Origin of the sequence: Bacillus stratosphericus (genome assembly GCF_020524495.1) — a bacterium.
GTDB classification, from domain to species: domain Bacteria; phylum Bacillota; class Bacilli; order Bacillales; family Bacillaceae; genus Bacillus; species Bacillus stratosphericus_B.
This window is the reverse complement of record NZ_JAIVLB010000017.1, coordinates 1-57,671: the sequence shown is the minus strand read 5'-3', so window position 1 is coordinate 57,671 and position 57,671 is coordinate 1. Positions and strand designations below refer to the sequence as shown.

General features: G+C 39.3%; 46 protein-coding genes and 10 pseudogenes (1 of these 56 running past the window's edge). 20 read left to right on the top strand and 36 right to left on the bottom strand.

What is annotated here, in order from left to right:
- The 3 genes from LC033_RS08730 to parC all read left to right on the top strand — a co-directional run.
- Positions 1-93: the 3' end of a CoA-binding protein gene (locus LC033_RS08730; RefSeq protein WP_226567877.1), read on the top strand. It extends 321 nt beyond the left edge of the window; the window shows 93 of its 414 coding nt (coding positions 322-414); the start codon falls outside the window, past its left edge; it ends in the stop codon at positions 91-93.
- A 410-nt stretch (positions 94-503) separates the two neighbouring features.
- Positions 504-2,471 (top strand): DNA topoisomerase IV subunit B, encoded by a 1,968-nt coding sequence (gene parE, locus LC033_RS08725; RefSeq protein ID WP_226567876.1) that lies wholly within the window; start codon positions 504-506, stop codon positions 2,469-2,471.
- Positions 2,472-2,473: 2 nt separating this feature from the next.
- Positions 2,474-4,912: a DNA topoisomerase IV subunit A gene (gene parC / locus LC033_RS08720; protein WP_226567875.1), complete on the top strand. Its 2,439-nt coding sequence runs from the start codon at positions 2,474-2,476 to the stop codon at positions 4,910-4,912.
- A 49-nt stretch (positions 4,913-4,961) separates the two neighbouring features.
- On the opposite strand, the gene LC033_RS16830 is transcribed toward parC, so the two are convergent.
- The 3 genes from LC033_RS16830 to LC033_RS08710 all read right to left on the bottom strand — a co-directional run bounded on the left by LC033_RS16830 (position 4,962) and on the right by LC033_RS08710 (position 7,146).
- Positions 4,962-5,087 (bottom strand): hypothetical protein, encoded by a 126-nt coding sequence (locus tag LC033_RS16830; protein ID WP_264188695.1) that lies wholly within the window; start codon positions 5,085-5,087, stop codon positions 4,962-4,964.
- Positions 5,088-5,130: 43 nt separating this feature from the next.
- Complete coding sequence (locus LC033_RS08715) at positions 5,131-5,466, bottom strand: hypothetical protein (protein ID WP_226567874.1); 336 nt, start codon at positions 5,464-5,466, stop codon at positions 5,131-5,133.
- Positions 5,467-6,165: 699 nt separating this feature from the next.
- The gene (locus LC033_RS08710; protein WP_226567873.1) at positions 6,166-7,146 is read right to left on the bottom strand and encodes an ABC transporter substrate-binding protein; all 981 of its coding nucleotides are present in this window, start codon (positions 7,144-7,146) and stop codon (positions 6,166-6,168) included.
- Between the two features lie 154 nt (positions 7,147-7,300).
- On the opposite strand from LC033_RS08710, the gene LC033_RS08705 reads away from it, so the two are divergent.
- Together LC033_RS08705 and LC033_RS08700 are read left to right on the top strand one after the other, a co-directional pair.
- On the top strand, positions 7,301-8,302 hold the full coding sequence (locus LC033_RS08705) for a FecCD family ABC transporter permease (RefSeq protein WP_226567872.1): 1,002 nt from the start codon (positions 7,301-7,303) through the stop codon (positions 8,300-8,302).
- A complete protein-coding gene (locus LC033_RS08700; RefSeq protein ID WP_226567871.1) occupies positions 8,299-9,366 on the top strand; it encodes a FecCD family ABC transporter permease in 1,068 nt (355 codons plus the stop codon). Before LC033_RS08705 ends, LC033_RS08700 begins: the two co-directional genes overlap by 4 nt.
- 684 nt (positions 9,367-10,050) lie before the next feature.
- Here LC033_RS08700 and LC033_RS16825 read toward each other — a convergent pair.
- Together LC033_RS16825 and LC033_RS08690 are read right to left on the bottom strand one after the other, a co-directional pair.
- Entirely contained in the window at positions 10,051-10,110 is a 60-nt protein-coding gene (locus LC033_RS16825; RefSeq protein WP_312887864.1) for a hypothetical protein, read from the bottom strand.
- 329 nt (positions 10,111-10,439) lie between these two features.
- Positions 10,440-11,108 carry a potassium channel family protein gene (locus LC033_RS08690; RefSeq protein WP_226567870.1) on the bottom strand — a complete coding sequence of 223 codons (669 nt, stop codon included), beginning with the start codon at positions 11,106-11,108 and terminating at the stop codon, positions 10,440-10,442.
- Positions 11,109-11,245: 137 nt separating this feature from the next.
- Here LC033_RS08690 and LC033_RS08685 point away from each other — a divergent pair, with 137 nt between their 5' ends.
- Positions 11,246-12,583 carry a TrkH family potassium uptake protein gene (locus LC033_RS08685; protein WP_226567869.1) on the top strand — a complete coding sequence of 446 codons (1,338 nt, stop codon included), beginning with the start codon at positions 11,246-11,248 and terminating at the stop codon, positions 12,581-12,583.
- A gap of 62 nt (positions 12,584-12,645) precedes the next feature.
- On the opposite strand, the pseudogene LC033_RS08680 reads toward LC033_RS08685, so the two are convergent.
- A pseudogene (locus tag LC033_RS08680) lies at positions 12,646-12,836 on the bottom strand (5-deoxy-glucuronate isomerase); the annotation flags it as partial.
- Positions 12,837-12,842: 6 nt separating this feature from the next.
- Positions 12,843-13,020: pseudogene (locus tag LC033_RS08675) on the bottom strand (MarR family transcriptional regulator); the annotation flags it as partial.
- A 119-nt stretch (positions 13,021-13,139) separates the two neighbouring features.
- Here LC033_RS08675 and LC033_RS08670 point away from each other — a divergent pair.
- Together LC033_RS08670 and LC033_RS08665 are read left to right on the top strand one after the other, a co-directional pair.
- Positions 13,140-14,661: pseudogene (locus tag LC033_RS08670) on the top strand (MDR family MFS transporter); the annotation flags it as partial.
- Positions 14,662-14,923: 262 nt separating this feature from the next.
- On the top strand, positions 14,924-16,330 hold the full coding sequence (locus tag LC033_RS08665) for a phospholipase D-like domain-containing protein (RefSeq protein WP_226567867.1): 1,407 nt from the start codon (positions 14,924-14,926) through the stop codon (positions 16,328-16,330).
- A gap of 205 nt (positions 16,331-16,535) precedes the next feature.
- Here LC033_RS08665 and LC033_RS17260 read toward each other — a convergent pair.
- The 7 genes and pseudogenes from LC033_RS17260 to LC033_RS08630 all read right to left on the bottom strand — a co-directional run.
- A pseudogene (locus LC033_RS17260) lies at positions 16,536-16,619 on the bottom strand (DUF418 domain-containing protein); the annotation flags it as partial.
- 209 nt (positions 16,620-16,828) lie between these two features.
- Positions 16,829-17,191, bottom strand: a complete 363-nt coding sequence (locus LC033_RS08655) for a YxeA family protein (RefSeq protein ID WP_226567866.1) — start codon at positions 17,189-17,191, stop codon at positions 16,829-16,831.
- Positions 17,192-17,218: 27 nt separating this feature from the next.
- Positions 17,219-19,087, bottom strand: coding sequence for an FtsX-like permease family protein (locus LC033_RS08650; protein WP_226567865.1), 1,869 nt, complete (start codon positions 19,085-19,087; stop codon positions 17,219-17,221).
- Entirely contained in the window at positions 19,062-19,835 is a 774-nt protein-coding gene (locus LC033_RS08645) for an ABC transporter ATP-binding protein (protein WP_226567864.1), read from the bottom strand. The genes LC033_RS08650 and LC033_RS08645 overlap by 26 nt, the downstream gene beginning before the upstream one ends.
- A 297-nt stretch (positions 19,836-20,132) precedes the next feature.
- Positions 20,133-21,110: a sensor histidine kinase gene (locus LC033_RS08640; RefSeq protein WP_226567863.1), complete on the bottom strand. Its 978-nt coding sequence runs from the start codon at positions 21,108-21,110 to the stop codon at positions 20,133-20,135.
- Positions 21,107-21,808 (bottom strand): response regulator transcription factor, encoded by a 702-nt coding sequence (locus tag LC033_RS08635; protein WP_226567862.1) that lies wholly within the window; start codon positions 21,806-21,808, stop codon positions 21,107-21,109. The genes LC033_RS08640 and LC033_RS08635 overlap by 4 nt, the downstream gene beginning before the upstream one ends.
- 360 nt (positions 21,809-22,168) lie before the next feature.
- The gene (locus LC033_RS08630) at positions 22,169-22,744 is read right to left on the bottom strand and encodes a recombinase family protein (protein ID WP_226567890.1); all 576 of its coding nucleotides are present in this window, start codon (positions 22,742-22,744) and stop codon (positions 22,169-22,171) included.
- A gap of 201 nt (positions 22,745-22,945) precedes the next feature.
- Between LC033_RS08630 and LC033_RS08625 the strand changes: the two are divergent.
- Positions 22,946-24,089, top strand: a pseudogene (locus LC033_RS08625) (DUF4158 domain-containing protein); the annotation flags it as partial.
- Between the two features lie 204 nt (positions 24,090-24,293).
- Here the strand turns inward: LC033_RS08625 and LC033_RS08620 are convergent.
- The 3 genes and pseudogenes from LC033_RS08620 to LC033_RS08610 all read right to left on the bottom strand — a co-directional run bounded on the left by LC033_RS08620 (position 24,294) and on the right by LC033_RS08610 (position 25,898).
- Positions 24,294-24,755, bottom strand: coding sequence for a DMT family transporter (locus LC033_RS08620; RefSeq protein WP_226567861.1), 462 nt, complete (start codon positions 24,753-24,755; stop codon positions 24,294-24,296).
- A gap of 21 nt (positions 24,756-24,776) precedes the next feature.
- Positions 24,777-25,459, bottom strand: a pseudogene (locus LC033_RS08615) (Crp/Fnr family transcriptional regulator).
- Positions 25,460-25,472: 13 nt separating this feature from the next.
- Positions 25,473-25,898, bottom strand: coding sequence for a DMT family transporter (locus LC033_RS08610; protein WP_226567860.1), 426 nt, complete (start codon positions 25,896-25,898; stop codon positions 25,473-25,475).
- A gap of 224 nt (positions 25,899-26,122) precedes the next feature.
- Here LC033_RS08610 and LC033_RS17025 point away from each other — a divergent pair.
- A pseudogene (locus LC033_RS17025) lies at positions 26,123-26,464 on the top strand (aldehyde dehydrogenase family protein); the annotation flags it as partial.
- A 361-nt stretch (positions 26,465-26,825) separates the two neighbouring features.
- Here LC033_RS17025 and LC033_RS08595 read toward each other — a convergent pair.
- The 7 genes and pseudogenes from LC033_RS08595 to LC033_RS08565 form a co-directional block, all read right to left on the bottom strand.
- On the bottom strand, positions 26,826-27,878 hold the full coding sequence (locus LC033_RS08595) for a class I SAM-dependent methyltransferase (protein ID WP_226567858.1): 1,053 nt from the start codon (positions 27,876-27,878) through the stop codon (positions 26,826-26,828).
- A complete protein-coding gene (locus LC033_RS08590; RefSeq protein ID WP_226567857.1) occupies positions 27,847-28,752 on the bottom strand; it encodes a lysophospholipid acyltransferase family protein in 906 nt (301 codons plus the stop codon). The genes LC033_RS08595 and LC033_RS08590 overlap by 32 nt, the downstream gene beginning before the upstream one ends.
- A complete protein-coding gene (locus LC033_RS08585; protein WP_226567856.1) occupies positions 28,721-29,776 on the bottom strand; it encodes an arginase family protein in 1,056 nt (351 codons plus the stop codon). Before LC033_RS08585 ends, LC033_RS08590 begins: the two co-directional genes overlap by 32 nt.
- Positions 29,769-30,320: a hypothetical protein gene (locus LC033_RS08580; RefSeq protein WP_226567855.1), complete on the bottom strand. Its 552-nt coding sequence runs from the start codon at positions 30,318-30,320 to the stop codon at positions 29,769-29,771. Before LC033_RS08580 ends, LC033_RS08585 begins: the two co-directional genes overlap by 8 nt.
- A gap of 190 nt (positions 30,321-30,510) precedes the next feature.
- Positions 30,511-31,134, bottom strand: a complete 624-nt coding sequence (locus LC033_RS08575) for a TetR/AcrR family transcriptional regulator (RefSeq protein ID WP_226567854.1) — start codon at positions 31,132-31,134, stop codon at positions 30,511-30,513.
- Between the two features lie 65 nt (positions 31,135-31,199).
- The gene (locus LC033_RS08570) at positions 31,200-32,453 is read right to left on the bottom strand and encodes an MFS transporter (protein ID WP_226567853.1); all 1,254 of its coding nucleotides are present in this window, start codon (positions 32,451-32,453) and stop codon (positions 31,200-31,202) included.
- A gap of 243 nt (positions 32,454-32,696) precedes the next feature.
- Positions 32,697-32,939: pseudogene (locus LC033_RS08565) on the bottom strand (IS4 family transposase); the annotation flags it as partial.
- Between LC033_RS08565 and LC033_RS08560 the strand changes: the two are divergent.
- The 3 genes and pseudogenes from LC033_RS08560 to cysI form a co-directional block, all read left to right on the top strand.
- A pseudogene (locus LC033_RS08560) lies at positions 32,938-33,768 on the top strand (Tn3 family transposase); the annotation flags it as partial. The pseudogenes LC033_RS08565 and LC033_RS08560 sit on opposite strands and share 2 nt — an antisense overlap.
- Positions 33,769-33,990: 222 nt before the next feature.
- Positions 33,991-35,802: an assimilatory sulfite reductase (NADPH) flavoprotein subunit gene (locus LC033_RS08555; RefSeq protein ID WP_226567852.1), complete on the top strand. Its 1,812-nt coding sequence runs from the start codon at positions 33,991-33,993 to the stop codon at positions 35,800-35,802.
- 32 nt (positions 35,803-35,834) lie between these two features.
- A complete protein-coding gene (gene cysI, locus LC033_RS08550; RefSeq protein ID WP_226567851.1) occupies positions 35,835-37,550 on the top strand; it encodes an assimilatory sulfite reductase (NADPH) hemoprotein subunit in 1,716 nt (571 codons plus the stop codon).
- 13 nt (positions 37,551-37,563) lie between these two features.
- Here cysI and LC033_RS08545 read toward each other — a convergent pair whose 3' ends face one another.
- From LC033_RS08545 to LC033_RS08495, 11 genes are all read right to left on the bottom strand, one after another.
- Positions 37,564-39,498: an AMP-binding protein gene (locus LC033_RS08545; protein WP_226567850.1), complete on the bottom strand. Its 1,935-nt coding sequence runs from the start codon at positions 39,496-39,498 to the stop codon at positions 37,564-37,566.
- Between the two features lie 12 nt (positions 39,499-39,510).
- On the bottom strand, positions 39,511-41,034 hold the full coding sequence (locus tag LC033_RS08540) for an acyl-CoA carboxylase subunit beta (RefSeq protein ID WP_226567849.1): 1,524 nt from the start codon (positions 41,032-41,034) through the stop codon (positions 39,511-39,513).
- 18 nt (positions 41,035-41,052) lie between these two features.
- Positions 41,053-41,835, bottom strand: coding sequence for an enoyl-CoA hydratase (locus tag LC033_RS08535; RefSeq protein WP_226567848.1), 783 nt, complete (start codon positions 41,833-41,835; stop codon positions 41,053-41,055).
- Positions 41,836-41,847: 12 nt separating this feature from the next.
- Positions 41,848-42,756: a hydroxymethylglutaryl-CoA lyase gene (locus tag LC033_RS08530; protein ID WP_226567847.1), complete on the bottom strand. Its 909-nt coding sequence runs from the start codon at positions 42,754-42,756 to the stop codon at positions 41,848-41,850.
- Between the two features lie 12 nt (positions 42,757-42,768).
- Entirely contained in the window at positions 42,769-42,984 is a 216-nt protein-coding gene (locus tag LC033_RS08525; protein ID WP_226567846.1) for an acetyl-CoA carboxylase biotin carboxyl carrier protein subunit, read from the bottom strand.
- Positions 42,981-44,330 (bottom strand): acetyl-CoA carboxylase biotin carboxylase subunit, encoded by a 1,350-nt coding sequence (locus LC033_RS08520; protein ID WP_226567845.1) that lies wholly within the window; start codon positions 44,328-44,330, stop codon positions 42,981-42,983. The genes LC033_RS08525 and LC033_RS08520 overlap by 4 nt, the downstream gene beginning before the upstream one ends.
- A gap of 8 nt (positions 44,331-44,338) precedes the next feature.
- On the bottom strand, positions 44,339-45,979 hold the full coding sequence (locus LC033_RS08515) for an AMP-binding protein (protein ID WP_376776428.1): 1,641 nt from the start codon (positions 45,977-45,979) through the stop codon (positions 44,339-44,341).
- Between the two features lie 42 nt (positions 45,980-46,021).
- Positions 46,022-47,164 carry an acyl-CoA dehydrogenase family protein gene (locus LC033_RS08510; RefSeq protein ID WP_226567843.1) on the bottom strand — a complete coding sequence of 381 codons (1,143 nt, stop codon included), beginning with the start codon at positions 47,162-47,164 and terminating at the stop codon, positions 46,022-46,024.
- A 141-nt stretch (positions 47,165-47,305) separates the two neighbouring features.
- A complete protein-coding gene (locus tag LC033_RS08505; protein ID WP_226567842.1) occupies positions 47,306-48,862 on the bottom strand; it encodes a glycoside hydrolase family 10-like protein in 1,557 nt (518 codons plus the stop codon).
- Positions 48,863-48,887: 25 nt separating this feature from the next.
- Entirely contained in the window at positions 48,888-49,694 is an 807-nt protein-coding gene (locus LC033_RS08500; RefSeq protein ID WP_226567841.1) for a tyrosine-protein phosphatase, read from the bottom strand.
- 112 nt (positions 49,695-49,806) lie between these two features.
- Positions 49,807-50,385, bottom strand: a complete 579-nt coding sequence (locus tag LC033_RS08495) for a branched-chain amino acid aminotransferase (RefSeq protein WP_226567840.1) — start codon at positions 50,383-50,385, stop codon at positions 49,807-49,809.
- Between the two features lie 125 nt (positions 50,386-50,510).
- Here LC033_RS08495 and LC033_RS08490 point away from each other — a divergent pair, with 125 nt between their 5' ends.
- The 6 genes and pseudogenes from LC033_RS08490 to uptA all read left to right on the top strand — a co-directional run bounded on the left by LC033_RS08490 (position 50,511) and on the right by uptA (position 55,900).
- Positions 50,511-51,644, top strand: coding sequence for a CdaR family transcriptional regulator (locus tag LC033_RS08490; RefSeq protein WP_312887863.1), 1,134 nt, complete (start codon positions 50,511-50,513; stop codon positions 51,642-51,644).
- Between the two features lie 77 nt (positions 51,645-51,721).
- The gene (gene glcD / locus LC033_RS08485) at positions 51,722-53,131 is read left to right on the top strand and encodes a glycolate oxidase subunit GlcD (protein WP_226567839.1); all 1,410 of its coding nucleotides are present in this window, start codon (positions 51,722-51,724) and stop codon (positions 53,129-53,131) included.
- Positions 53,128-54,474 (top strand): (Fe-S)-binding protein, encoded by a 1,347-nt coding sequence (locus tag LC033_RS08480; protein ID WP_226567838.1) that lies wholly within the window; start codon positions 53,128-53,130, stop codon positions 54,472-54,474. The genes glcD and LC033_RS08480 overlap by 4 nt, the downstream gene beginning before the upstream one ends.
- Positions 54,475-54,835: 361 nt before the next feature.
- A pseudogene (locus LC033_RS17545) lies at positions 54,836-54,934 on the top strand (UTP--glucose-1-phosphate uridylyltransferase); the annotation flags it as partial.
- 8 nt (positions 54,935-54,942) lie between these two features.
- On the top strand, positions 54,943-55,185 hold the full coding sequence (locus tag LC033_RS08470) for a sugar phosphate nucleotidyltransferase (RefSeq protein ID WP_226567837.1): 243 nt from the start codon (positions 54,943-54,945) through the stop codon (positions 55,183-55,185).
- 112 nt (positions 55,186-55,297) lie between these two features.
- Positions 55,298-55,900 (top strand): undecaprenyl phosphate transporter UptA, encoded by a 603-nt coding sequence (uptA, locus tag LC033_RS08465; protein ID WP_226567836.1) that lies wholly within the window; start codon positions 55,298-55,300, stop codon positions 55,898-55,900.
- Positions 55,901-55,939: 39 nt separating this feature from the next.
- On the opposite strand, the gene LC033_RS08460 is transcribed toward uptA, so the two are convergent.
- Entirely contained in the window at positions 55,940-56,761 is an 822-nt protein-coding gene (locus LC033_RS08460) for a uroporphyrinogen-III synthase (protein ID WP_226567835.1), read from the bottom strand.
- A gap of 142 nt (positions 56,762-56,903) precedes the next feature.
- Between LC033_RS08460 and LC033_RS08455 the strand changes: the two genes are divergently transcribed.
- Complete coding sequence (locus LC033_RS08455) at positions 56,904-57,518, top strand: acetate uptake transporter (RefSeq protein ID WP_226567834.1); 615 nt, start codon at positions 56,904-56,906, stop codon at positions 57,516-57,518.
- Positions 57,519-57,671: the final 153 nt, after the last annotated feature.

The window sequence follows — 57,671 nt, the reverse complement described above, 5'->3', positions numbered from 1 at the left end:
GAAGAAGCGAAAAGGCTGATTGAGGAAAAAGGTAAGGTGGCCATCATGGATTTATGCATTAAAGTGGCTCATGTCATGACAAAAACTCATTAAATCGTCAAAAATCCTTGGTTTTTCAAGGATTTTTGCTTTTTTGTTGCAGAAATATATTTGCGATTCTAGAAGAAAACGATAAAATAAGGCGACAGGGATATATCGATGACCTTGCATATCGAGAAAAAGAGCGATAAGATAGATATGGAACATCTGTTCTGTTTTGCTAAAACCATTATATGATTGCATTTGGCTTATGAAACAGTCTTGTTTATAATGGACTTCTAGTTCTGATTGCAGAACCATTCTCATAGCCGTGCAAAAGAGCAAGTATAGCTGAATCGCACATGTATGGTGATGATGCAGCTTATTAAAGTTGACAGTAATAAGCAGCATGATCATCATTAAAATCTAGAGAGATCATTTGATGATTAGTCAGTTCTGTTTGTTAGTGAAAGGGGATTAAGCATTTGGTTAAAAAGCAGCAAGTAGATTATAACGATGATTCTATTCAGGTGCTAGAGGGACTTGAAGCAGTCCGTAAACGTCCAGGGATGTATATTGGTTCTACGGATTCACGCGGTCTTCATCACCTAGTCTATGAGATTGTAGATAACTCAGTCGATGAAGTGCTCGCTGGCCATGGAGATCATATCATTGTCAAAATACATAAAGATAACAGCATTTCGGTCCAAGATAAAGGACGAGGAATGCCTACTGGTATGCATAAGCTTGGAAAACCGACACCTGAGATCATTTTAACTGTCCTGCACGCAGGCGGAAAATTTGGGCAAGGTGGATATAAAACAAGTGGTGGACTTCACGGGGTTGGGGCGTCTGTTGTAAACGCACTTTCAGAATGGCTCACCGTGACGATTGAACGTGATGGCTTTATTTATCACCAGCGATTTGAACATGGCGGAAAGCCAGTCACATCACTTGAAAAAGTCGGGAAAACGAAGAAAACAGGAACACTGATTCATTTTAAGCCAGATCGAACCACGTTCAGTGTCACCACCTATAATTTCGATACATTATCAGAACGTTTAAGAGAATCAGCCTTCTTACTTAAAGGATTAAAAATAGAGCTAATCGATGAACGACATGATGTACAAGAAACCTTTTATTATGAGACAGGCATCGAAGCGTTCGTTGCTTATTTAAATGAGGAAAAAGATGTACTAAGTGAAGTGATCTCGTTTGAAGGTGATCATCAGTCCATTGAAGTAGATCTTGCTTTTCAATTCAATGATGGTTATTCAGAGAATATCCTCTCATTTGTCAATAACGTTAGAACAAAAGATGGCGGTACGCATGAGTCTGGTGCAAAAACGGCGATGACGAGAGCCTTTAATGAATATGCACGCAAAGTAGCTCTTCTAAAAGAAAAAGACAAAAATTTAGAAGGTACTGATATACGTGAAGGGCTGTCTGCTGTTATTTCTGTCAGGATTCCTGAAGAACTGCTGCAATTTGAAGGGCAAACGAAAGGAAAGCTTGGGACAAGTGAAGCTCGATCATCTGTTGATGCCGTTATTTCTGAAAAACTCGCTTATTTCCTTGAAGAAAACCGGGAGACGGCGACCCTTCTTGTGAAAAAGGCCATTAAAGCGCAGCAGGCACGAGAAGCTGCCAGAAAAGCAAGAGAAGAAGCCAGAAGCGGCAAGAAACGGAAGAAGTCCGAAGCGACGTTAAGTGGGAAATTAACACCTGCTCAATCTAGAAACCCAGCAAGAAATGAACTGTACCTTGTAGAGGGTGACTCAGCGGGTGGGTCAGCAAAGCAAGGACGTGACCGAAAATTCCAAGCGGTGCTCCCGCTTAGAGGAAAGGTCATTAATACAGAAAAAGCAAAGCTTGCTGATATTTTCAAAAACGAAGAAATCAACACCATTATCCATGCCATAGGTGGAGGAGTCGGTGTGGATTTTAATGTAGAAGACATCAATTATGACAAAATTGTCATCATGACAGATGCTGATACGGATGGCGCACATATCCAAGTTCTGCTTCTTACCTTCTTCTACCGCTATATGAAGCCGCTGATTGAGCATGGAAAAGTGTTTATTGCACTTCCGCCTTTATATAAAGTCAGCAAAGCATCAGGGAAGAAAGGAGTCATTGAATATGCTTGGTCTGATGAAGAAATGGATGACGTACTAAAGAAAGTTGGAAAAGGGTATACGATTCAGCGCTATAAAGGTTTAGGTGAAATGAATGCCGACCAGCTGTGGGAAACGACAATGAATCCAGAGTCGAGAACACTTGTCAGGGTAAAAATCGATGATGCTGCACGAGTGGAACGCCGCGTCACGACGCTTATGGGAGACAAAGTAGAACCCCGCCGTAAATGGATTGAAAAGAATGTTGCCTTTGGACTTGATGAGGAAAGCAATATTCTTGAAAATGAAAACTTGTCGCTAGCTGAGGAGGTCTAAACATGGCACAACAAGAACGATTTCATGATTTACCGTTAGAAGAAGTGATTGGAGACCGGTTTGGTCGTTATAGTAAATATATTATCCAAGACCGTGCGCTTCCAGATGCACGTGATGGGTTAAAGCCTGTACAACGAAGAATTTTATATGCGATGTATATGGAAGGAAACACGCAAGATAAAAACTTCCGTAAAGCTGCCAAAACTGTCGGTAACGTTATTGGTAACTACCATCCCCACGGTGACTCATCTGTTTATGAAGCAATGGTGAGAATGAGCCAGGAATGGAAAGTGCGAAATGTGCTGATTGAAATGCATGGGAATAACGGAAGTATTGACGGAGATCCGCCTGCTGCCATGCGTTATACGGAAGCAAAGCTTTCTGCGATTGCTTCAGAGCTTTTAAAGGACTTAGATAAAGAAACAGTCGAATTTGTCGCAAACTTTGATGATACTAGCAAAGAGCCTGTTGTATTACCAGCGATGTTTCCAAACCTTCTAGTGAACGGATCAACAGGGATTTCAGCTGGTTATGCGACCGATATCCCTCCGCATCACTTGGGAGAAGTGATTGATGGAGTCATTAAACGAATCGAACAGCCTCATTGTACGGTTGAGGATTTAATGACGGTCATCCAAGGGCCAGATTTCCCAACAGGCGGTATTATTCAAGGTGTGGACGGCATTAAGAAGGCATACGAAACAGGAAAAGGGAAGATTATGATTCGCGGAAAAGCGGAGATCGAAACCATCCGTGGTGGACGTCAGCAAATCGTGATCACAGAAATTCCTTATGAAGTCAATAAGGCCAACCTTGTTAAAAAGATGGACGAGTTCCGAATAGAAAGAAAAGTAGAAGGGATTTCAGAGGTTCGAGATGAGACTGACCGTACCGGCCTTCGAATTGTTGTAGAGCTGAAAAAAGAAGCAGATGCAGATGGTGTCTTGAATTTCTTATATAAAAATTCAGATCTGCAAATCCCATATAACTTTAATATGGTGGCAATACATAATCGAAGACCGACTTTGATGACGCTCACAACCGTACTTGACGCTTATATTGTCCATCAAAAAGAAGTAGTGACGAACCGCTCAGCATATGAGCTTAGAAAGGCGAAGGAACGTCATCATATTGTAGATGGTTTAATTAAGGCACTTTCTATTTTAGATGAAGTCATTGCGACAATCCGTTCGTCTAATGATAAGCGCGATGCGAAAAATAACTTGATAGAGAAATATGACTTTACAGAAGCACAGTCAGAAGCGATTGTTTCTCTCCAATTATATCGTTTAACGAATACGGATATTACCCAGTTAAGAGATGAAGCAGGAGAGCTTGACGTGCGTATTGCAGAACTTGAAGACATTTTAGCGAATGAGAAGAAACTTCTAAAGGTTATTACGACCAGTTTGAAAAAGCTTAAAAAGACTTATGCTGATGAGAGACGATCTGTCATTGAGGAAAAAATCGAGGAAATTAAGATTAACCTTGAAGTGATAATCGCGTCAGAGGATGTATACGTTACGGTGACGAAGGATGGATATATCAAACGGACAAGCCAGCGCTCCTATGCCGCATCTAATGGGAAGGACTTTGGCATGAAGGATACAGACCGGCTGATTCATCAGTTTGATATGAATACAACGGATGTTCTTCTTTTGTTTACGAATAAAGGGAGCTACATTTATTGTCCGGTTCATCAGCTGCCAGATATACGCTGGAAAGACATGGGCCAGCATATTACGAATATTATTTCGATTGATCGTGATGAATCCATACAAAAAGCGATTCCAATTAAAGTATTTGATGATTCGTCATATCTTGTTTTCTTTACTAAAGGCGGTATGGTGAAGAAAACAGAGCTTCTTCAATATAAAGCGCAACGCTATTCTAAACCGCTCGTCGCCTTGAATTTAAAAGGTGATGATGAACTCGTGGATGTTCACGTCACAACAGGCCAGCAAGAATTGTTTATTGCAACGAAAAATGGCTATGGATTAAGGTTTGATGAAGAAGAAGTAAGCGTTGTGGGTCCGAGAGCGGCTGGTGTCAAAGGAATCAACTTGAAGGAAGGAGACGAGGTCGTCTCTGGACAGATCATTGATCCGAAAAACGTTGTCCTTGTGCTGACGACGCAAAGAGGTGCTGTGAAGCGAATGAACCTCTCTGAATTTGATAAAACAACAAGATCTAAACGCGGAGTTCTGATGCTGAGAGAATTAAAGAAAAATCCGCACCGAATTGTTGCTGTGATCGCTGCATCACTGCATGATATACTTGAAATTAATACGGAAAAGGGTGCGATAATCCCGCTTGATATCTCTACTCTAAGAGCGAATGATCGTTATAGCAATGGATCATTCGTTGTAGATGAGGAGGAGCAGGGAGAAGTCACTTATGTTCTTCTGTCACCTGAACCTGCTACAGATGACAATAAATAAGCAAAACGAAACCCCCCTGCGACAGGGGGCTTTTTTGTGATCAGGTCATTTAGCTCTCGTGGTTGCCAAACATGCTCGTGATGGCATGTGCTACTTCAATTCCTTGGTAGACGAAAAGAGAAAGTGAAGTGACAGAGAATAGACCTAGAATGAATAATCTTAAGAAAAATAACATCGTGTAAAACCTCCCATTTTTTGTTTTGATCTAGATGGTTGGGTTAAACACGAGCTACTCCGAAATAAGAAGACTGATAGAACACTGCAAGTAAATGCTTCTTTTTCCGGTCAAATCGATCAGGATAAGTGATGCGTGCAAATCCAGCTGTCATACTGCCAATGATTAGCATGGCTGTAAATGCGGCAAATACTGCGCTCACATGTTTTTGTTTCTTTTCATCGCCCTTTATCTGAACGATTTTCATGTCATGTGATTCTTGATCAGCAACCACCTTCCCATGGTGGTATACCTGAGCGGAATGAGGCATTGAGAACAAATGAAAACTTGCAAGTGCTATGAATAAGACAGCTAATTTTAGACACATATTTTTTTTCATTTTTCTCACCCCTTCCTTTTTATTTTCATGATCTTACCACGTTTTCAGTTATTTGAAAAGTCTTTTACTTTCCCTCTTTAAAAAAAGGGTAAACATCCAGACATCTATTATAGGACTGTTTCACTTCATGAAAGGTTTTAATTTTATTTTTAAAATGACGAAACGCTGAAGGCAGATTGAAAAAAACAAGACAACTGACATTTGCGAAAGGCTTTGAATTTCGTAAACCACAGTCACAATTGGAGATCACGTATGAATTGGCGGTGACGACATTAAATCCAGTCTAGTGATTGGAGAAAAATCCTGTTGAATCAACAAACAAAATCTGACGAATGAACGGTGAATTTTGTTTTTTTAGATTTTATCTCAATAAGATAAGTATACTTAATTGTGAGACAGAGGAAATTCTTTTTTTGTTTTTACTTCCTAGAATATATATTATGTAAACTAGTGAGTCCAAGTTTAAGTTTTGGTTGTAGGTAAAAGTGGATTTATTGTTTATCCTCTCTTATGCCCGAATTATTATCTGTATAAGAAAAACATTCATGCTCAATAAAAAACACCTTTAAATTGAAAATCGGGTATAGTATACCTGAAAATAATTTATAGGTGTTTTTTGACTTTGAACCAAGAGTTCCTTAGAGCCATGCTGCATTTACCAATTACACATTTTTTTACAGCTTTATTTGTTTATATTGGTTACTTCTTTAAGAAATAAGTTTCTATATCATCTAACAGCATGTTTGCTGCCTTTATACCACCAGCGGTTGTCCATACAATATCGTCAACTTCATATGCATTTTTGGATTTCACAGCTTTGAGGTTTTTCCATAATGGATCGTTTGTCCATTTATTTGTCCATTCTATATTTTCTTTGTTGTCATCTGCTGTATACGTGAAATAGAACAGTACATCTCCGTCCATGTCAGGAATGTTTTCCTTGCTATCGGTCGCAAACATGAATTTATCTTTCTGCTTACTAAAAAGTTTCTCTTGTTTCTCAGAATGTTTAAAGCCTAAATCTTTCAAAATAATACCAGGAAAAGAATCGGTATAATAGATCCTAGATTGGCCAGCTAAGAAGCGAACAATAGAAACCTTTTTTTCCTTTTGATTTCCAAGCTTCTGACTGATAGAATCTACACGCTTATCAAAATCAGCAACGAGTTGTGTCCCTTCTTTTTCCTTATTGACTGTTTTTGCGTATAACAAAAGGTTTTCTTTCCAGTTACCTGATAACTTCTCAGCAAAAACGGTAGGTGCAATTTGGTTTAACTGATCATAAATTTTTTCGTGCCTTACTTTGTTTCCAATAATAAGGTCTGGTTCAAGGGTGGCAATCGCTTCTACATTAGGCTCTGTTTCTAGCCCTACATCCTTAACTCCTTTCATATCGTCAGCTATGTAATCGTACCAAGGATCACCCTTCCATGATTTAACGGCTCCAACAGGATTGACACCTAAGGATAGCAATGCTTCTGTTCCTTCGTTCGTTAAAATGACTACTTTTTTTGGATTATCTGGTACTTGGGCTGTTCCCATAGCATGCTTAATACTTCTTGTTTTTGTAGTTACTTCCTTTTCTTTTGCACTTGATGACGTGGCATTACTCCCGCATGCAACAAGTAATGAAAAGGTGGCCATAAGACTAATGATGATAATGGGCATTCGTTTATTCACGTTCATTCCCCCTATAATTGATAGCTATTATCAACTAGATAATAGAATTAGTTCCTCTTTATGTCAATGGAAAGTGAAAAAGATTTTCACTTTCATTCCTAATTTAGTATAATTTTAACTAGTAACATCTGATTCTAATAGGAGATTATCTAAAATGTTATTAAAACAATCGAAAGTCAAATGGATCATCTTGTTTGCCCTCATTTTTATACTATTACTTGTTAACTGCGCAAGTGTGGTTTATGGCTATACGAATACATCTTGGGCTTTGGTCTATCAAGCCTTTACACAGTTCAATGGAAGTAATGAGCATTTGATTGTACAAAATACGCGTCTTCCTCGTGCACTCATCGCAACAACGGTTGGAGCTGCATTATCAGTTGCTGGATGCCTCATGCAAGCACTTACCAAAAATCCCCTTGCTTCTCCAGGAATTTTTGGTATCAATGCTGGCGCTGGTTTTTTTGTTGTGGGTGGAATGCTTTTTTTAAACGTACAATCTTCTACCGGTATGATGACCCTTGCTTTTATTGGGGCCGCTGTCACTGCAACTATTGTCTATATTGCAGGATCTTTAGGAAATGAAGGTTTAACTCCTATCAAGCTTACGCTGGCTGGAGCAGCAATGACAGCTATGTTTTCTTCATTAACACAAGGCATGCTTGCTATGAATGAATCTGCTTTAGAACAAGTTCTGTTTTGGCTAGCCGGTTCTGTTAAAGGGAGAAGTTTGGATTTATTGTTTGATATTATTCCATATATCCTCATTGCCTTAATGGTAAGTTTTTTCCTGGGTAGAAAGATAAATACGCTTCTAATGGGAGAAGATGTAGCAAAGGGTCTTGGACAAAATACAGCGCTTTTAAAACTATCCATGTCTGTATGCATCATTTTGCTGGCAGGTAGTGCTGTTGCCATCGCAGGGCCCATTTCGTTTATTGGGATGATGATTCCTCATTTTGCTAGATTATTTGGTGGTTATGATCATAGGTGGATTATCCCCTACTCTGCGCTCCTGGGTGCCATACTGCTTGTAACTGCTGACCTTGGTGCACGTTATATCATTATGCCTGAAGAAGTTCCTGTAGGGGTAATGACAGCCATTATTGGACTTCCTATCTTTGTCTACATTGCTAGAAGGAGGCTTGACATATGAAGAAGCATCAAGCGATTCGGCTTGCTCAAGGACGCATCTCTTTCTTAACTGGAAAAAGAGAGAACTTAGTGATTCTTTTGCTCTTTCTATTTGCATCTCTCACAATCTTAATGAGTGCCTGTTTAGGAGATCGATTCATTGACCCTCTTTCAACGACAAAAGCGATATTTGGCTACGGTACTAAGCTTGATGAGATGATTATCATGTCTTTTCGAATGCCACGTATTCTCATTGCTTTTATTGCAGGTGTATGTCTCGCTGCTGCTGGTGCAATTTTACAGGGGTTGATTCGTAATCCTCTTGCTTCACCGGACATTATCGGCATCACAGGAGGAGCTTCGTGTGGCGTCGTACTTTTTTATATGTTATTTGCTGATAAAAGTTCTACACTCTCTGTTAGCCTTTCATGGTTGCCTGTCGCTGCGTTTATTGGGGCATCACTAGTAGGGTTTATTGTTTACATGTTATCTTATCAAAATGGTTTATCTACTTTTCGTTTAATTATTATAGGTATTGGGTTTTCTATGTTTACTCAGGCGATGACCAGTTTGCTCATGATTAAGGGGCCTTTCTATCGTGCCTCACAAGCAAATGTATTTATTACTGGATCTGTTTATGGAACTAACTGGAGTCAATTTCAACTCATTCTTCCAATGGTTGTGATTTTGTTAATCATCTGTTTGTTCATGAGCAAGCATGTTAATATTCAAGCATTGGGTAAGGATGTTGCAGCTGGAGTCGGTAATTCCGTTCAGAAAAGCCGTTTTTTTCTTCTATTACTTAGCATAGTTTTAACTGCCTGTGCCGTTTCGGTGGCAGGTACAGTCGGATTCGTTGGATTAATGGCTCCTCATATGGCCAGAAGACTTGTTGGTTCTTCGTTTGGAGCACTTCTTCCTGTGTCTGCATTACTTGGGGGGGAATTGATTATGATTGCGGATATCATTGGACGTACCCTTTTTTCGCCCATTGAAATTCCTGCTGGCGTCTTTACAGCTGCTGTAGGTGCACCTTATTTTCTTTATCTGCTTTATCGATCTCGCCGGACTTCTATTTCTTCTTAATAACTATATAAATGGGGTTTATGTTATCTACATGCCTAAAAAATTTTATAATTGGGCAACGTCAAGAAAAGTTTCCTGAAAGAATCTGGTCATCAGGTCATCTTACATTTTTTCTGTTAGTGGAGAAGATAATTAGATTGCTTAGCTAGGTCAACAAAAAGTTTAATAGAGATCAAAATGAATAAGCACTCTTTTCAGTATCCAGTTTATTTCTGATGGTTTACAATCACATTGGTTGTTCAACCACCAGTATTAAGTGACGTCTAAAGTAAAGTTCGCTTCTTAATGTTCGAATTGTGGGCTGTTCTTTGTTGCGAAGCTATTGAGTGGTCCGTAGCTTCTTTAAATCATTGCCATAGCACCTTGGTAATTGGATAAGTCTATTTCTCATATTAGATTTTGAAAGAAATCATGTCGCTAGATCTGTTTGATGAATAATAGAACTGCTGTCATTCTGAGTCGACGACGTGAATCCTATGTAATTTTTCATTCAGTCAATGAAAAAATTAATTTTGGTATTTTTGACTTTGATTATACCCCATATTAGATTATGTTATAATCCATTTCACAACTGAAACGTTTAAATACCTTACTTACGGGAACTATAATTAATAATCGTGTGATAATCATCATAATGCGCTGGTTTAATTCTTGGCGAAGGTTCCACATCGGGGACACCGTCCATCACATTAGGAACATTAGCCTGTGCCAATGAATACTTGTAACTTCCGGTAGGTGGTTAATGACTCTAATACTAGTATAGTCCCCTCTTTGAATTATTGATGGTTAAACAATCAAGAATACTTCATAATATTCAGAGGTATTTTAACCAACCAGTGAAAGAGAGGATTTATAAGTAAGTTCTTCCCTCGGAGACGTATCGTTGGAAGTAAGTACCTATTCAAACAACGTATACAAACCATTCATTGTGTTGTTATACAAATTGTTTAGGTGCAATGAAATTGGACAATCATTGCACCCTCGAGCTTGTAATCCTATATCAATAGTTAGAAACAAACCATAGTACGATTGTACCTAGTTCTTACAATGGTGGACTTTCTTTTTAATTAGATTTATTGACTTTGTAATTCATTTCTTTCAAAACGTGCTATATCTTTCATTGCTCCAATCACAATTAATATATCGTTTTTCTGAATTTGTTCATGAGCTAGCGGCGAAATAATCACATCTTTCTCTCGTTTAATAGCGACAATATTGATTTGATATCTTGCTCTAATGTCAAGGTCAAGTAATGACTGATTTTCTAAATGTCCGTTTGCTTCAACTTCAATTAGACCATATTCATCAGATAGCTCCAAGTAATCGATGACACTATTTGTGACGATTTTATGGGCTATACGTTTTCCCATATCTCTTTCTGGATGGACAACTCGATCGGCCCCAATTTTATTTAGTAACTTTTCATGGTAATCATTTTGTGCTTTTACTGTAACCAGTTTAACTCCAAGTTCTTTTAATATAATGGTTGTTAAAATACTAGCCTGAATGTTTTCGCCTATAGCAACAATCACATGATCAAAGTTTCGCATTCCTAAATTTTTCAAAACTGTTTCATCTGTTGAATCGCCAATGACAGCATGCGAAGCGATTTGCGCATATTCGTTTACACGATCTTCATTTAGATCCATAGCTAGCACTTCAAGTCCCTCTTCGCTTAATGCTTTACATATACTCCCGCCGAAGCGTCCTAACCCGATAACAGCAAATTCTTTTTTTGGCATTTTAATGACTCCTTTTGTTGTCTATCAAATCTCGATAAATCTTTTTTATTTAAACAAATAAATCATGGGTAGACAATCATATCTCTATTCGTTATATAATAACATTAAAATTCAAGTGGTTGAAAGTAGGCTAGGAAATGTTTAAATATGATCATTTTTTAAAAAAACCAGTAAAATTAACTCCGCCCCAAATTTTATTATTTGGCTTTTTTACAGTAATTGTAATAGGGGCATTTCTTTTATCTCTACCGATCTCTACTGTTGAACCTATCTCAATCATCGATGCTATCTTTACAGCTGTGTCAGCAACGACTGTAACAGGTTTAGTTGTGGTTGATACCGGATCAACCTTTACTTTATTTGGACAAATTGTCATTATGCTGATGATACAAATTGGTGGGCTTGGTTTTTTAACCTTAGCCGTCATGGTCATCCTGTTATTTGGTAAAAAGGTAGGTTTACGAGAAAGGTTATTGGTTCAAGAGGCTTTTAATCTGACAAATATAGGCGGTATTGTACGTCTTATAAAGGTTTTGTTTATCTTTTCGATAACATTTGAGTTAATTGCTACGTGTATATTATCATTTCGGTGGATACCGGAATATGGTTTTTTTAAGGGGTTATACATCAGTTTATTTCATGCCGTTTCTGCTTTTAATAACGCAGGTTTTTCTCTTTTTTCAAATAGTTTGATGAACTATGTAAATGATCCACTGATTAACATGACCATCACCTTCCTGTTTATCATCGGTGGTCTTGGTTTTACAGTGATTTTTGACATTTGGAATAAACGGAGATTCAAATTATTATCAATCCATTCAAAGCTTATGATCATAGGAACCCTCATAACAAATGGTGTTGCGCTGTTACTTATATTTTTAATGGAATTTGGTAATCCCCATACTTTAGGTCCAATGAACCTTCTTGATAAATTCTGGGCCTCTTATTTTCAAGCTGTGACACCAAGAACTGCGGGTTTTAATTCGCTTGATATAGCACATATGCATGAAAGTTCTTTAACTTTTATGATCCTTCTCATGTTTATTGGTGCTGGGAGTGCGTCAACAGGAAGTGGGATAAAGTTAACAACGATGATTATCGTTTTGATCTCTGTCCTCCATTTTCTAAAAGGAAATAAAGAATCCGTTATATTTAGACGTACAATTAAACATGATGTTGTCATTAAAGCCTTATCTATTAGCTTTATCAGTTTGTGTTTTGTGTTTATCACCATTTTTTTATTGACAATGACTGAAAATGCTCCTTTCATTGATATTGTTTTTGAAACTTTTTCAGCATTTGGTACGGTAGGACTTTCAATGGGATTAACTTCGGATTTATCGTTTTTAGGTAAGGTTATTCTTTCGATTCTTATGTTTATTGGTAGAATAGGTACTCTAACCATCGTTTTTATCTTTATGAAACGAACGAAAAGCCCAATACGTTATCCTGAGGGAGAGTTGTTTGTAGGTTAGATAAGCATTAGAATGGATTTGCTTATATTGTGAATAAGTGAATCCATTCTTTTTATTGATCCATTCAAATAGTAAATGTCATAATGATACCCTTTTGGTACTAAACATCACTGCTATCTTTGACAGCCATTGTTTCATCTAAAGAAAGGTCATCTGTATACACCCTTTGGAGCGAAAATCCGTGATCTGGATTTACCTTATGACAATACGTTTCTTCTAAGTAAGATTCGTGTGGTAAATAATCTTGATCATGCAGTCATGGGACCATGATGACTCTTCGCTTGTCCTCTGGGTCTTTTTCTCTTTTGACGTAGCCTGCTTTTTCAAGCCGAGCGATTGAGCAGCCGCTTGATGGAATAAAACCATTCGTGTAGCAAGCCTCTCATCGTATGAATGATCAGGTCCTCTCTGTCTGCTGACCCATTCTTTATTGACATCTTGTTATTCTCCCTTTAAAATCAATTTATCTTGATCATCAAGATAAATGTTCTCTTACTTAATGATTAAATTGATCATAGCAAAAAAGAGAAGAGAACGTAAGCAGGAGGTAAAAGAAATGAATAACGTGGATCATAAAGGCAAGGCATCCACTCGCTTTGTTGTCATCGGTTTGCTGTTAGGGATTTTTATGGCAGCGATGGACAACACCATTGTTGCAACAGCAATGGGAAGCATCGTAGCAGATTTGGGCAGTTTTGATAAATTTGCTTGGGTGACCGCATCTTACATGGTGGCAGTGATGGCCGGTATGCCGATCTATGGAAAGCTTTCAGATATGTATGGTCGAAAGCGTTTTTTTCTGTTTGGACTTATTTTCTTTTTAATTGGATCTGCGCTGTGCGGTATTGCACAAACGATGGATCAGCTCATTATTTATCGCGCCATTCAAGGGGTTGGAGGCGGCGCACTTCTTCCGATCGCTTTCACGATTATCTTTGACATCTTCCCTCCTGAAAAGCGAGGAAAAATGTCAGGTATGTTTGGTGCAGTGTTTGGCCTATCCAGTGTATTAGGCCCGCTGTTAGGTGCACTTATTACAGATTCGATCGGCTGGCATTGGGTTTTTTATATTAACGTGCCAATCGGTATTGTCAGTGTGTTCTTGATCGCCAGATACTATCAGGAATCGCTTGAGCATCGTAAGCAGAAAATCGATTGGTCAGGTGCCATTACGCTTGTCGTTGCGGTTGTGAGCCTGATGTTCGCACTTGAGCTTGGCGGAAAATCTTACGCTTGGGATTCTGTACAGATCATAACACTATTTGCCGTGTTTCTTGTGTTTGGTACAATCTTTTTTATCGTTGAACGGAAAGCTGAGGAACCAATTATTTCATTTTGGATGTTTAAAAATCGTTTATTTGCGACATCTCAAATTTTGGCGTTTCTATATGGCGGAACGTTTATTATTCTTGCAGTCTTTATCCCTATTTTTGTGCAGGCGGTGTACGGTGAATCTGCGACAAGTGCAGGCTTCATTTTAACACCAATGATGATAGGGTCAGTGATTGGCAGTATGATTGGTGGAACGATGCAGACGAAAATTCCTTTTAGACGTCTTATGACGATCTCTGTGATGTCATTTTTCGCTGGGATGCTCCTGCTTGCCAATATGTCACCAGATACAACAAGACTGTGGCTCACGCTCTTTATGATGGTATCAGGATTTGGGGTCGGCTTTAGCTTCTCCCTTCTGCCATCTGCTTCAATGAATGATCTCGCTCCGCGCTACCGCGGCAGTGCAAACTCAACCAATTCGTTTATGAGATCACTTGGGATGACGTTAGGAGTGACGATTTTCGGGACGATTCAAACCAATGTCCTGACGAGTCGTTTAGAAGATGTCTTTAGCGGAATGAAAGGAGCCCCTTCTCAAATTGGCGATCCGCAAGCCATTTTCCAAGAGGGTACCCGCTCAGAAATTCCGCCTGATATTTTAAATAAAGTTATCGATGCGATGTCACAAAGTATTACGTACGTGTTTATGATTGCTTTATTTCCGATTGCACTTGCGGCGATTACGGTCGTATTTATGGGAAATGCACGAGTACGTACATCAAATGAAATGAAAGAAAGCGAATAATGTGAAAAAAGCAGAGCGATGCGGCTCTGCTTTTTTTCTTATTGATATAAAAGTTGGGCTTTTCCTTCACTGCCAACGATCCGTATTTTAGATGTGACCATGTAGGGGGAATCGTATTAAATGAACCATTATTTAATGTTAAGTGAAACAGAACGTTATTTACTGCATTATATTCTCCAGCAGGAAGTCTAAATGAGTGAAATTTTATTTTTAACATAAGCTAAGAAAAAGAAGTGCTGATTTCAAAGGAGCTGATCATCATGCTTCACCTCTTACTTTTTCTTATCCTTTTATATGTGGTGTATGTATTTTTGACCGCATTTGTCTTGTTTTATTTACCGTTTCAAAAAACATGTAAAGAACATTGCATCTATAAAGCCTCTTCTATCTCAGGAGACGACCAGGGCACAAATCAAGTCATGATGCTTGATGACGGGTTTGAATCGGGTCAAGTGAGAGTTCAAATGATTCGCGAGGCTAAAAAGATAATTCGTTTGAGTTATTATTCCATTCAAAAAGGAAAAACCGCTGAATGGGTACTGGGTGCATTAATTGAGGCAGCTGATCGAGGAGTAAAAGTTCAGCTATTGTTAGATGGCATCTGCCACAGCCTTCGTGGACCTCTGAAGCATTTGCGCTATGCTGTTTCGAATCACCCGAATATGGCGATTCGTTTTTATGAGCCCTTTCGTTTGTTCAAGCCATGGACGTGGCATAATCGCCTTCATGATAAGCTCATTTTGGCTGATGGACGAGTGGCTGTGATGGGCGGAAGAAATATCGGTGATAAATACTTTGCAGATCAGCCGCCGAAAGACTTTGCTTATGACCGCGATGTGCTACTCTACAACGCCAAAAAGGGGAAAGTATTAGAGGAAATGGAGCAATATTTCGTTTATCAATGGAATCATCCCTTTACGAAAAGAACAAAAGATGTGTTCTCCAAACGAAAAGCAAGAAAAGGGAAAAAACTACGGAAACAGTTGCTCATGTCCTATCAAGAAGCCATACGTTCAAAAGAACCTTTTGTTATGTCATCTTTTGATTGGGAAAAAGATGCCACTTCTGTAAAACAGATTGCATTTTTCACAAATCCAGTGGAGCGCTTGAATAAGCGTCCTCTCGTGTTGAAAAAGTTAAACGATCTCGCTCACCGAGCAAAGCGTTCTGTTCTCATTCAGACACCTTATGTGATACCAACACGCCCAATGAAGAATAGGATCACCCCTTTATCTAAAGACATTCAAACGACGGTCGTCACGAATTCCCTGACAGCGACGCCAAATCCTTTAGCATTTGCAGGATATTTAAGCACGAAAAAAGAACTGATGAAAACAGGCGTACATTTATATGAATATGAAGGCCCGTATTCCATTCATGCAAAATCGATGGTCATTGATGATTACTTAAGTATTATCGGAACATATAATTTAGATGCGAGGTCTAGTTTTTTAAATACAGAATCGATTTTAGTCATTGATAGTGCACCGTTTGCATTATCACTTACGCAGGCAATTGAACGGAAAATCGCTTATAGTCATCTTGTCGCTAAGGACCGTACAGCCTATCATGCGAGCGATTACGGGCATAAAAAAAAGCCTTTGATGAAAAGGCTCCTTTTAAATGGATTATCAACGATAACCGTTCTTTGGAGACGATTGATCTGAAAACGGGAGCGTCAGGAAATGCGGATTTACAACGTTAAGGAAATTCCAATATAAAAAAGCCCAATTTCTCAATTTTAACAAATTGGCTTTCACTTAATTAATCATTTTTCTTATATTCTATCTGTACTAACATTAAGCTGCCATAAATAAAATTGCAGGTATAAGTTATTTTCCCTGCAATTTTATTTATGTTATTTCATTTTCTTTAACGCATTCGTTCTAAATAATTAACCATAAGCCATATCCATTCAAGTGGACCAAAATTAAAGAAACGAATCCAAATTGTACTAAAAAAGCTGAATGAAAAGAATGGCTAAACAAAAGTAAAAAGATGAAAAAACATGATCTTACTGTTTAAGTTAAAAAATGCACGGGGCATCAATATGAAAAACGTTTGAAAAATGTAATTTGTTAATGCCATCGTGGTGATAATATTTTGGCTATAATTGTTATTCTTAACAAAACTTCTGTAAGGTTGATTTCTGTTTTCGGTAAATGTTACTTTGTAAAATTCACCTTAACCTTTTCCGGTAATGCCTCCGGCTGTACTTCCTCCCACGTTTCAATATAGCTGCCTTTTGCATATACTTTTAAATATGCATTCTTTTTGAGTTCCCAACCTGCATAGAATGTCACTACAGTTTCTTCCCCATCCTCTGTAAAGCCAGTCAAAGTGTAGTCATACCCTGCCGGACTTCTTGGTGCTCCTGATTCATTTATTTGTACAAATACAACTTTTTTCGGGACAAGTGGGTTTATGCGGTCTGATATCTCATTTGGTAAGGCTATAAATCCCCCAATAATAACTGACAGGGTTAACACAACTCCAATTATCTTTTTGATTCCAACTTTCTTTTTCATTTTTTTCTCAACTTCCTTTCTATTTTCCTAATCATTAATTGATGCTGTTAGTTTTTTAAAATAACTAATCCTCACAATGATAAAAAACAAAGTCTGTAATAATAAGAACCCAATAATTGTGATGATAGTCGGGGTGAAAATATCGAATAACACTTCTCGTTCCACCACTTTCATAGCAAAGGCAGTATGAGCAGCTGCAACAATAAACGGTAGGAAGAAAAGAATCCCTAATTGCCATGTGGCACTTCTCTTCATTTCCTTCTCAGTCAAACCAATTTTGGCTAAAGCTTTATATTTTTCTCGTTCTTCTTCTAAATCTGTAAACAAACGGAAGTATAAAAAGCTGCCGGCAGCAAAGAAAAAGACAATAGCTACAAATAAACCAATAAATAGGCTTAGGCTAGGAATTTGAACTGTCTGGAAGTACACATTTGCCTTAGCTAAGAAGTAAAAATCAACATGAGAATAGTCACCAAAGATCTGGCTTTCTAAAACTCTAATTTTTTCTGTACTATCCTTCCAATTTTTGTATTTAAACCCATGAAAGGTTGAAGTTTTAAGTGTTTTTTTTATTTTCTCAAATGTTTGGTCATTGACTACTAAAGCAGTTGACACGGATAATATCGAGTCTTCAATCCTTTTCACCTTAATTGTATTTGGTGAATCAACTAGCTTTATGAAACGGGGAATATCTGCATTGCTTCGAGAACCGCGATTATCTAGAAAATAGATTCCTACATTGTCCTCTAGTGGTTCTACCTCTACATGCGGGAAACTTTTTAATAAACCCTCTTGAGAAAGTATTAATACAGGAGTCAATCCTTCGGCAGATTTATATCTTGTATCTATCGTTTCGAAAGTTTGAGTTGTGTAATCATAGCCACTTTCACTTAGGCTATCTTCTATTAGCCTAATATGATCTGATTCTGTCGTGTTTTCTGGTAAAGAAAGATATTCAATTTCATATTCCGTATTCTCAACCGTCATATTTGATTTGAATACTGCTAGCACACCTGTTGCCGTAAATGCAACAGCAGAAACGATACTTACAATAAAAAATAATCTCGCGTTATCCTTCACACGATAGGTTAAATCTGAAATAGATAAAAGATGATAGCCCTTTAAATAAAATCGTCTATTCTTTTTCATAAGCTTCAATAACCAAATACTAAGCTGACTGAAAAAGAAATACGTTCCAATTACTATGACGATAAAAATGATTACAGCTGTGCTCATATTTATTTCTGCTTTGAGGACCATTCCGTAACCTATCCCTAAAAGTATAAATGCAAGTAAAGATAATAGGAACGAAGGCTTTGGTTCTTTTTTCGGTATTTTTGAACCTTTTAATAATGCAACCGTTGTTTCTGAGTTAATAAAGAAAAGGATGCATTGAGAAATTATAAAAAACAGTAGGAGAAAGACCCCTGTTGTTATTCCAATGGCTTTCCAAGGAAAATATAATCGCAGCGTCTCCATCTCAAGAATATATCCACCTGCTGCATAGAACATCTTAGCCAAGATTGTTCCACCAGCAATTCCGGTTACAATAGAGGCCAGTCCAATGAACATAATTTCAGCTGTCAACAAAAGTCGCATCTGTTTTGGAGAAGTTCCTGATATTGTCATGATTCCAAATTCCCTTTTTCTTGTATGCAAAAAAGCACTAACGGAATAGAGAACAAATAATATCGAGAAAACAAAAATGACCCATTCTGCAACTGTCATCCCTTTTCGGGCAACATTATTTATAAAACCTTCCTCCAATGCTGGATGAAAGATAAACATCGCAAAAATATAAAAGATCATAACTGCAAAAGAACTACTTAAATAAAATGCTAAATAGGAACGTAAATTCCGTGTCACATTTTTAATTGCGAGTTGATAAAAGTTCATTTGCATTCCCCCCGAGCATTGACAATACATCTAAAATTTGCTGATAAAACACTTGTCGGTTGTCGCCTAAATAAATTTCATTGTATAGTTCCCCATCTTTAATAAATACGACACGGTGGCAGTAGCTGGCTGCTAACGGATCATGTGTCACCATTAACATCGTTGTCTTTTCCTGTTGATTAATGTCAAGCATTGCTTCCAAAACTGATTTGGAAGATTTTGAGTCCAGATTACCTGTTGGTTCATCGGCTAATAGCAAAGCTGGTTTATGAATAATTGCCCTCGCAATGGCAGTGCGCTGCTTCTGTCCTCCAGATACCTCAAAGGTTCGTTTCTTTAATATTGATTCAATCCCCAGTTTTTTGGCGATAATATTTACCTTTTCTTCCATAACTGAAGGTTTTTCTTTTTCTAAGACTAAAGGCAGCATGATGTTTTCCTCTAACGTTAATGTATCGAGTAGATTAAAATCTTGAAATACAAATCCTAATTCACGCCTCCTGAATTTCGCCAGTTTTTCTCTTTTCAATTTATGTGGCTGTTGTCCGTTGATAATAATTTCTCCTGATGTAGGTCGGTCTATCGTTGAAATCAAGTTTAACAGTGTCGTTTTACCAGAGCCGGAAGGACCCATAATCCCAATAAATTCCCCCGATTCAACATTTAAAGATATATTTGTTAATGCCTGAAACGAATTTTTTCCATCATACACTTTGTTTACATGACTGATTTTAAGTATGTGTTCCATGTTGAAACCTCCTTGAATAACTAACTGTGTTTATATTGTAAAGAGAACGAAAGGTTTCTAAGATAGCAACACCTTAAATGAACATTACACTTTTGTAAGGATTGAAAAGACTGCTTGCTCCTTTGTTTTAAAAGCATTGGGAAAATTTAAGATCGTTATTCCTATGCTTCCCATCTCCCGTAATGCTTATACTTGGGGTACCGCCAATGGCTGTAACCTGGAAGATTCGCTTGTTTTAGTGGAAAGTACTTTTTCAGGACCTCGTTAAAACAGCAAGGCCTTTACTTAATGTTTTTTTTACACGCTAAAATAGATACGAAATGAAGTTCCTTTATTTACCTCAGTATGAATTGAATAATTATGAGAAAGCTTATCAAGAACTTCTTTGACAAGATAAAGTCCCATCCCAGTAGATTCATGATACCTTCTTCCGTTTAAACCTGTAAAATAAGGTTCAAATATCCTTTTTATATCCTGTTCTGGAATTCCGATTCCAAAGTCAGTGATCGTTAAAATGACTTCTTTATTTTCTTTCTCTACTTTAATATCAACTTTATTCGACTTCTTTGTGGAATATTTGATGGCATTAGAAAATATTTGCTCAATTACGAATTTAATCCACTTTTTATCAGAAAGAATATTAATATCCTCATCCTCTATCGAAATATTAGGATACACCCCGAACTGGAAAAAGAGGCTTTTATTTTCTTTTACAAGATCCTTGATAAAGGTATAGACCGGAATTTCTTCAATTACATAATCCTTTTCAAAAAGAGATAGTCGTGATGTATAAAAGACGGTCTTCAATCCCATTTCAAGTTTGTATATTTCTTTTCGGATATCTTGAAAAATGGGATCATCATTATTTTGTATCATTAAATGGATAACAGAAATAGGTGTTTTCATCTGATGAACCCATTGATTCATAAAAGTTACCTTTTCTTTTACTGCGGCTTCGCATTCCATTATCTTCTGGTTAGAGATACTCTTTTCCTCTAGAACTTTCAGATGCAGCGCTTTATTAAAATACCCATTTCCGAAGCGAGGGATATATCTCATTTCATCACTACTAGTGGTTAACCATTTAAACAGACGATAGTCATTAATAAAACGGTATGCCAAGTAGCCGAGAATAAAGACCACCTGCATTGAAATGACATATACTATATGCCCCCATCCTCGAAATCCTAGAAACCAAAAATAAAGCCAAGTAAATCCCCCTTGAGCGACTACCATCAAGACTAATGCTAAGTGACTTCTTAGAAATATTTTCATCGGTTCTCGTCCCATGTATTTTTCATTCGATAGCCAGCACCACGAACCGTTTCAACTGCATAAGATATTCCAAGATCTTTAAGTACCTTTCGGATTCTTGATATATACACATTTAAGGTGTTCTCATCAACAAACATATCAGTGTCCCACATTTTCTCCATTAACCGATCTCGACTTGTTACCTTATTTCCACGCTCTAATAGTAGCTCTATCATTGCTGCTTCTTTTTTGGAGAGTTCGCATACTTTTCCTCTAAATTCCATTTCTAGTTTCTCTGGATAGTATTTGAGTCCATCAAAATTAATTACCTTTTCCCCCTGATTTAAAGCATATTCTCCCATTGTCCTTCGAAGTTGACTCATTACTTTTGCCGTGACAATCTCAAATGAAAAGGGCTTTGTTATATAGTCATCTGCCCCATTTTCAATTGCCAAGACTTGATCCATTGTACCTTCACGAGCAGATATAAAAATAATTGGACAATTTGAATACTTTCTGATTTGCCTACACCAGTAAAATCCATCAAATGAGGGTAAATTAATGTCGAGTAAGACAAGATCAGGTTTAGTCTCTAAAAATTCTGTCAAGACTTCATTGAATTTCTCTAAATCAATACAATGATAGCCATACTTAGTTAAATAGTCTGCCAAGAGCCTTCTTAATTCGTCATTATCTTCTACAATCATAATTGTCGCCATATCAATCTTCCTTTCCAAAATAAATCTACAAAAAGTAATTCAGAGATACCTTACATAAGTGTAAGAATCGTTTAAGGTAATTAAATGTTTGTTTTCCTGTTTAATTATAAAATGATATCAGGGCTTATGAAAAAGGAGTGTATTAAGTTGAAAAAAGCATTTGATATCATAATTACGATTATTCTTACGTTTCTAGATCCAAAAGCTACTGCAGATGCATTAAATCAATAGGCATAATATTATGTAGAATACATCAATACATTATGCCTAGACAAGGTAACATAAGGTTTTGGCTCACGCTGCTTTTTACCTATTGCTAAAACTAAGGTTTGCATTCTTTACTATTACTCATCCAATTGGCTAATTAGTCACTTCTGCTAATTTTCTGTATAAAGAAGCTCTAGAGACATTAGTAATTTCACAAATTTGATTTACAGTCATATTTCCTTCTTTATACAACTTTACTGCATAATTCATCCCTGCGTGATTTTTATCATATTTCTTTAACCGGCCTTTAAACTTACCTTTTTTTTTGGCCAGCTCAATGCCTTCACGTTGACGCATACGGATTAGATCTCGCTCTAATTGGTTAACAACAGCCATTAGTGTAATTAAGAATTGGCTGTATGGATTATCTTCTGACAAATCTAGCCATGATTCCTTAATTGATTTTAAACTTGCCTTTTTACTTCGTATTAAATCAATCAATTCAAATAAATCCTGCGTACTTCGAGTAATTCGAGTTAAGTCTGTCACAAAAATAATGTCACCTTCTTGTAAATCCTCTAACATTTTTTGAAGTTGCTCACGATCCTTTGTTGCTCCAGAAACTTTTTCTTCATAAATAATATCCATACCAATTTCGTTCAATTGCTGAAATTGTCTTGAAGGATTTTGACTAGTCGAACTGACACGTATATAACCGATTTTCCGCAAAATATCACCTCGTTTTTGAGACATGTTTTATGAGACACTCTTAACTATGACTTTATCAGTCTACTACACTTGTATCAATAGAGTACACTCTATTGACATATAATTGAATTAATTAACTGAATAATTACAGAAATGAGATGATACTGTATGAAAATTGCGAGAGGTAGAGAATTGCTTACACCAGATCAGAGACTGGCTCTAATGCAAATTCCTGAAGATGAATGGGTATTGGGAACCTACTACACTTTTTCCAAACAGGATTTAGAAATTATTAATAAACGAAGAAGAGAGGAAAACCGTTTAGGGTTTGCTGTTCAATTAGCCGTTCTTCGGTATCCCGGTTGGCCATACACTCATATCAAAGGCATCCCAGATTCATTCATACATTATATATTGAAACAAATTGGTGCTACTTCATCTTCGCTTAGTCTTGATCCCCAAGGAATCACCAGGTCTTCCTTCACCAGAAACATTTCTTAAAGTAATAGAACGACTCGAATACATACGTGGTATGGAATTAGAAACGGTACAAATTAGTCATTTGCATCTCAATCGCCTGTTACAGCTGTCTCGATTAGGTTCAAGATATGAGCCTTATGCATTTCGTGACTTTCAGGAAAATAAACGATATTCGATATTAACCGTCTATTTATTACATCTTACTCAGGAATTAACGGATAAAGCTTTTGAAATTCATGACAGACAAATACTCAGTCTGTTATCAAAAGGCCGTAAGGCTCAAGAAGAAATTCAGAAACAAAACGGTAAAAAGCTTAATGAGAAGGTTATACACTTTACGAACATCGGACAAGCTTTAATCAAAGCTAAAGAGGAAAAATTAGACGTTTTTGGGGTTTTACAATTCATCATTGAATGGAATTCCTTTGTTTCTTCGGTGGAAGAAGCTCAGGAGCTTGTCCGTCCAGCCGACTATGATTATTTAGACTTACTGCAAAATCGATTTTATTCACTTAGAAAATATACGCCAACTCTATTAAGGGTAATGGAATTTCATTCTACAAAGTCAAATGAACTAGTTTTATAAGCTGTAGAGATTATCCGAGGAATGAACGAATCTGGAAAACGAAAAGTACCTGATGACTCACCTGTGGACTTAATCTCAAAGCGTTGGAAAAAACACTTATATGAGGATGACGGTACAATCAATCGTCATTATTATGAAATGGCCGTCTTAACAGAACTAAGAGAGCATGTTCGGGCTGGTGATGTTTCCATTGTGGGCAGTAGACAATATAGAGATTTTGAGGAATATTTGTTTTCAGAGGATACATGGAATCAAACGAAGGGGAATACGAGGCTATCAGTTAATTTAACATTCGAAGATTATATGACAGAGAGAACTAGCAGTCTTAATGAAAGATTAACAATGAAGACTTATTACATCATATGTCACCTTAAGGCTGGGAACATATAAATTTACTAGGAGAATACCATTTTAATTCAGAGAAAGTGGTCTCATTAGAATCTCTAAGACCACTAAAACTTACTTAGCGTTGTTAAAATTAGGGGAATCGTCTTGGAAACGCGCTTAACAAGAATATTCGTCTGCTTGCTCAAATTTGGTGAGCTTAAAAACCAAGATCCCGGCAACGATAACAAGAACACCCAATAGTTTTGTAAAAGAAAAATCTACTTTTGCTAATCCAAGCCAGCCAAGCGAATCAAACATTAGCGCACACCCTAACTGCGAGGTGAGGACAATTGAAATCCCATAAGTGGGGCCAAGACGTTTGATGCTCTGAACAAGGCAGATGACAACCCCTACCCCAATGGCCCCGCTCACCCAGTACCAAGCCTCCATATGTCTTAATTGAAACATACCAGTTCCCTCTAACAAGAGACACATTAGGAGGGAAGCGACAAAGCCCATTCCAAGAACAAGTGTCGTTGTTGACCAAGAGCCTGTATGCTCATTAACCTTACTATTAAAAATGGTTTGTAAGCTGACGAGTGCACCAGCAGAAATGGCTAATATTATTCCTATAATCATATATAAATCCCTTCGTTTCTTCTATTCATAAATGTTGTGCCCTGCTATTTCTAATAGCCCTTTCCGGTCGCAAATCGTAATCGCTCCTCTTCGCCTTTCAATCAGCCCTTTTTCTCTGAATTGCTGAATCACCCGGTTAATATGGCGATAGCTCGTTCCAATTAAGCTAGCTGCATCAGTGAGACGAAGCGGCCGGGTGAGGGTGTCGTCATCACCTGTTAAAACAGACAATAAATAGCTTGCGAGCCTGACCTCCACAGGATATAAAAGGTGAAAACTTAAATCATTTGATTTTGTATAAAATTTGTTTGTGATGCCTTTTAGCAAAAAGGTTAAAACACGCGGGTCATCCTTTGCATGGCGCATCAGCGCTTGATGAGAAATTCTTAGCATATGTACTTCTGAAACAGCTTCGACTGTACCATATCTGTCTGCTTAACGTATTCAATATCTCCAATTGCTTCAAGGGGATTTTTAAAGCAAAGAATAAAGGTTTTTCCTTCCTTTGTGGTGGTAAAAATCTTTAATTTGCCTTTCACTAGCAAATACATGTACTCCCTCTTATCCCCTTTTGAACAAATCAGCTCGCCTTGCTGATAGCGCCACAAGCTCACATGTAGCATCAATGTCTTGTGAAAGACGTTCTGTAATTGATGCGCTTTGATATAAGAGGAGAATAGAGATTCATCATGAAGCTCCTCCACCTGACTCCCTCCTTTATAGCTTTAAAATGATCACGCCTGCAATCATCAAAAGGATTCCTGCATAATGTGGCCATTTCATTTTTTTCTTCTGAACACCAAACCATCCTTTTGCATCTATTGCAAAAGTAGAAGCAAGCTGGGCAATCAGTAAAGCAGCGATGGTGAGTGTCACACCAATCATTTGAATCGCAGTGACTTCATTAAAAATAATGATGGCAGCAAATGCGCCTCCTATTAAATAGAGTGGCTGCACCTTTTGATATTCACGAAAGTGCCCATCCCTTACAATCAGTAAAATCACAAGAGAGATGATAAAACCGGTCAGCTGCGTGATGGTTGCCGCCTGCCATGTACCGATATCTTGACTAATTCTTGCGTTGGATACACCTTGAAGCGTAATACAAGCGCCTCCTAATAAAGCGAAAATAACACCTTTCATTCTTTCAAATGCTCCTTCTTATTCTGTCTAGTTCCATTAAATGATAGATGTCCTGATGTTGAAAAGGACATATGTCCCACTTTGCGTATTATTATATCAGAAACTTTTTCATTTGCAGTTTCTTCGTTTTAGATTTTCCACAGTGGGTAATGTTTTATATGAGCTGTAAACAAAATATTGAATTGAATCACAGGTCAAAGGAGACATGTCACAATGAGAAATAGAAGGCCATTAATCCCGCAACAGAGGAAGTCATTGGAACGATCAGCTTAGGAACAAATGAAGATTTAGATAAAGCAGTCAAAGCAGCTAATGCTGCCTCCCCTTCTTTCTCAAAAACGTCTCGAAATGAACGAGTGGAGATGCTGTAAAACATTGTCTGCGGTTACGAAAAGAGTAAGGATGAGCTAGTAGAAGTGATGACACAAGAACTTGGTGCACCGCTAAAAGTATCAGAAGAGGTTCATTACAACATTGGGCATGAACACTTCTCTAAAGCAGCAGAAACACTTAAATCCTATACATTTACCAAGGATTGCGGCGGACATACCATTATAAAGGAAGCAAGGAAGGTAAAAAAAGGGAAATGGATGACCGTTTTCCTTTTTTGGGGTAGTACCAGCGAAGATGTTACCAACCGCAATAAGAAATAATATGTAAATTCAAATATTTTACATGCATATTAATACTAACTGGGTACCGCCAATATATCGAATTTTGTACGCCAAGCGAAATTCAACATAAAAATGCCAAATACCTGTACATTAAGGAATTTGGCTTATGTTATAGATGAATTTTTTATTTAAGAGTCTTAGTTGTATTATCTGTTAAAATGAACGGTTACTCAATATTAAGCTGGTGCTTTGGATGTTAAAAGATTGTATTTTTTGTACTACTTCTTGCATAATAAAAATAAAAACACTCAAATTATTTAACTTTATATAAATCAGCTTTCATCCAACGGGGATTACTAAGTTTTTTGCCCTCTAACACACCAAAAGCATCAGTCCAATTTCCAATAGTGGCTAAAATAAAACTAGCAGCATGAAGGCTTGCGTCATTGTTTATTTCAAATAGGCTATTTTTTATACTATTAATTTCTTTTTGGGACAGTTTTACTTTCAGTATAGGGCCTACCAAATTAAGTAATATATTAAATTTTTTCAGTTCCTCAGGTGCAAAGGTATTTAAATCCAAAAGTATGCCTTTGTTTATTTTCTCTAATTGTAAATACGTCCATGGAACAGCTAATTCAGAAATATTAGGTCCTTCTGGGAGGTCAATTTTAATCATTCGCGATTTAAGGAATGTATCTAGCCACTTTACCGGCTTCTTTTCAGTTTCAATACTCTTAGGAGGTGGGCCCACCCATATTAAATAACTAGACCAAAGTGGAACAATATAAATAGGTTCATCTGTTACTGTTTTAATTCTCTGTATCATGGTTGATAAAATAGAAGATGATGTGGGTAAGGGAACTTCAGCTGCTAGAAGTGTTCCTAAGATGTCTAAACAATGTATTACCATTCTTCCATTATCCTTCTTTAGTGAAAGATAAGTTTTAATCGCTTCAACACCATAGGCTGCATCTACATATCCGTTTTCATCGTAAACATCAATGATAATCGTATCAAAGTTGTTATGAATTTGAGAAAGACCTTCTGTGAAATCACAATATTTCACTTTATAACTTGTAAGCGAATCATTTAATTCTTTATAATTAGGATCGACCTCAATTCCAATCCCTTTTGATGGAATCCCCCATTTTTCTAATAATTGAGCAAACGTTCCAGCTCCAAATCCAACAGAAAGAACTTCACTATTTTTCAATGAAGCAGCAGACCAGGCCAAATAATCCCAATATTTATAAGTCAATGAGCTATTAACTATTGCAGAATGTTTAAGTTCAGTAGGCTCTCCAGTTTTCTTGTCAAAAACAACAATATTATCATCTATAAGTTTCCATGTACTGGTAGACATCGCCCGTCTCCTCTTCTAATGTAATTTTGGGGTTAACTTCATCGCAGATCCAATTTATCTTGTTTTTTCTGGCTTCCTGATACACCAATATTTGTGGTAAAGCTTCTACAAATAAATGGTGTCTATACCACAGTCTCCATTTTGAAGGATCCTTAAGTAAAGTTTGTCGGAAAAAACTCATAAGGGCAGATGCTGCCATTGCTATATCATTTGAAATAATAGGCTTAGAAACTAAGAGTTCATTTTCACTCGGTGTAATAGCTCCTATTACAGGTGTTTTAGACTTTTGAAGAAGACGAAAAAATCCACTTCTAAACTCAACTTCAGAACTTATAAATGGTAATCGAATTGGATTTTTATCTTTACCATATCCAGTCATTCCGTCTAAATATAGAACAACAATGCCGCCATTTTTAAGGTGTCTAGCTATTTTTAGACCACTAGAGGGATTTTCAGCAATTACCATATGTGCATTCAACTTTGAGTAAATTTGAACCCACTCTTCTAATTGAGACTCACTATTATAAGATTCTTGGTCAACCACAACTAATACTGGTTTTTCTGGGTGAACTTTGATTGCTGCTTCTAAAATTGTAGCAACTGCATGTCTGTACGCACCGTAGTGTAAAAAAACTAATGCTAAACCCTGAGTTTTATATAAATGTTGAATTTCATCCAATTGCAGGCCTGTAACCGTGTTAAAACCAATGTGCGAGCTGGGATTCTTTCGATGTTCCTCAAAACTATTTATGTAATCGCAGTACCTGTTCCAAATATCAACTGGTTCGTATATACCAAAGTACTTTAGTTCTTTAATGATATTAGATAGAGACATAAAAAAATCAAGGTTTAACACTCTTTCTTTTGTAGCCAACTTCATTGCTCCCTTCCTTTTGAATTTTCAAATGACTTAATAACAAGATTAGTAACTCAAGCGGTATATCATAGTTACCTTTTACTACATTCCCTTCGGCATTTCCCTCAACAATGTCTGCTCCTATAATAAATCCGTTACCAAAAATGGTTTGAATAATAGCAAAAATCTCAGATTTAGAGAATCCACCAGGGACACCAAAGTCCACAAAGGGAAAGTAGTATGGGTCTAAACAATCTAAGTCAATAGATAAATAATGAGCAAGTCCTTTAAATCTTTTAATTAATTGCTCAAATGTTTTCATGTTAAATGAATCTCTTGAAATTTGGATTACTTTTGGATGACTGACTATCTGTTCGAAGGTTCTAAATCCCCTACTACCAATTTGGACAATAGCTTCAACAAATGACAATTCTGCAATATAAGAAAATACATTTCCATGATCAAGTTTATCTGGAGATCCATATAAATCATTATGTGCATCTAATACCCATATAACTAAAGGCTTATTAACATCTTTTAGAGAAGATACTACGTCAAAGGTATATGAATGATCCCCACCAATACTTACAAAAGGGTATGAGTTATCCATACAAAAACTTACAATTTCTTGGATTGATTCATGCACGGAGTACCTGTTAATTTCAGAAACGTCCCCTAAATCCATAAGTTTTCCACATTCAACTTCTTTTCCCGAATCAAGGTGGAAAAGTTTTAACGGTATAGGCTCCGGGTATTGATTATGGTGCTGTAATTTATGGGACGTCTGCCTTAGAATATTTGGAAACTGATTCACTGTAGAATTGGGAAATCGACTTCCCTTATTGAAGGGAATACCGAAAATGACAGTATCAGGTTTATTATCAGGTAATATATAATTAAAAAAAGGTTTATGTTCAAGTTTTGATACTGAAGGAAGTATGTCTTCATATTCATGTTCTACCTTGTAATAAGAATTACTCTTTCTATCTCTTAAGAACAAATATTCATTGTCTTTTTGGACAATCTCATACTTATTAGCCATTTGTTTTTTCCTCCGAATTTAAATACGAAATTCTACGAATAGACATCATTAACATTAAAATATAAAGGAAAGTTAAAACTAATTGGATGTGAAAATTTTCGGAAATATGTGTCCATAAGACAATCAATCCCTGTGTTGAAAGTGCAAATAATACTCCTACAAAGATCCAGAGCATGTATTTAATCACGATTGAAGGATAAGCCTTAAAAATGTATGCTCCATCTGTAATTGATAAAGGAGCAAGGTTAATAGCAATAATACAAAGGTAAAAGAATCCTAGTGAAACCCAGCTAGGGTCATTGGCAAAATAAATAATAATAAAAGAAAATAAAAGTTGCATTATGATCCCATTTGCAGTAAAAAACAAATGCTTAAAATAGGTAATCTTTTCAGGAAGTATAAATTTTCCACGTATAAATGACCAGGAAATTTCGAACTTCTCAACTTTACCGCCAATAAAATAAATTGCAATAACATGACCTAATTCATGTATGATAACCATTGAAATGATATATAATAAGAGAAAACAAAGTATTTGGAACAAACAATCACCCACCTAAGATAAAAAGAAGGAGGATTGGGCCCTCCTTCTTTTTAGGAAAAGTTATTTTTATGATATGAAATGAATACTAGCAGCGGACGACACAACGAACAACATTACGATCCGCTTCTAGTTTTTTCAATTCTTCAGCAGTTAGAGGCTTTGGTTGCTTTGCCATTTATCTCACCCCATTTCAATTCTCCGTTTTATCTAAAAACTCGCACATATGTTTAATAATTTCTCTGATTCGTTTCATTTCTTCTCCATCTGGCGTTGTTCCATGGCTAATAAAATATGCAACTAACCCATCTACCTGGGACCACCATAACCTTGAAAATGCAGCTGCCATTGATGGTTCTATTTTAATATTTCCTTCATTAATTAACTTTTCTATCGATTGAAGGCTAGCTTTTGCTTTATCTTTCATTAATTCTTGTAGTTCCGGATTTCTTGACGACTCAAGCCAAAATTCGTATTGTATTCTTGCGAATAATAGATTTTCGGAAGTCCATTGATTTACAATACTATCCCAAAGAATAAGGAGTCCCTCTGAGAGTTTTTTATCCTTCAGATCTTTATCAGTATTTAACTCTTTATTATCCTTTTTGGAGATTTCTTGCCAATATTCCACCAAGTCCAAAAAGATTTCTTCTTTACTTTTAAAATACGTGTAAATTAAACCTTTACTAATATTTGCTTTTTTGACAATATCATCAATCGTAGCTGAGCAGTATCCCGTTTCTGAAAAAACTTCAAGTGCAGCTTGCAATATAAGCCGTTTCCGTTCTTTCCTCTTTGATACTGAAATCTTAGGCAATTTATATCTCTCCAATAATACTGTTTTTTAAAACTGACTGTTTAGTTTTTATTATATTTCTAATTCTAACCTCTCTCTCTAATTCCGTCAAATACTTTTTCACTATTTTTGTTAATTTTCAGATAATTAATAGAAGCTAGAAGTACTATCGAAAAAACAAAAATAATTAATCCAGCAATTAGAAATGTAATCTGTAAACTTGTTAAGCTTATTAAGAGGCCAGTAAAGAAGTAGGAAAGAGGTTGTAATCCTGTCGACCCCATAAACTGTAAGCTCATGACTCTACCTAACAAATATTTAGGGCTTGAGGTCTGTAGTGCTGTAATAAAAAGAACATTAATAACTCCTATAAGAATTCCTGTTAAGCATAGCAGAACAAAAGTGATCCGAATATCGGTAATAAAAGTAAATCCAGCCCAGATAACCCCAAATTGAATAGCTAATAAAAACAGAGTTACTAAATTATTTTTCCTATTTGATAAAATTCCGCCTATTACAACCCCCATTAATGAACCTAATCCAAATGTTGATAATAAATATCCTAATCCCTTGGTATCCATTTTTAAATGACTTTCTGCAAGGACTGGTAGACCAACTTGCTGGGGACCTATCACACTTATATTTAACATAGCGGTAAATAGGATAAGCATTACAACTGTTGGGTCCTTTATTACATCTCCAAATCCTTTACTTCTCGCTGATTTATCTTCCATTTTATTATTTTCGTCAGTTTGAGGTTTAATATACAAGATCAATATTAATGAAAGGATGATTAGTAATAGCATTAACAAAAAGAAGATTCCCAATTCTACGGTTTCGAGTAACAAACCTGCTATGGCAGGACCAATAAAAAAGGATAATTGATTCTGAAACTGAACCAAAGCATTTGCACTCTGCAAGACTGTTTCATCCACCAATTTAGGAACAATAGAATAAGTTGCAGGAAGAATTAATGCACTCGAGATACCGAATAGCGCTGCGAAAACCAATATTACTGTAACAGAAAGAAGATTAAACGTTACTAGAAGACTTAGTACACCTAGTAAACAAATTAACGATGTATATCCAAATATAAGTACCTTTTTTTCACTAAATTTGTCTGTTAATATTCCTCCTAAGGGTAATATGATTAAACGCGGGACAGCCATGACCATTAATACAGTGCCTAAGAGAATGGTCGATTTAGTTATATCTAATATCATTGAAACTTGTGCTAAGAAATAAAATTGACTTATTAAAAACAGAAAAAAGCTGGATAGCAGAAATAAACAGAAGGGTCTATTCTTAAAAATCTGTTGGAAATAAACCGTAATATTCATAATAACCTCCCTTAAAATGACTAGTCAGTTTCCTTTTTATATTATACGCTTGATACTGAATGTCAACTAATTTGTAATCAAATGGTATATGAAATCACTAGTGTTGCATAAATGATGTCATAATTTTCAGTTTAATCACTTTCTCTATCTAGAGCCAAAAAGGTAAATACCTAAACAAAGGTGGCCCTATCCATTTGGAAATTTATTTACAATTAGACCTATGTGACGGCGACAATTCGCTTATCAAGGGATGGCTTTTCCTTCAATCTTTCGAATCCAGATATTCGCTGCTTTCCACAATGTAGCCCTCAAATAACGGCTTATTTGTAAAATTTTTCGCTTGCTTCTTGTTTCTATTTGAACAAGAACATGTAGACAAAAAACAATAAGTGCGATAAACACTTGATTCTGAATCGCCCATTCGCTTTGTCCGAAGAACTTTTTGATGCTGAGATGTTGCTTGATCCATTTAAAAAACAGTTCGATTTACTGGCATGTAGCTAAACATTCAACCTGTATCTATTCTCAATTAAAATCATGTTCTTCTTCTGAGGTAGCGTCTATGATTGAAGGAGTTTTGAAACATTGCACAAGCATGGAGGTTGAAAAGAATTATGTAGACAGTCACGGTCAAAGCGAAGTAGCTTTTGCCTTTTGCCATCTCTTGGGTTTTCAGCTTATGCCAAGATTAAAAGCTATCAATTCACAAAAACTTTATAGGCCAGATAGTGGCATGAGTGATGCTTATCCTAATCTACAACCTATTCTTACAAGACCAATCAACTGGGAATTGATTCGTCAGCAATATGATCAGATGATGAAATATGCTACAGCCCTGCGTCTTGGAACAGCCGAAACAGAGGCTATCTTAAAACGATTTACAAGAAGTAACTTAAAACACCCGACCTATCAAGCCCTTTCTGAATTGGGAAAAGTCATTAAAACCATTTTCTTGTGTGATTATTTGGATTCTGAAGAGATTCGGAGAGAAATTAATGAAGGCCTTAATGTTGTAGAGAATTGGAATTCAGCAAATGGCTTTATTTTTTATGGAAAAGGTGGAGAAATATCTACAAATAGATTGGAAGATCAAGAGGTTGCCGTTCTTTCTCTACATTTATTACAAAATTGCCTTGTGTATATAAATACACTCATGATTCAATCTGTTTTATCAGAAAAGAAATGGATGGATATGATGACACCGGAGGATTTGAGAGCGTTAAGTCCGCTTATCTACAGCCACGTAAATCCTTACGGCATCTTTAAATTGGATATGATGGAGCGAATTCAAATTGAAGAAATGATGTATTTTTAATTTTATTCCTTATTGCGGGTAGTGACAGCTTCGCTGGTACTACCCCTTTTTGTATGCTCTCTCCTCTATTTGCACATTCTTTGTCATTAAGAATCTTAATCATGACAATCAATATTATATATTTTACTTAATGGGAAACTTTCGGTAAAGTTCAAATTGAACCTATATATATAATTCCTATCGAATTAATCTATGTTTATATTCCTTGTGAGGTGGATATCGTTGCAACTTCATGTATTGAACAGTCCGTTTAGTCAGGAGCAGGCAGAATTACTCAATCAACTGCTCCCCACTTTAACAGATCAACAAAAAATTTGGCTTACCGGTTATTTATCAGCACAGGCAGCTCTTGCCGGTTTAGAAGCTGCTGTTCAGGCCTCTTCTGCCGTAGCTCCAGACCAGCCTGTGAGCAAAGATGTGACAGTGCTTTACGGGTCACAAACAGGCAATTCCGAAGGTTTAGCAAAAAAGACAGCGGAGCATCTTGAAAAGAAAAACTTTCAAGTGATGCTCTCTTCTATGTCAGATTTTAAACCAAATAGTCTGAAAAAAATAAGCAATTTACTCATTATCGTCAGCACACATGGCGAGGGAGATCCCCCTGATAATGCCCTTTCTTTTCATGAATATGTCCATGGCAGACGTGCGCCAAAGCTTGAGCATTTGAGCTATTCTGTTCTTTCGTTAGGTGATAGCTCATACGAGTTCTTCTGTCAAACGGGGAAAGAATTTGACGAGCGCATAAAAGAACTTGGGGGAACGCGCCTTTTCGACCGGGTCGACTGTGACCTTGACTATGATGAGCCGTTTTCTGAGTGGCTGCAAGGTGTGACATATTCTCTTAGTGAAGGTGAAACAGCATCATTCCCACAAGTAGCTGCGGGAGAAATGAGTAAGGTATCTTCTGAATATTCAAGAACAAATCCTTTTGATGCTGAAGTGCTTGAAAATATCAATCTAAATGGCCGTGGATCTAACAAAGAAACCCGCCATTTGGAGCTTTCTCTTGAAGGATCAGGACTTGTTTATGAGCCGGGAGACAGTCTTGGCATTTATCCGACAAATGATCCCGTCCTAGTGGATGAACTGATATCGGCATGCGGATGGAATGCAGAAGAGGCCGTCACCGTTCATAAAAACGGAGACACTCTTCCTTTAAAAGAAGCACTCACCTCACATTTTGAGATTACAGTCTTAACAAAACCTCTTCTTCAAAAGATTGCGCCATTCAAGAAATGTGAAGAACTTCATGCCCTTTTAGAAGAAGGAAACGAAGAAAAGCTAAAAGAATATATAGCAGGCCGAGACTTATTAGATGTGGCTCGTGATTTCGGTCCTTTTGAAGGAACAGCAGCAGATTTTACGTCTATTTTAAGAAAAATCCCTGCACGTCTATATTCCATTGCAAGCAGTCTAAAAGCAAACGACGAAGAGGTGCATTTGACAATAGGCGCTGTCAGATATGATGCACACGGACGATCTCGCCAAGGTGTCTGCTCGATTTTATGTGCAGAGCGTCTGCAGCCAGGTGACACTTTGCCTATTTATATTCAACATAACCAAAACTTTAAACTTCCTCATAATGCTGATGTGCCGATCATTATGGTCGGGCCAGGCACAGGCATCGCCCCTTTCCGTTCGTTTATGCAGGAACGCGAGGAAATCGGTGCAAATGGAAAGTCTTGGTTATTCTTCGGTGATCAGCACTTTGTGACGGATTTCTTATACCAAACGGAATGGCAAAAGTGGTTAAAGGACGGCGTCTTAACGAGAATGGATGTTGCTTTCTCTAGAGATACAGAGGAAAAAGTATATGTCCAGCATCAAATGAAGAAACAAAGTAAAGAATTATTCGAATGGCTTGAGCAAGGTGCCTATGTGTATGTTTGCGGAGATGAAAAGCATATGGCGCATGATGTTCACCATACCCTTCTATCGATTATTCAAGAAGAAGGTGCGATGAGCAAAGACAAAGCAGAAAGCTATCTAGCTAATTTACAGCAGCAAAAACGCTATCAGCGTGACGTCTATTGATTTGATGCTTGAAAGAAAGGAGCTTTTACAACATGGTGAAGAAAGCATTAACAGCGCCGGATGGACCTCCGAGCGACGTAGAGGACATTAAAGAAAAAAGTGATTATTTACGGGGTACGTTAAAAGAAGTCATGCTTGATCCGATTTCAGCGGGAATTCCTGATGATGACAATCGCCTGATGAAGCATCACGGCAGCTACTTACAGGATGATCGTGATCTGAGAAATGAACGACAAAAACAAAAGCTTGAGCCTGCCTATCAATTTATGCTGCGTGTACGTCTGCCTGGCGGAATCGCCACCTCCAAGCAGTGGCTTGTGATGGATGAGCTTGCTCACAAATATGGAAACGGCACGTTAAAGCTGACAACTCGTGAAACCTTTCAGCTTCACGGTATTTTAAAATGGAACATGAAAAAGACCATTCAAGACATTCATTCTACCATGCTTGATACGATCGCTGCTTGCGGGGATGTGAATCGGAATGTCATGTGTACATCGAATCCCTACCAATCAGACGTGCACCATGAAGTTTACGAACTGGCAAAAAAATTAAGTGATGACCTGCTTCCTCAAACAAGAGCGTATCATGAAATTTGGCTTGATGAGGAAAAAGTAGCGGCAACGCCTGACACTGAGGTTGAACCGATGTACGGTCCGCTCTATTTGCCAAGAAAATTTAAGATTGGCGTTGTAGTACCTCCTGCTAACGATATTGATGTCTTTTCGCAGGATCTAGGATTTATTGCCATTATCAAAAATAATCAATTAGTTGGCTTTAATGTCGCGATTGGCGGTGGAATGGGCATGACTCATGGTGATACATTGACCTACCCTCAGCTTGCAAAGGTGATCGGTTTTTGTACACCTGAGCAGGTCGTTGAGATTGCCAAACAAGTCATCACCATTCAGCGTGACTATGGAAACCGTTCTGTGCGAAAAAATGCCCGCTTTAAATATACAGTGGACCGCCTCGGACTTGAGAATGTAAAAGAAGAGCTTGAGCGCCGTCTTGGATTTACTCTTTTAGACGCACGGGATTATCACTTTGATCATAACGGTGACCGTTATGGCTGGGTGAAAGGCATTAATGGCAGATGGCACTATACGATGTTTGTAGAAGGCGGGCGCATTACAGATGATGATTATCCGCTGATGACAGGCATTCGTGAAATTGCAAAGGTTCATGCGGGTGACCTCCGCTTAACCGCAAATCAGAATTTGATCATTGGAAATGTCACAACTCATAAAAAGAAACAAATCGAGCAGCTGATGCAGGAATTTGGTATATCAGATGGCCAGCAGTTCTCTGCCCTGCGCCGCAGTTCAATGGCATGTGTTGCTCTTCCAACATGCGGCTTAGCGATGGCCGAAGCAGAACGCTACCTTCCTCGTTTGATTGATAGAATTGAAGAGATTTTAGAGGAAAACGGATTAAGTGATAAAGAAATCACCATTCGAATGACTGGATGTCCAAATGGATGTGCCCGTCATGCTTTAGGTGAGATTGGTTTTATAGGAAAATCACGTGGTAAATACAATATGTATCTTGGTGCCGCATTTGACGGCAGCAGGTTAAGTAAACTGTACCGAGAAAATGTGGGTGAGGAAGACATTTTAAAAGAACTTGGCTCTCTACTCCCTCTGTACGCAAAAGAACGAGAAGAAAATGAACATTTCGGTGATTTTGTGATTCGAGCAGGGATTGTCAAAGAAACAACAGATGGAACGAATTTTAATGCGCAATAAACAAAGACAGGAATCACTCCTGCCTTTGTTTCCTTTTCAGGTCATTGGAAATGCTTTCGAATACATCCGGATTCTCTAATGAAGAAAGATCTGGTAAAGGTTTTTGTTCATACGCCCCTTTTAGTAAACGCCTGACGATTTTTCCATTTCTTGTTTTCGGTAAAGCTGAAATGAGATGAATTTCTTTTGGTGTGAGCGCTTTTCCGGCATGTGATCCAACATGTGCTGAAAGCTCTTGAATGAGTTTGGCTTCTTCAAAAGCGTGTGAATCCGTCACGATGAAACACACGAGCGCCTCTCCCTTCACCTCATCATTTACCCCGATGACTGCTGCTTCGTGCACAGCCGGATGGCCAACAAGGATGGATTCAATTTCAGCTGGACCGATGCGTTTGCCTGCTGTATTAATGACATCATCCGATCTGCCCGTGATATGGAATTCTCCGTCCTCTGTTTGCATGACCCAATCACCGTGTGTCCATACACCATCAAATCGTTTGAAATACGTGTCTTCATAACGCTCCGGCTCTTTCCAAAAACCATATGTCATGCCGACCCATGGCTTTTTCACAACAAGCTCCCCTACTTCATTTATGACGCTCTGTCCTGTTTCATTATACACATCTGCCGCCATTCCTAAGATTGCTGCATTAAAGAGAATGGGTTTGATTGGGCGAAGCAGAGTACTTCCTACAATGCCACCAGACACTTCGGTCCCCCCTGAGTAATTTAAGATAGGAATGTTCTTTTGACCAATTTTGTTAAATAGCCATTGCCACGGCGCTTCATTCCAAGGTTCACCAGTAGAAATGATGGCCTTGACATGCGTCATCTTAATCCCTGCTATATGTTGCTGCATCGCAGAACGAACAAATGTAGGCGAAAGACCAAAATGAGTGACTTTCTGCTGATGGATGAATGACCAGATATGCTGTTCATCTGGATAATCGGGTGCGCCGTCATATAAAACAATCGCGGCTCCATTTAACAAGCCCCCAAAGATAAGAAATGGTCCCATCATCCAGCCCATATCTGTGAGCCAAAATAGCCGGTCTCCTTTTGCAACATCCATACATAGACCGGCATCAAAAGCAGCTTTTACAGGAAAGCCTGCGTGTGTATGGACGGCTCCTTTTGGTGTGCCAGTTGTCCCAGAGGTATACAAGATCATTAGAGGGTCTTCATTTGTGACATAGGTGGTTTCGTGAATTGGCTGTTCTTTTAATAAATCGTTTAACCTTACGTCATCTTTGTAATCAGTATCAGAGGAAGAATGAACAATGACAGTTTTAACGGTATCTGTTTTTTGGATCGCATCAGCCACACATTCTCGCATGTTGATGGTCTTTCCCCGGCGCGTCATTTCGTGCCCTGTGACGACAATGGTTGCACCTGAAGCACGAATGCGTACGGCAAGAGGCTCACTTCCATAGCCTGAGAAGACCGGACTAAAAATCACACCAATCTTAGCGAAGGCAAGCATGACGGCAACAGTTTCAGGAAGCATAGGCATATAGATGATCGCCACATCTCCTTTTTGAAGCCCTTTCTTCAAAAAACCAGCTGCGTAGCGATTGACTTTTTCCTGAAGATGGAGGAAAGACCAACTCTTTTCTTCTCCTGCTTCATTGCCCCAAATAATCGCTGGTTGATGTTTAGTCTCTATTTTCTCTGCCCATTTGTCTACGGCCGTTTCGATGATGTTTAATGTGCCGCCCTTATACCACTTCGGCCACATGAATGAGTGCTGACCTAATGCAGCTTCATACGGCTCTTTCCACTGAATGCCGACAGCCTTTTCAGCTTCTCTCCAAAACCAATCTGTCCGCTCAATACTTGCTTGATAGAATGAGTGATACGTAGAAAAACCAAGAGATTTCATCCACTGATCAAGTCGTGTTTTTTTGATCATCTGCTCTTCCGGTACCCATGCTGGTTTCAGGTTCATTAGGACCCTCCTTTAGACCGGATAGACCGGATGTTTTCGTCTCGTAAATGTCATCTCTTTTGATGTATAGGCTTGTAGTCGATTGCACAGTTCAGCTCGTAAACGGTCAAATGGGATGACGCCATCGACAATCATTTCAGAGGCAAGCTCGTATATATTCATATCTTCCTGGTATTCCTTGCGTTTCTCCTGTATAAATGCGGCTCTCTCTTCGGCAGGCAGTGCGGCAATTTTATTCGCATAGACAGCATTCACTGCTGCTTCTGGCCCCATCACAGCTATTTGTGCTGATGGAAGAGCAAGACAACAATCCGGTTCAAAGGCAGGACCTGCCATCGCATATAAGCCTGCACCATACGCTTTACGCACGATGACTGATATCTTCGGTACGGTTGCCTCTGACATAGCGGAGATCATTTTCGCCCCGTGCCTGATAATGCCAGCTTGTTCCACTTTTGTTCCAATCATAAATCCTGGTATATCAGCAAGAAACAATAACGGAATATGAAAGGCGTCACATAGCTGAATAAACTTGGCCGCTTTATCAGCCGAATCGTGAAATAACACACCGCCCTTCGATCTTGGCTGATTGGCAATAAGACCAACAGGCTGACCGTCTAAGCGACCAAAACCTGTGATGAGCTCAGCGGCAAAGAGCTTTTTAATTTCAAAAAATGATCCTTCATCGATAAGTAAATCAATGAGTTGATACATATCGAAGGGGGTATTCTGACCCTTTGGTATTAGTTCTTGGATGGAGATGTTAGATGGTCTAGGTGCTTTTGCCGTTTTCTTTTTTGGTCTTTCTGTATAGTTGGCAGGCATGTAGGTTAAATAATCACGTGCCATTTGAATGGCCTCTTCCTCTGTTTTTGCTAATATATCTCCACATCCAGATATGCTACAATGCATTCTCGCCCCGCCCATTTCTTCAAGTGATACTTTTTCTCCAATCACCATTTCGGCCATTCGCGGGGAGCCTAAATACATAGATGCATTTCCTTCGACCATGACGACGATGTCACAAAAAGCAGGGATATAAGCACCGCCAGCCGCAGATGGGCCGAATAGTAAACAGATTTGCGGGATACGTCCAGACAGCTTGACTTGATTATAAAAAATGCGGCCTGCGCCCCTTCTTCCTGGAAACATGGCGATTTGATCTGTAATTCTGGCGCCAGCTGAATCCACTAAATACAGCATCGGGCAGTTGAGCTTTTCAGCTATTTCTTGGATTCTAATGATTTTCTCGACCGTTTTGACGCCCCACGACCCTGCTTTAACGGTAGAGTCATTTGCCATCACGCAAACTGTCTGTCCATTCATACGTCCTGTTCCTGTGACTACACCATCTGCTGGTAAATTTTCATCCGTACATTCTGCAAACAATGCGTCTTCAATGAGAGATTCCTTATCCAATAACAGATGAAGCCGATCACGAACAAATAATTTCCCTCTTTCTTTGTTCTTTTGATGGTATCGTTCGGCCCCGCCCTTTATAATTCGCTGTTTTTTTAATTCAAACTCATCGATCATGACCATTCCCCTTTCTTGCTATTTGCCTTTGTAATGAGGCGTTCGTTTTTCTTGAAAAGCACGAAGACCTTCCGTTCGATCTTCAGTATGAATGAGGCGTAAATAGGCCTCGTATTCTTTCGTCAGCCCTGTGTGTATATCGTAATCAAGACTAGAGTGAATCGCTTGTTTTGCTTCTTTTAAGGCAATCGGTCCATTTTTGGCGATTTGTTTTGCAAGGATGAAGGCATCATTCATGAGTGAATGAGCTAAAGAGATGTGTTCAATCAACCCGATTTGAAGGGCTTCTTCTGCTTGTATTGAAGCACCTGTGAAAATGAATTCCTTTGCTTTACCAAGCCCTACCAGGCGCGGGAGTCTTTGTGTTCCCCCGGCCCCAGGGATGATAGCTAGTCCTGTTTCTGGCAGGCCGAGTTTTGCTTCGGCTCTTGCGATGCGGAGATCACAAGCTAGTGCAAGCTCAAGACCTCCTCCAAGTGCATGTCCATTGATAACTGCAATGACAGGCACAGATAGGGATTCAATTTCTGTAAAGGTTTGTTGAATTGTGAGGACGGCTTTTTTTGCTTCTTCTTCTGTCATCAACCGTCGCTCTTTTAAATCTGCTCCCGCGCAAAAAACTTTAGAGCCAGCACCTGTAATGATCAAACAGCGGATGCTTTCATCTTGTTTGATTGCTTGAATGGTTTGATTGATCTCCTCTAGCATCGCAGCGGATAGGGCATTTGCTTGATCAGGCCTGTTTAATGTCATGAGACCAACCTGCCCATCTTGTATAGAAAATTGAACCAATGAGTTCATGTCATTCATCCTTTATGAAGTAGTGTGAGAGTGAAAAGCACGTAAGCAGTGACTAGGCAACGTTCGATCTATCTTTGTTTCAATCCATTCTGCCGCTTTGATCAATGTAGGAAGGTCGACCTTTGTTTCAATCCCAAGTTTTTGGAGCATATGCACAACATCTTCTGTCGCCACGTTCCCGCTAGAACCAGGTGCATATGGACAGCCGCCAAGTCCGCCGCTAGAGGAATCAAATGTCGTGATTCCAGCCTTTAATGCCGTGTATATATTTGCAAGTCCCATTCCCTTCGTATCATGAAAATGTAGAGCGATTTTATCAGCAGGAAATCGCTCAAGTAAAATGTCTAATTGTCTTTCTACTTGCAGAGGATGGGCTTCTCCAATGGTGTCTCCAAGGGCTATTTCATCAATGCCGTAGGAGAGTAGACTCTCAGTTAATCGTAAGACTTGGTCCATCGGCACTTGTTTTTCATAAGGACAGCCAAACACCGTAGAAATATACACGCGAGTGCTTCGCCTTTCTGCTTTTAAATCCGCAGTCATTTGTTTGATGACGGAAAGTGTTTCTTGTATGGAATGATTCATATTCCTTTTGTTATGTGTTTCACTCGAAGAAATAAACATAGCGCCTACATCAAGGTTTGCTTCAAAAAAATGGGCTAAGCCTTTTTCATTTGGAATGAGTGCTGCATAGGTGATATCCTCTATTTTGTTTAAGGATTGGGCTAATTGTTTGGCATCCTTTAAGGCTGGAACCCATTTAGGATGGACAAATGATGTGACTTCAATATAAGGGAGATGGGCTGCTGCGAGCAGATCGATCCACGTTCGCTTCTCGTTTGTGTCCAGCCAAGCTGATTCATTTTGCAGTCCGTCTCGCGGGCCGACCTCCCTAATAAGCACGCTTTTTGGTAATGCCATTTGCCTTCCCTCCTATACTGTTAGCTCCAGAAGCACCTCTCCTTCATCGACAAATTCACCCTCTGCCTTATACACTTTACTGATTACACCTGCCTCTTCTGCAACAATTGGAATTTCCATTTTCATTGACTCTAAGATGGCGACCTCCTGTCCTTTTAGGACTTCATCACCTTGTTTTACCAGAAGCTTCCATAAGTTTCCGGCCATTTGTATCGTGACGGTTTTCATGAACGGTTTTCCTCCTTTTTTTTCATCAGAAAATCGGTTGTAATGCTGCCCTGTAAGAAGGCAGAAGATCCGGCCATTTCGCTTAAAAGCGATAAATTGGTTTTGATCCCTTCTATTTCATATGTGTGTAATGCCGCTTTTAATCGTTCGATTGCGACTTTTCGGGTATCACCGTAAACAATCATTTTCGCAATCATTGGATCGTAAAATGGGGTAATGACGCTCCCGCTTGTCACGCTTGACTCATGACGTATATATGGGGCTGCAGGTGTAGAAAGCCTAGTGATTGTACCTGGTGATGGATAAAATGTGACAGGATCTTCAGCATATATTCTAACTTCGATGGCATGCCCAATTTGGTGAATATCCTCCTGATTAAATGAAAGCGGTTGTAATGCAGCAATTTTCAGCTGCTCTTCGACAAGATCAATACTTGTGATTTCTTCTGTCACAGGGTGCTCAACTTGCAATCTTGTGTTCATTTCTAGGAAATAAAATTGTTGATCTTGATCGACTAAACATTCAATCGTTCCTGCATTTTCATAGCCTATCGCTTTAGCTGCTTCAAGGGCCATTTGTCCCATTTGATGTCTCACCGAGTCGTCGAGACAGGACGCTGGTGCTTCTTCGATGATTTTCTGGTGTCTTCTCTGGAGTGAACAATCTCGTTCAAATAGGTGTACCCCATGGCCAAAGGAATCAAAGAGGACTTGAATTTCAATGTGCCGTGCATGCTCAATTACCTTCTCCATATACAAAGTACCGTCATTGAAAAAGCTTTGCGCTCTTTTTTGGTTTCCTTCAAAAGCTCTATATAGCTCCTCATCATTTCGGACGAGCTGCATGCCAATCCCTCCGCCTCCGCTCGATGCCTTTAGCATGATCGGATAACCGAGTGATTGCGCTTTACTGACCCCTTCGTCTGCGTCATAGAGTGGTGATGATACACCTGGAACGATTGGGATGCCCGCTTGTTCCATCGTTTTTCTAGCTTCAATTTTATTTCCCATTTGCTGAATCACTTGTGCAGATGGTCCAATAAAAGCAATTCCTTCTTTGCGACAACGGTCAGCAAAGACCGCATTTTCTGATAAAAGGCCATATCCAGGATGGATGGCATCTGTTTTTGTTTGTTTGGCTACCTCTATGATCGCCTCCATATTTAAATAGCTTTCAGCTACTTTCGCGCCTCCGATAACATAGGCACTATCTGCTTCTTGCACATGAAGTGCATGCTGATCTGCCTCTGAATAAACGGCAACTGTTTTGATCCCTAGCCGTTTACAAGTCCGAATAATTCTACGGGCAATTTCGCCTCGATTGGCTATCAGTACTTGTTGAAACATCGCTACCTTCACTCCTTTATTAGATTAAGTGCCTGTTTTTTCAGTCGAAACTTTTGAATCTTCCCTGAGGCTGTCATTGGATACTCCTCTGTAATAAAAAAGTATTTCGGGATTTTGTAGCGAGCCATTTGCTTTTGACAGTAGCTGGTTAATGTATCAATCGTGACCGTACGGCCTTGTTTCAGTCGAATGAATGCGGCCGCTTCTTCTCCATATGTCTCATCGGGAATGCCAACGACCTGTGCGTCAAGAATCGCCGGATGCGTATAAAGAACGTCTTCAATCTCTTTTGGGTAAATATTCTCGCCGCCTCTGATGATCATATCTTTGAGCCGGCCTGTGATTTTCACATAGCCGTCATGATCCATCACAGCTAAATCCCCTGTATGAAGCCAACCGTCCTCATCAATGACTTCACTTGTTGCTTCTTCGTTTTTATAGTAGCCTTTCATGACATGATAGCCTCTTGTACACAGTTCCCCTTGCTCTCCCCTTGGCACTTCATCAGGTGTGCCTGGTGCGACGATTTTAACTTCGATGTGAGGAAGAGCACGCCCAACCGTTTGAACTCGCCTTTCAAATGAATCATCAGTTCTTGTTTGGGTAATGACAGGTGAGCTTTCTGTCTGGCCATAGGCAATCGTAAGCTCCCTCAGTCCCATTTTTTCAATGACTGCCTTCATCACATGGGATGGGCAGAGCGAGCCAGCCATAATGCCCGTACGTAATGTGGACAGATCGTAATGGTGAAAATTCGGATGATCAAGCTCTGCGATAAACATCGTCGGAACGCCGTGAAGAACGGTGCACTTCTCTTTTTCAACTGTGTGCAGCACACGCTCTGGGTGAAAGGATTCAACTGGGATGATTGTTCCTCCTTTTGTAAAACAGGCAAGCACGCCTAGCACGGAGCCAAAGCAATGAAAGAAAGGAACAGGAATACACATACGGTCTCTACGGGTTAATTTCATACAATCTGCAATTTGACTGGCATTGCAGACGATATTTGTATGGCTGAGCATCACCCCTTTTGGATAGCCGGTTGTCCCTGACGTGTATTGCATATTTATGACGTCATCAGGCACTAGCTCATTCATTCGTTTCTCCCATTCATGATCCTCGGTCCTTTTGGCAGCAGTTTGAATACTGTCCCACCCACTCATGCCGTTTGGTACGTTGTTTTGGCCAATATACACGCAGCTTTTTAAATAAGGAAATGGTGCAGACGTGAGCTCACCGGGCCTCGCTGTTTGAAGCTCTGGGATCATCTCTTTAAGCATCTTGACGTAGGATGTCTCTTTAAATCCATCTACTATAAACAGCATTTTGCTATCAGAATGCTTCAATAAATAAGTGAGTTCCTGTGATTGAAAATTCGTATTCACGGTGACAAGAACAGCTCCAATGGAGGCGCAGGCAAATTGCAGGATGAGCCATTCAGGTACATTTGGTGCCATGATGGCGATATGATCACCTTTTTGAACCCCTAATGACATTAGTCCCTTTCCTGTTTCCTTGACCTCTTTATAAAACGCTTCGTATGAATAACGTAAAAAACGTTCTGGATAAACAATGGCTTCATGTGCTGGGTGTTGCTCCTTTTTCTCTCGTAATAGGGAGCCGATCGTTTGTGGATGAATCGACATTATTGCTTTCCTCCCTCATAAATAGTAAGCGCTTTTAGTAGGGCGTTAAGCTAACAGCTGTCTTGCGATGACCAGCCGCTGAATTTCAGATGTCCCTTCCCCGATTTCCATCAGCTTGGCATCTCGGACGAGTCGTTCCACACCGCATTCTTTCATGTAGCCTGTTCCGCCGTGAATTTGCACCGCATCAAGACTTGCTTTTGTCGCCATTTCAGACGCAAAAAGCTTGGCATAAGCTGCTTCTTTTGTAAACGGCTTGCCGTGATCTTTTAGCCATGCGGCTTTCCATACCATTTGTCTGGCAAGCTCTATTTGCATCGCCATATCCGCCAGCTTAAATTGAATGGCTTGGAAGGATGAAATGGTTTGGCCAAATTGCTTTCTTTCTTTTGCATAGGAAAGCGATGCATCAAGTGCAGCTTGCGCGATCCCAACAGATAAGGCGGCAATCGAAATTCGTCCACCGTCTAATGTATATAAAAACTGCTTGAATCCTTTGTTTGGGTCACCTAATATATGATGCGCTGGGACACGCACTTCGTCTAAAATGATTTCAGCAGTATCTGAACCGCGCACCCCCATTTTGTCATATGGACTTGTAATCGATAGCCCCTTTTGACCTTGCTCCACAATAAAGGCTGAGATGATTGGACGGCCGTGATCATCATGATTCGTAACGGCGGTGACGATAATGGTTCTGGCAAAGTTGGCATTTGTAATCCAGCACTTTTCCCCACTGATCACATATTCTTGTCCGTCTTTGATCGCTTTTGTTTTTGTTCCTTTTGCATCAGATCCTGCGTTTGGTTCTGTTAATCCAAATGAGCCGATTGCTGTTCCAGAAGCAAGCGGGACAAGATGATCCATCTTTTGCTCCTCTGTACCGAAATAATAAAGAGGGCTTGCGCCTAATGAGACAGCTGCGGCATAGCTAAGACCTGTACTTGCACACTGCTTTCCAATCTCTTCTACCGCTAGCGCATATGATATCGTATCTCCTCCAGACCCTCCATATTTCTCAGGAAAGGGTATGCCCATGAGGCCTAGCTCCCCCATTTTTTGAAATGTTTTGACAGGGAATTCTGCCTGTTCATCAATCGTTTGAGCGAGCGGTGCAATTTCTGTTTTAGCGAATTCTTTGACCATCTGGCGGATCATTTGTTGTTCTTTCGTTAATTCAAAATCCATCTTGCTTCCCCCTTTGGCTCTTTTCTATCATATTTATTAATTAGGGAGCTGCTTCATGCCAAGCATAATTGAATTCAGAAAATTAAAACAAGAATAGTAGAAAAAGTGAAACTGAAAAAAGCATGAAAGAAGGAAAATCCCTCATTCATGCTTTTTTCGATATTTCACTGTTTTGGTAGATGGTTTGCTTTCCTGGTGAAGGCGATTGAGGGCCGTGACTTTGTAGGTATCACTTTTTTTCTGATTCATTAAAAGGCCTTTGACAGTTGTCAGCGAGCCTTTTTCTTTTCTGACCGTTTGCAGTAATTCGTATGTCCCCTTATTCGTCAATCGATAGACTGCATAATAGGATGCAGTAGAATGCCGGTCATGTTGAATCTGTAAAGTCGAGCCGTCCGCTCTCTTTTTCACAGAATAGATGATCGGTTTTTTTGGTACTTTTTCTTGAAGCCACGGCATTTCAGGAATGATAGCTGGTTTCTTATATGCCTCATTTATTAGTCGATCCTTTACTTTCAAGGGGTTACGATTGATATCCTTTAAACTAAAATGCATACTTCCCTGCACGAGTGGAGAGAGTCGATTCAGCTCGATTTGGCGAAAATACTCCTCGGGGTCAGACCAAGCAGGATCACTGTTTTGGTTGATTTTATAAGTCGCTTGACCAATGTATAAGTGAACGGGCTTTCCCTTCACTTCATTTGACCACCATTTCGCTAGCACGTCATAGGAAGCTGCCTGAAAGCCAATGCTCCAGTAAATTTGCGGGGTCACATAGTCGATATTGTGCTTGTGAATCCACTCCCTTGTATCAGCATACAAATCATCGTAATTGGTCATACCAGCTGTGGTGTTTGAACCAGTCGGGTCATCTTTTATATTGCGCCATACACCGAATGGGCTAATGCCAAATTTCACATAGGGCTTTTCTTTTTTAATGGTGTCGTTGATCTGCTGTACCAATTGATTTACATTATGTCTTCGCCAATCTTCTATAAGTGTGAATGCTTTTTTACCGTATGTTTCATACGTTTCTTGATCTGGAAATGGCACACCGACAATCTTATTCGGATAAAAATAATCATCCATATGAACAGCATCAATATCATAATTCTTCACGACTTCTTCTATGCCGCCTACAATAAAGTTCTGAGCGTCAGGAATACCTGGATTGTAGTAAAGCTGATTTCCGTAGGCAATGGTCCAATCAGGATGTTTTCTTGCAGGGTGATCGGCTGATAACCGGCTGAGGTCAGTATGATTCATTGTGATTCGATAAGGGTTAAACCAAGCATGGAATTCCAGGTTGCGTTTATGTGCTTCTTCTATCATGAATTGAAGCGGGTCATACCCAGGATCATTCCCTTGCGTCCCAGTCAAATATTCTGACCACGGTCCGAATTCCGAAGGATAAAAAGCATCTGCGGTTGGTTTAATTTGCATGATAACGGCGTTCATATTCATCGCTTTGATCTCGTCTAACAGTTGAATGAACTCCTGCTTTTGCTCTTTGGCTGGCAGTCCTTTCTTTGATGGCCAATCTAAGTTATAGACGGATGCAATCCAAACCGCGCGCATCTCTTTACTTCCTTCAAGATTTCTTTTCGTGATTGGACGAGCCAGACTGCTAGATGGAATGAATAAAAAAACAAACATGAAAGCAAGTGTCAGAAACATGATACTGATCTTTTTCACCATGATTTTGCATCACCTCACATGAAGTTTATTCTTCGTTTGGTGATGAAATGCCAGCAGATGGTGTAAGCAAGATGTTTTTCATTTCATTCAGCTGAGCTTCAGGTACTTCGCAGGATTCAATTAAATACCGCTCTGCACTTCCGTAGGTATCCATCATCTCTTTCAGCACATCCTCAAGATAATCTTGCTGCACACCGAGCAGCGGCTGAATCTGTTCTTTTGATACCCGGTACAAACTCATCATCCGAATAAAACGTTCTTGCCTTTTGACAAGCATTTGAACCCCTTCATTTGAACGCATGTATTCACTTAAAACGGTAGGTATCGGTACACCTGCTGTTAATTGAATAAGAGCAGATAAAAACCCAGTACGGTCTTTTCCGCTCGTACAGTGAAGCATAAGTGGATAATTTTTCTCGTCTGACAGTAGTGTAAACACCTGCTGGATCTCTTTTTTACGCTCGGTGAGCATGCGCTGGTATAAATCTTTCATTATTGGCGTAAACGAGAGAGATTTCCCTTCTGTTGTCAGCATACGAAACATGGTCCGTTTGCTTGGCATCATATTGTCAGGCTGCATAGGAATATGGACAATTTTGTCCAGTTCCTTGATCTTTGATGGGTGTGATTTACGTTCTGACGTTGAGCGGAGGTCACAAATTGTTTGAATTCCCAGCTTCGAGAACAACACGATGTCTTGTTTCGTCAGACGGGATAAATCCGCGGATCTATAAATCATGCCCTGCTTGATCATCATTTTATCTGTTGTTTGAAGTCCCCCTACCTCTCTAAAATTAGAAATATTGGTAAATTGATTGTTTGACTGATTCATAGAAGTTAAAGTCCTTTCTTTTATCTTTTCTCTATTATACGCTTTTATAGAAAAGGAGAAAAGAGAAGGAAACAACCCGATGATCATGTAAGAGGAATTAGTAAAAAACGACTCAGGAATTTGAGCCGTTTTTTGATTCATTCATCTCAAGCTGCATGATCATGCGGAACAAAAATCGGTACACTGCCGATATGACGTCCATCAAAGAACTATCTTCATCGATCTCCTCCAGCTCAAGAAGCTGTATATTTACATCGAATAAACCGTCTTGTCCATTAAATTGAAGCTGGGCTCCTTCCATTTGAGACAGCATTTCTTTTAGAAAGACCATGTCTTTTTTAGGACGTTTTAATCCGAATAACACAGTATATGTTTGAAATACTTCATCCCATTCAATGGCTAATCCATCGACTTTCACCACATCAAACCACTTCGATTCAATATAAATGAATTCTTTTTGATGAATTTTCACATATGTAAGCGGTGTGTTTAAAAATGATGAGGCTTCTGTTTGAATCATTTCCTCTGATTCCTTGTCGACACGCTCTATATATACATCGCCGAAGCGTGCTTCTTCTTGAATTCTTGCCCCTTCTATGGGCCACTTTTGACGCATCGCTTCTTCATATTCAAAGTCTGTCAGCGGTTGCCCTTCTTTTAGTAAATATTGTAAGCGATTTTGCAACGACATGACTATGTCCCCTTTCATCAACTTCATTTGCATTTATTATTTTAGCATAACACACGAAAAGAAAGATATGTCTGGGCATATGATGGTATCATAGTGTAAAACAAAACATTTGGGAGGGGTACGTTTTGCTCACAATGACACTGGCAGAAAAAATCGTAAACGAAGTCAAAAAGGTGCTAACTGAGGAAATCATTATCGCACAAACAAACGGTACCATCATCGCGGCAACTGATGAAACGCGCATTGGCCAATTTCATGAAGGCGCATACCTCACATTCTTTGAAGGGCAGAAACGAATCCTCACAAAGCAGGATGAGCAGCATATGAAAGGAATTAAAGCCGGCATCAATTTGCCAATCTACTTTGAGCAAAAGGTCATTGGTGTGATTGGGATGACAGGAAATCCTCTGCATGTGTCCCCTTTTGGTGAAATTTTACGGAAAATGACGGAGCTACTCATTCAAGAACATGAATTTTTTCAAGAGACTGAAACAGATGAACGACATCTGGAAGCGTTTGTGTTTGACTGGCTTCATCTGCCGGAGACATGTATGGATATAACTGAAAAGGCAAAGCAGCTTCAAATTGATGTTGAACAGCCGCGTGTTGTGGTATTGATCGATTGTCAGAATGAATCGTTTATGAAGCAGGATCAATATAAAGCGATGAAGGCCATGCTGCACCTCACCAATCAGGAGATCATTGTGCGCTGGGGACATGCACGCTTTTTGCTGATGCTACAAACAACTGCGGATGGTCGTGAAGCATTGCAGCAGCGCCTTTTTCATATTTATGCCTCACTCGCAGCGGTTTACCCGTCGAAGATGTTGATTGGTGCGGGAAAACCAGCGGCTTCTCACTTGATGAAGCAATCCTTTCATCAAGCCTTTCGTGCATTAAAATTGGCGCATGCTGATACGCCGATCGTGTTTGATGAAGATTTGACGCTTGAACTTTTTATCGAGGAAGTCAGTCAGGAAACGAAAGAAATGTTTATTGATCGAACAATTGGGCCTCTTCTCCCCTATCCTGAACTGGTGAAAACATTGCGAATGCTGTTGACATCAGATTACTCATTGAAACATGCAGCTGAAGCCATGCATGTACATATTAATACTCTGCATTACAGGTTAAAGCGTATCCAAGATTTAACCACACTTGATCCAAAACGAATGCAAGATGCGATGCTCTTTTATTTAGCGTTGATGCTGTTAGAACATAATACAAAAAAACCAGTAAAACAGCCTAATATTTTGTAGAATCGTCCATAGTCATCAGACGATTCTTTTTTTATACTGAAAGAAACGACACGTCAAATGAGTGGGAGTGATTGAACATGTTAGATTCTGAATTTTCAAGCAAATTAAAAGAGATCGTCGGAGCGTCTTATGTACAAGACAATCAGGCAGATCGTCTTGCTTACTCTTATGATGCGACGCCTAATTTTCAGCATATGCCAGATGCAATTGTGAGCCCTTACACGGTAGAGGAAGTGCAGCAAATTGTCAGGCTGTGCGGATCATACCATGTGCCGATCGTACCGAGAGGATCAGGAACCAATCTTTGCGCAGGAACATGTCCGACGCAAGGAGGACTTGTTATCCTGTTTACAAGAATGAATCAATTATTAGAAATTGATGAAGAAAACCTCACCGCAACGGTGCAGCCAGGTTTAATTACGCAGGAGCTTATTCGTCAAGTAGAGGAAAAAGGCCTCTTCTATCCACCTGATCCAAGCTCTATGAAAATCTCTACATTAGGTGGAAATATTAACGAGAATTCAGGGGGCTTAAGAGGATTAAAGTATGGTGTGACAAGAGATTATGTTCTTGGACTTGAAGTGGTTCTGCCAAATGGTGACATCATCAAAACTGGTGGTAAACTTGCAAAAGACGTGGCTGGATATGATTTGAATCAATTGTTCGTTGGTTCAGAAGGAACACTCGGAATTGTCACAGAAGCAACGATGAAGCTCTTGCCGCTTCCAGAAACAAAACAAACGATGCTTTGTTTATACGAAAGTTTAGAAGAAGCCGCTACTTCTGTCTCTGCCATTATTGCTGAGCGTATCATTCCTGCTACATTAGAATTTATGGATCAGCCTACCCTTGAAGTGGTTGAGGATTTTGCGAAAATCGGGCTGCCTACTGACGTTCAAGCGGTGTTAATAATCGAACAGGACGGTATCCCCGAGGCTGTTTCACGTGATATACAAAAAATGGCGCAAGTCTGTGAGCAACACGGGGCAAAAAGAGTGAATATTGCACATTCTGAAGAAGAGGCTAATGCGCTATTAACGGCAAGACGCTCCGCTTTATCAGCCCTTGCCCGGTTAAGCCCCACAACGATTTTAGAAGATGCGACAGTACCTCGGTCTGAGATTGCCAACATGGTTCGTGCGATCGAAGAAATTGGTCAAATGTATCAAGTCAAAATCTGTACGTTTGGGCATGCTGGGGATGGGAACTTACACCCCACTTGTGCGGCGGATGCAAGGAATGGAGAAGAAATGAAACGCGTGGAAGAAGCCTTTCAGGCCATATTTGAAAAGGCAGTGTCGCTTGGCGGCACTATTACCGGTGAACATGGAGTTGGTCTGATGAAAGCCCCCTATTTGGAGCTGAAGGTCAAAAAAGAAGGAATCGCTGCAATGAAAGCGATTAAAGAGGCACTGGACCCAACAAATATCATGAACCCTGATAAAGTGTTTGGAAAAGCAGTAAGAAAGCGGGTGGTGATCTCATGACCTCTTCTTTTGAAAACAAACAAATTCAGCAAAAGTTCCAGCAGCAAATGGATGAAAAAGAGCTGCTCAATTGTATGCGATGCGGCTTCTGCCTCCCTTCCTGCCCTACTTATATTGAATCAGGCCAACAAGAAACGCATTCACCCCGGGGGCGAATTGCTTTAATGAAGGCGGTAAGAGACGGCGTCATTGAGCCAGGTGAAGATGTTGAACATTCGCTTAATCTTTGTCTTGGCTGCCGTGCATGTGAACCGGTCTGCCCTTCTGGCGTCAAGTATGGGCGGTTACTTGAAGATGCTAGAGACATCCTTCAGCAGCATAAAAAACAATCGTTCCCTATTCATTTGATGAGGCGTGCTGTTTTTAAAGGTCTCTTCCCTTCACAAAGTCGTATGCGACAAGCCGCAGGGTTACTAAGGTTTTATCAAACATCCGGTCTGCAAACAGCCGCCCGCAAAACTGGCATGCTGAAGGTGCTTCCCTCCCATTTACAGTTGATGGAATATGCTCTCCCAAAGGTACCGCATCAAAAGAAAAGCCGTTTGAATGAATACAAAGCCATTGGTCCAACAAGAAAACGTGTGGCATTTTTTTCTGGCTGTTTAATGGACACGGTTTTTTCTAGCACAAACGAAGCGACGATCCATCTCCTGCAGCTGGCAGGCTGCGACGTTGTCATCCCTCCTAAACAGACGTGCTGCGGAGCGCTCCATGGCCATAGTGGTGAAAAAAAGCAATCGAAACAGTTAGCAAAACGGAATATTGAAGCATTTGAAGAAACGGATGTAGATGCCATTGTCATGAATGCAGGCGGGTGCGGTGCCTTTTTAAGTGATTGCGATCATTTGCTTCAGGATGATCCAAATTTACAAAAGCGAAGTGAAACCTTCTCGAAGAAAATAACGGATATATCAGACATACTTGTGGAGCTTCAGTTTCATCATCGCACGCCATTGGCCTTGCCAGAGCAAGTCATCACCTACCAAGACTCCTGTCATTTACGAAATGGAATGGGTGTAATAAGCGCGCCAAGAGTGCTCATGAAAGCAATAAAAGGTGTGACGTTTAGAGAAATGAAGGATGCAGATCGATGCTGCGGCTCAGCAGGTATTTACAACATCTTACAGCCAGAGATGTCGATGCAAATTTTAGATCATAAAATGACTGAAGCAAGTCATACAACAGCAGCCGCGATTGTTACATCTAATCCAGGCTGTCAGTTGCAAATGGTTGCAGGCATCAAACGATCAGGGCACACGCCCAGCATGAGAGCCGTTCATCTAGCTGACTTTTTATTAGAAGCCGTCCAATATGGAAAAGAAGCGTCCAGCTCATCAAGCTGAACGCTTTTTATGCATACCTTTAGATAATTTTTGGCATTATTAGTGCACAAGAAGTATTTGTTGAGGTGCTTTCTGCTTTGTCCTCCATTTCCTTGCACAATGACTTTCCTATAGTGCAAGGATGCTGAACAGCTACATTTGGAATTGAAAATGGACGGTTCAAGTGAAAAAAGAGCTGACAAGTGAGAATGGATCAATGGGAAAGTATGTCTTCTAACCTTTCTTGTCTTATATGTCAATATAATTACAAGTTTTTTCATTATTCATTAATAAAGCGGTGCCACCCTTATTTCTTTTACTGGAAGCCTTGTTTGGGTCTTTCAAACAGGAAATAAACCATCAGAAATGGAGCGTTGATTCAATGAACATCAAAAAAGCCGTGATTCCCGCAGCCGGATTAGGTACACGTTTTTTACCAGCTACTAAAGCACAGCCAAAGGAAATGCTGCCTATCGTCGACATGATGTAATGGTATCAGACAAGCCCGCCCTCTCTCAGCTCATGGAAGTCTATGAAGACAAACAAACAGAGGTGAGAGAAAGTGGATCGTCTAGATGTCAGAAGTATGGTATGATAAGACCAGCTAGATTAGAAGGTCGTGTGTTTGAAGTCACAGACTTGGTGGAAAAGCCAGCCATTCATGAGACGCCTTCCGATTTAGCCGTGATGGGCATGTATCTTTTAACTCCATCGATTTTTTCTGTTTTTTAGAAAGAATCAGTAGAGGAGTATATACCAAGCATACTCATGAGAGAAGCAAAACAAGCATAGGCTCTTATAAAGATGTTTTAAGAAATTCGTATTTAAAGGCAGAGTGAAATAAATGGGAACCTTTTTTCATGAAATTTTAACCTGGCTGACAAGCCTTGGATACATAGGGGTTGCAATTGGACTGATGATTGAAATCATTCCGAGTGAAATTGTTCTTGCCTATGGAGGATATATGGTATCAACAGGAACCATTGGTTTTGTTGGGGCTGTCGTTGCTGGAGTCATTGGAGGAACGCTTGCCCAGTGTTTTATTTACTGGATTGGTCTTTACGGCGGTAGACCTTTTTTAAAAAAGTACGGGAAATATTTATTCATCCACGAGCATCATATTGCCACTGCAGAGCGCTGGTTTGATCGGTATGGAACCGGTGTGGTGTTTACAGCACGCTTTATCCCTGTTGTACGCCATGCCATCTCGATTCCAGCGGGCATTGCCAAAATGCCATTTTTCAAATTTGTTCTCTTGACGGGATTAGCTGCGATCCCTTGGTCCATCTTATTTATTTATCTCGGTATGCAGCTTGGGACAAAGTGGGATCACATTCAAAGTGTTGCCCACGCTTATACAACACCTATTATGGCCATTGCCATCGTCCTTATCGTTCTGTATTTCATACTGAAAAAAACCAGCACGAATCGAAAACGGACACTCTAACGAAAACGCCTTCCACTCATACTGTGAAAGGCGTTTTTTCTATGAGTGTGTCGATTGTTTTTCCATATATTGGGATAATTCCAAAATCATTGCACCCATTCTCTCAAGTGACGGGGCAAGAATGCGGTCTACTCCCTCTTCTTTTAAAGCTTCAGATGTGACTTTCCCGACAGCCACAGACATCACATGATGCTCAAATAGATCTTGCAGTTCTTCTTTTCTGCCCCATTTTGCTGCTAGTTTGAAAAAGGCATGAACCTGGACAGCGGTCGTAAAACAGACGGCATGAACCTTTCTTTCTTTCATTTCTTGAAGCAAAGTTTCAGCAGCCTCTGGTTTAGGAGGCGTATGCTGATACGGTAACAGCGGCAAAACGTCTGCCCCCTTATCATGTAAAAACTGGATGAGAGCTGGCGCATTTTCGCCGTGAAGCTGCACCATGACTCGTTTACCTTGAAACGCTTTGTCTTCAAGCTTTGAGATGAGGTCACGAACGGTTCCATCTTCATCAGAGACGTCTGGCTGAATGCCGCGTTTTTTTAAAGCAGCAAAGGTTTTGTACCCTCTTGAAGCGATGCGGGCATTTGATAAAATGTTCATAAATGCATCTCCAAGATTTAGCTCTTCGGCACTTTCAATTAATGTATCTGTGCCGATGCCCGTTGTTAAAATCACCCAATCGGCTCCTTGTTTCACAAAGGTTTCGATGCCTGGCTGTAACTCCTCTTTTGCTAAAAACACTGTTCCTTGAAGAGAACGAATAACGGCTTGTCCTCCTTGCTTTTCAACAAGTGTACGCATTTCCTCTGTTTTTCTCGTTCCACAAATGGCAATTGTTTTACCAGCTAAGCCTTTACTCATTCTATCCCTCTTTTTCTATTACAAATTATATGTATTAAATATAGATTTATTTGGTAGACGTTGCAAGTGTCTACTAAAAAAGAGCTTGACGTTTCTATCGAATTCGAGTATCTTTTGTAAGTGCAAATTGTAGGAGGTCATTATGGAAAAACAGAATGTTCAAGCAATTCGATTATCAATTGCAGACCCAACACCACTTGGTTTGTTTGGTTTGGCAATGGTGACGCTCGTTGCGTCCTCACAAAAACTAGGAATAACAGATGGCACTTCCCTTATCTTACCTTGGGCTATCTTCCTTGGAGGAATCGCACAGCTTATTGCGTCCATACAAGATTCAAAGCATCGTAATATTTTTGGCGCCACTGCTTTCGGTGCATTCGGTCTTTTTTGGATGGGCGTTGGAACCACTTGGCTCATTCAAGCTGGCGTTTTTGGGGAAACGCTTGCGGGAGCTGCGGATCCAAAACAACTAGGTTTTGCTTTTATTGGTTATTTGATTTTTAGCTTATTTATGACAATCGTTGCAATGGAAACACATAAAGTGTTATTTATGATTTTCGTCTTTATTGATTTCTTATTCATTGGCCTGTCCCTTAGCTCGTTTGGTGTGATGTATGATGTTACGCATACCATTGCAGGCATTTCAGAACTCATCATTTCTCTTCTTTCGTTTTATGGTTCTGCAGCCGTTGTACTCAATACGCATTTTGGCCGTACTGTGCTTCCGGTTGGACAACCATTTCGCATTTTTACATAGCATAAATGAAAAGGAAAGGCTTTATCAGCCTTTCTCAGACCGTAGACAAACCCCACCTTTACTTCAAGTAAAAGTGGGGTTTTCACTTATTTTGATAAAATTTATCAGTTGTCTTACGCTGGACATGGTCCTTTCCATGTCCAGTTTGCTAGC

Excerpts from the sequence above, each read along its gene's own strand:
- LC033_RS08540 (WP_226567849.1), bottom strand. The coding sequence starts at position 41,034 with ATGATCGATGAGTTTGAATTAAAAAAACAGCGAATTATAAAGGGCGGG.
- LC033_RS08705 (WP_226567872.1), top strand. The coding sequence starts at position 7,301 with ATGTTATTAAAACAATCGAAAGTCAAATGGATCATCTTGTTTGCCCTC.
- LC033_RS08500 (WP_226567841.1), bottom strand. The coding sequence starts at position 49,694 with ATGAATCAGTCAAACAATCAATTTACCAATATTTCTAATTTTAGAGAG.
- LC033_RS08495 (WP_226567840.1), bottom strand. The coding sequence starts at position 50,385 with ATGTCGTTGCAAAATCGCTTACAATATTTACTAAAAGAAGGGCAACCG.
- LC033_RS08505 (WP_226567842.1), bottom strand. The coding sequence starts at position 48,862 with ATGGTGAAAAAGATCAGTATCATGTTTCTGACACTTGCTTTCATGTTT.
- LC033_RS08690 (WP_226567870.1), bottom strand. The coding sequence starts at position 11,108 with ATGCCAAAAAAAGAATTTGCTGTTATCGGGTTAGGACGCTTCGGCGGG.
- LC033_RS08570 (WP_226567853.1), bottom strand. The coding sequence starts at position 32,453 with ATGAATATTACGGTTTATTTCCAACAGATTTTTAAGAATAGACCCTTC.
- LC033_RS08635 (WP_226567862.1), bottom strand. The coding sequence starts at position 21,808 with ATGGCGACAATTATGATTGTAGAAGATAATGACGAATTAAGAAGGCTC.
- LC033_RS08510 (WP_226567843.1), bottom strand. The coding sequence starts at position 47,164 with ATGGATTTTGAATTAACGAAAGAACAACAAATGATCCGCCAGATGGTC.
- LC033_RS08585 (WP_226567856.1), bottom strand. The coding sequence starts at position 29,776 with ATGGCTAATAAGTATGAGATTGTCCAAAAAGACAATGAATATTTGTTC.
- LC033_RS08640 (WP_226567863.1), bottom strand. The coding sequence starts at position 21,110 with ATGAAAATATTTCTAAGAAGTCACTTAGCATTAGTCTTGATGGTAGTC.
- LC033_RS08610 (WP_226567860.1), bottom strand. The coding sequence starts at position 25,898 with ATGAAAGGTGTTATTTTCGCTTTATTAGGAGGCGCTTGTATTACGCTT.
- LC033_RS08655 (WP_226567866.1), bottom strand. The coding sequence starts at position 17,191 with ATGAAAAAGAAAGTTGGAATCAAAAAGATAATTGGAGTTGTGTTAACC.
- LC033_RS08700 (WP_226567871.1), top strand. The coding sequence starts at position 8,299 with ATGAAGAAGCATCAAGCGATTCGGCTTGCTCAAGGACGCATCTCTTTC.
- LC033_RS08535 (WP_226567848.1), bottom strand. The coding sequence starts at position 41,835 with ATGAACTCATTGGTTCAATTTTCTATACAAGATGGGCAGGTTGGTCTC.
- uptA (WP_226567836.1), top strand. The coding sequence starts at position 55,298 with ATGGGAACCTTTTTTCATGAAATTTTAACCTGGCTGACAAGCCTTGGA.
- LC033_RS08715 (WP_226567874.1), bottom strand. The coding sequence starts at position 5,466 with ATGAAAAAAAATATGTGTCTAAAATTAGCTGTCTTATTCATAGCACTT.
- cysI (WP_226567851.1), top strand. The coding sequence starts at position 35,835 with ATGGTGAAGAAAGCATTAACAGCGCCGGATGGACCTCCGAGCGACGTA.
- parC (WP_226567875.1), top strand. The coding sequence starts at position 2,474 with ATGGCACAACAAGAACGATTTCATGATTTACCGTTAGAAGAAGTGATT.
- LC033_RS08460 (WP_226567835.1), bottom strand. The coding sequence starts at position 56,761 with ATGAGTAAAGGCTTAGCTGGTAAAACAATTGCCATTTGTGGAACGAGA.
- LC033_RS08650 (WP_226567865.1), bottom strand. The coding sequence starts at position 19,087 with ATGAACTTTTATCAACTCGCAATTAAAAATGTGACACGGAATTTACGT.
- LC033_RS08685 (WP_226567869.1), top strand. The coding sequence starts at position 11,246 with ATGTTTAAATATGATCATTTTTTAAAAAAACCAGTAAAATTAACTCCG.
- LC033_RS08665 (WP_226567867.1), top strand. The coding sequence starts at position 14,924 with ATGCTTCACCTCTTACTTTTTCTTATCCTTTTATATGTGGTGTATGTA.
- LC033_RS08545 (WP_226567850.1), bottom strand. The coding sequence starts at position 39,498 with ATGAACCTGAAACCAGCATGGGTACCGGAAGAGCAGATGATCAAAAAA.
- LC033_RS16830 (WP_264188695.1), bottom strand. The coding sequence starts at position 5,087 with ATGTTATTTTTCTTAAGATTATTCATTCTAGGTCTATTCTCTGTCACT.
- LC033_RS08620 (WP_226567861.1), bottom strand. The coding sequence starts at position 24,755 with ATGATTATAGGAATAATATTAGCCATTTCTGCTGGTGCACTCGTCAGC.
- LC033_RS08525 (WP_226567846.1), bottom strand. The coding sequence starts at position 42,984 with ATGAAAACCGTCACGATACAAATGGCCGGAAACTTATGGAAGCTTCTG.
- LC033_RS08480 (WP_226567838.1), top strand. The coding sequence starts at position 53,128 with ATGACCTCTTCTTTTGAAAACAAACAAATTCAGCAAAAGTTCCAGCAG.
- glcD (WP_226567839.1), top strand. The coding sequence starts at position 51,722 with ATGTTAGATTCTGAATTTTCAAGCAAATTAAAAGAGATCGTCGGAGCG.
- LC033_RS08455 (WP_226567834.1), top strand. The coding sequence starts at position 56,904 with ATGGAAAAACAGAATGTTCAAGCAATTCGATTATCAATTGCAGACCCA.
- LC033_RS08470 (WP_226567837.1), top strand. The coding sequence starts at position 54,943 with ATGGTATCAGACAAGCCCGCCCTCTCTCAGCTCATGGAAGTCTATGAA.
- LC033_RS08595 (WP_226567858.1), bottom strand. The coding sequence starts at position 27,878 with ATGTCTACCAGTACATGGAAACTTATAGATGATAATATTGTTGTTTTT.
- LC033_RS08530 (WP_226567847.1), bottom strand. The coding sequence starts at position 42,756 with ATGGCATTACCAAAAAGCGTGCTTATTAGGGAGGTCGGCCCGCGAGAC.
- LC033_RS08645 (WP_226567864.1), bottom strand. The coding sequence starts at position 19,835 with ATGGAACACATACTTAAAATCAGTCATGTAAACAAAGTGTATGATGGA.
- LC033_RS08520 (WP_226567845.1), bottom strand. The coding sequence starts at position 44,330 with ATGTTTCAACAAGTACTGATAGCCAATCGAGGCGAAATTGCCCGTAGA.